Raw genomic sequence first — 48,352 nt, forward strand, 5'->3', positions numbered from 1 at the left:
GGCATTACGTTTGCGCCGCTGATCGCGCGCACGGTGCGCGCGGCGGTGCTCGCCGAACGCCATCTCGACTACGTGGCGGCGGCTCGCTTGCGCGGCGCGAATGCGCTCGCCGTGATGTTCACCGAAATCTTGCCGAACGTCTGGCCGCCCATCGTCGTCGAGGCGACAGTGCGTCTCGGCTATGCGATCTTCGCGGTGGCGACGCTCTCGTTCCTCGGCTTCGGCATCCAGCCGCCGTCCGCCGACTGGGGGCTCGCGCTCGCCGATTCGTACACGCTGCTCGCGGGCGGCGCATGGTGGACCGTGGCATTCGACGCGCTCGCCATCGCCTCGCTCGTGGTGGCCGTGAACCTGATCGCCGACAGCCTGCGCGAGGTGCTCCAATCGTGAACCGCCCCGCTTCTTCACGCCCCGCTCTCGCCACCTTCAGCGCGCCGCGCGACGACGACGCGCTCGCGCTCGTCGGCCTCACTGTCGCTTACCGCGTGCGCGGGCGCGACCGCGACGTGCTCACCGACGTCTCGCTACGCATCCGGCGTGGCGAAGCGTATGGTCTCGTAGGCGAATCGGGCTGCGGCAAGTCGACGGTCGCGCTCGCCGCACTGCGCTATCTCCCGCGCAACGGCCGCGCGAAGGCCGGGCGCATCGCGATTGCGGGCGACGACGTGCTCGCGCTCGACGCCGATGCCCTGCGCACGCTGCGCGCCAACGCCGTTTCGATGGTCTATCAGGACCCCGCCAGCGCGCTCAACCCCACGCTCACGATTGCCCGCCAGCTGAACGAAGCGTTCGAAGCTGCGGGCGCCGACGCGAGCGTGGCCCGCTCGCGCTCGCACGCGATGCTCGAACGCGTGCGCATTGCCGATCCGGGCCGCGTGCTGGCGAGCTATCCGCATCAGCTCTCGGGCGGCATGCAGCAGCGCGTCGTGATCGCGATGGCGCTCGCGTCGAACCCCGCGCTCCTGATCCTCGACGAACCGACCACGGGCCTCGACGCCACCGTCGAGGCCGAGGTGCTCGACCTCATCGCGAAGCTGCGTGCGGAGCTGGGCATGGCGGTGCTGCTCATCAGCCACGACCTCGCGGTGATCGGGCGCATGTGCGAGCGCGTGGGCGTGCTCTACGCGGGACGGCTCGTGGAGGAAGGCGCCACGCGCGACGTGTTCGAGCGGGCACGGCATCCGTACACGGTCGGCCTGCTGCGCTGCCTGCCGGCGCAGGGGCGCAACAAGCATGCGGGCGCGCTCGACACGATACCGGGCGAGTTGCCGGCGCCTGGCGTCAGTGCGCCCGGCTGCATCTACGCACCGCGCTGTCGCCTGGCCGACGCACGTTGCCGCGTGGAAGCGCCACCGCCGCATCGCATGACGTCGCCGCACGGCGAGCAGATGTCGCGCTGCCACTATCACGAACGCGCGATGGAATTGCCGTTCGGGAATCTGATCGGAGGCGGCGACGGTTCGCAGACCTCGAGCGATGGCCCTTCGAATGGCGAAGCCGAACCGCGCGTCGTATTGCGCGCGCTCGACGTCTCGCGCACCTTCGGACACGGCGCGCAAGCCGTGCGCGCACTCGACGGCGTATCGATCGAGCTGCATGCGGGCGAGACGCTCGGCCTTGTGGGCGAATCGGGCAGCGGCAAGACGACACTCGCGCGCATGCTGCTCGGCCTGCACGCGCCCGACGCGGGCGGCGCCGTCGAGCTCGACGGCAAGCGCCTGCACGCCCACGTCGCGCGGCGCCGAGCCGGCGAGCGCGCGGCGCTGCGCGTCGTGTTCCAGCATCCGGACGCCTCGCTCAATCGCGCGCTGCCCGTGAAACGCCTGATCGAGCGCGCGCTTTCCCGGGCGCGCGACGACGCGTCGACGACTCACCAAGCCTCAGACGAATCGCGTATCGCGGGTCTGCTCGAAGCCGTGCGCGTGCCGGCGCGTTATCTCGTGGCGCGCGCGCGGCAACTTTCGGGCGGCCTCAAGCAGCGCGTGGCGATCGCCCAGGCGTTCGCGGGCGAGCCGCGCATCGTGATCTGCGACGAACCCACCTCGGCGCTCGACGTCTCCGTGCAGGCAGCGATTCTCAACCTGCTCGCACGCCTGCAGCGCGAACGCGGCGTGAGCTACCTGTTCATTTCGCACGACCTCGACGTCGTGCGCTATCTCGCCGATCGCATCGTCGTGCTCTACGCGGGCCGCGTCGTGGAAAGCGGACCGGCCGGCGCGGTGTTCGACGGCCCCTGGCATCCGTATACGGAAACGCTGCTGGCCGCGCGTGCGCTCGGCGCGGCAACGGCCAACGGTGCGACGGCCGCGGGGCGCGGCTGCATTTTCAGCGCGCACTGCCCGCGCAAGCTCGGCGCCATTTGCGAGGAAGCGCCCCCACCGCTTACCGACGCGGGCGGCGGCCATCGCATTCTCTGCCACATTCCCGTAGACGAATTGCGCGCACAACAGAACGCCACCACGGCCACACAAGCGGCGACCTGACGGTGCGATAGCGCTCATATCGCATCCGGCTTCGTTGCGCTGTCCGCTTTCGCAACGCGAATCGCGCCATTGAGCGCGCGCGTTTCATCGCCGTAACGTTTTCTGCGTTTTTCCGCCGCGCGGGCGAAACATCAATTGTTAAGTCCACCCCGCACGCCTTTCCCCGGCCGATGGCACAAAACTGGCTACATCGGCACCAGGCATCCGGCCGCTGCAAATCCAGTGCAATCCGCCCCGACACGCGCGGGGCGTCGCACCGGGCACACGGATGACCGGCCGCTCGACGCGCTTGTAATCTGCCGTCCCACGCCATGGGTTGCGGCAATCCACAAGTAGTCCTGCGCAAACCGGTCATCCAGCGCGCGGCCTGACCGGGTGCCTTGTGTTTGGCGAGTACCGCTCCAGCCGGATCGAACCCAATACGCCGGCGCGAAGCGGGGTTGCGAGCCTGATGGAGTCGGCGCACGCGCACAAGGCGTGCAGCCTGCACGGGGGCTTGGGAGACGACAGCGCATCACGCTGCCGCCTTGCGGGGAGAACAAGATGAAAAAGACTAACATTCATCAGTACTGCGATTGGATAAGACGGGGAGCAGGCATGTGCGCAGTGGGCGCGGGCATTTGGTTTCCCGCGATCTCTGCGCACGCCGCAGGCGACATCATCAATCCGGTGATCCTGCTCGCCGATGCACCTTTGCCGGCGAGCGGAGCCGAAGGCTTCGGGGCTTTCGGCGCGCCGGTTGCTGCGGATTCGCCTGCCGCCGGCACCGCGTCGAAAACTGATTCGGAGTCCGATTCGGCTACGCTGGCGAGCGACGTTTCTACGGTGTTCGCACCGAACGATTGCATTAGCCGTACGGGTAGCGCGTGTTTCCGGGGCAACGGCGGCGGCCATGGCGGCTCGGGTTCATCGAGCGGCAGCAGCGGCGGCGGTGCCGGCGCCGCGACGGCCAGCACGGGAGGGCTTGGCCGCAGCGGCAGTTCTGGCGTAGGAGGGACGGGATCGAGCGGTTCGGGAGGCGGTTCCAGCAACTCCGGCGGCGGAAAAGGCGGCAGTGGGAAAGGCAGCGGTGGTAGCAACAGCGGTGGTAGCAACAGCGGTGGTGGTAACAACGGCGGTGGTAACAGCGGTGGTGGTAACAACGGCGGTGGTAACAGCGGCGGTGGCAACAACGGCGGTGGCAACAGCGGCGGTGGCAACAACGGCGGCGGCAGTTCAGGCGGCAGTTCAGGCGGCTGTGGCTGCGGCAGTCACGGCGGATCGGCAAGCGGCCCTTCGGGCGGCCCCGCAGGCGGATTCGGCGGCGGTTTTGGCGGGGGTTTTGGCGGATTCGGCGGTGGATTCGGCAAAGGTGGACCGTCGGGCGGCCCGGGCGGCGGGTACGGCGGCGGACACGGTGGCGGCCATGGCAGCGGTCATTGAACCTGTACGGCGGTGCAGGCAGACCGCTGCAGCCACTCCGATCTGGCGCGACGGCCAGGCGCGCCAGTCCTGGCGTCGGCGGCGGCGTCCCGGTCCCCCGGCCGGGCACCGCCGCCGTGGGCCGGTCGCAGGATACGCGATGCGCGTGGCGCTCCCAGGCGGCCACATCGGCTGTCTGCTCGCCATACGCCGACGCAGACCATGACCGCATGCGTCAGGCGCGTACCCCACTCGCGCCCTACAGCATCTCCAGCGGACGCTTGGCGCGCGGCGGCCTGAAATACGCGTCGAGCGCCGCGTGCTCTTCAGCGCCGAGCACGAGATCGAGCGCCGCGCGGTTGTCGCGCACGTGCTCCACGCGAGCGGCCTTCGGAATCGCGCAGACCCCGCTTTGACCCAGCACCCACGCCATCGCCACGCGATAGACCGAGACCCCGTGTGCGTGAGCGATGTCGTCGAGCGGCGAGCGCCTCGGCAAGCGCGCGTGATCGACGGGGCTATACGCCATCACCGGCATGCGATGCGCGGCGCTCCACGGCAGCAGGTCGAATTCCGCGCCGCGCCGCGCGATGTTGTAGAGAATCTGGTTGATCGCGCACGTGTCGCCGCCGGGCGTGGCGAACAGCTCCTCCATGTCGTCGGCATCGAAGTTGCTCACGCCCCAGTGACGGATCTTGCCCGCGCGCACGAGCGCTTCGAACCCCTCGACCGTCTCTTCGAGCGGCACCCCGCCGCGCCAATGCAGCAGATAGAGATCGAGCCGGTCGGTGCCGAGGCGTTTCAGGCTCGCCTCGCACGCGCGCGCGACGCCGCTGCGGCTCGCGTTGTGCGGATACACCTTGCTCACGAGAAACACCTCGTCGCGCAAGCCCTGCAAGGCCTCGCCGACGAGGCGCTCGGTCGCGCCGTCGCCGTACATCTCGGCGGTGTCGATGAGCGTCATGCCGAGCGCCACGCCTTCGCGCAGCGCGGCGATTTCCGCCGCGCGATGCGCGCTGCGCTCGCCCATTTCCCATGTGCCCTGCCCGAGCTTCGGAATGCGTTCGCCGTCCGCCAATGCGACGCTTGCGATATCGGTCGTCATGATCTCCCTTTGCGCGCTGCAACGGCGCTGACTGGCAACGAACGGCCAGTGTATCGCCTCGCGCGCAATGCGGTCATACGCACTCTCGCAAGCCGTTCATTTCCGCGATTGGACACCGATGACATAAAATTGCCGTTCGCCTTTCATGCCTGCCTCCCATGAACGCACCCACGGAAGACCGCTGGCGCGACCTGCGCCCGGACCCGGACAACGACACGCCGCTCTATTTGCAGCTCGCGCGCAAGCTGAGCCTTGCCATTCACGACAATCGCTGGAACGCGGGCGAAGCCCTGCCTTCGGAGCGCGTCCTCGCGGAGTCGCTCGGCGTTTCGCGCATCACGGCGCGCAAGGCGATCGCGCTGCTCGTCGAGCAGGGCCTGATTCGCCGCACGCAAGGCGCGGGTAGCTTCATCACGCCGCGCATCGAAGACCCGCTCTCGCGCCTCACGAGCTTCAGCGAGATGCTGCGCCAGCGCGGCTTCACGCCAAGCTCGCGCTGGCTCTCGCGCGAAATCCAGCCCGCGAGCCGCGACGAAGTGATCCAGCTCGGGCTCTCGCCGGCGGCGGCCGTCACGCGCCTGAAGCGCCTGCGTCTGGCCGACGGCATCGTCATGGCCGTCGAGAACTCCACGTTCCCCGCCGCGCTGATTCCCGACCCCAGCGCGATCGGCGACTCGCTCTATAGCTTTCTCGAACAGCGCGGGCTTTCGATCGTGCGCGCACTGCAACACTTTCGTGCGGTGAACGCGAGCGACGAGATCGCGCGGCAAATGAGCATCGCGCCCAACGAGGCGCTGCTGCTCATCACGCGTGTGGGCTATACCGCCGATCAGCGCGCCATCGAACTCACCGACACCTACTGTCGCAATGATTATTACGATTTCGTCGCGGAACTGCGCAAGTAGCGCGCGAAAACGCGGCGGGGCCTAGTCGTTCCATGCCGGCGCATCGCTGCCGATCGGCATCGGCGGCCGCGCATGAAACGCAGGCGTGAGTTCGAGCCGCTCGGCGGGCGCGACGGCGCGCAGGCGTCCGAACGGCGAAGCCATTTCCTCCAGGCAATCGGCGAGATCGGCGGCGCCCACCTCGGGCGCCTGCTGGCCGTCTTCGAGCGTGCCCATCGTCTGCAGCCAGCGGCCAGTTTGCGCGAGCGAAAGGCGCACGTGCCAGCTGCCGCCTTCGCGCATGCGCCGCGCGAGCGCCACCATCGCGCCGAACGCGGCGAGATAGCCCGTCGCGTGATCGAGCGCCTGGCACGGCAGCGGGCGGACCGTGGTGAACGGCTGCGCGCCTGCTGCGCCGTTGCCATGTCTTGCTGCGGCGACGCTCTCGGCCCACACGATGCCGCTCGCCGACTGCACGAGGCTGTCGAAGCCGCGCCGCTCGCGCCACGGCCCACGGTGCCCATACGCGCTGATCGACACGCACACGATACCGGGCCGCACCTGCGCGAGCGCTTCGGGCGCGAACCCGTGTGCGGCAAGCGCGCCTGGCCGGTAGCCTTGCACGAACACATCGGCATCGCGCGCGAGTGCACGCAACTGGTCGCACGCGGCTGCGTCACGCAGGTCGAGCGTGGCCGAGCGCTTGCTGCGGCCGTTGTCGATCACGAGCGGCGCGATGTTCGGCAGATGCGGGCCGTTGATGAGCAGCACGTCCGCGCCATGCTGTCCGAGCGTGCGCCCCGCCACCGGCCCCGCGATGATGCGCGTGAGGTCGAGCACGCGCACGCCTTCCAATGGACGCGCCCCGGCGCCCGCTCGCGGCGCCTCGGCGGGCGCGTCGCCAATGCGCTCGATCTCGAAGAGCGGCAGGCTCGCCACCGCCTTCGCCTGCTCATGCGCGGCCCATTCGCGCGGCGCGCGCACGAGCGCGGCGCACAAGCCCGCGTGCGCGAACGCGTCGTCGAGCGCCGCGCCTTCCCAGCCAAGGATCGCGCGCGCCACGGCGTCGCGGTCGTCCGCGCATTGGAGCACGCGCAGGATGCCCGCGAGGTGATGCGGGAAGTTCGCGTGGAGCTGGACCCAGCGGCCGTCGCCGGTCGGGAAGTGACCCGTTACCGGATGACGCAGCTCCGTGGGCGGCTTGCCGTCCACGCTCAAATAGCGCTCGCTGCGAAACGCGGCGAGCGCGCGGCGCACGTCGATCGCCACGCGCTGCATCCGGCCCGTGCGCAGCGCGTGCAGTTGCGCGGCGGCGAGCCCCGCCGCGCCAATGCTCGCCGCCGCGAGCGTGCCCACGCGAAAGATCGAGGGCAGGCCCGGATCGACGCCTGCCATGTCGAGCCAGTCGAGCGCGGACGGCTCGCAGCCCGCCAGCATCCAGAGGTGGTCGAGCGCGTCGCGTGGCGTCATGGCGTGCAGTCCTTTTGCGAGGGAAGCGAAAAAAAACGAGCCGAAGTGATGTCACGCATCGTCGCGCCGCTCGAATCCTGGATCAATCTTGATTATCATGATCAACATAGATTGATTTCTCCGGTTCCAGGAGGCGAGCCACCATGTCCAGCTATATGACCGCGGATCAAGCCGCCGCCGAACTCGGCATCAGCCGCGCCACGCTCTACGCCTATGTAAGCCGCGGACTCATCGCCTCGGCGCCCTCGCCCCATGGCCGCCACAACCGCTACGACGCCGCCGAAGTGCGCCGCCTCGCGCGCCGCAAGGCCGACGGCAAGCGCGCGGGCAAGGTCGCGCAGAAAGTGCTCGACTGGGGCGTGCCCGTGCTCGAATCGTCGATCACGCTGATCGCCGACGGCAAGCTCTTTTATCGCGGCGAGGACGCCATCGCGCTTGCGCGTCAGGCTACGCTCGAAGAGGTCGCCGCGCTGCTCTGGCAATGCGCGCCGCGCCGCGTGCTGCAGGCGCCCGAGGCGCCCATCGCGGCCGCGCAGTGGTCGGCATGGCTGAAGATCTGGAGCGGGCACACGCCGCTCGAACGTGCGCTCGTGCTGTTGCCCGCCGCCGCCGCGCAAATGCCGCGCATCTGGGCGCAGGGCCGCGACGCGCAAATCGACACCGGTGCGATGCTCATGCGCCTGCTCGCGGCGGCGCTCGTTTCCACCGCGCCGTCGAACGAGCCGCTGCACCGTCAGCCAGGCGAGGCGTGGGGCGTGCGCTCGCGCGCGCAAACCGACCTGCTGCGCGCCGCGCTCGTGCTGTGCGCGGACCACGAACTGAACGCCTCGACGTTCACGGTGCGCTGCATCACCTCCACCGGCACACATCTGTTCGGCGCGGCGACAGGCGGCCTCGCCGCGCTGGCCGGGCCGCGCCACGGCGGCGAGACCACGCGCGTGGCTGCGCTCTTCGAGGAAGCCGCGCGCGCCGACGACCTGCATCGCTATCTGGCCGACCGTCTCGCGCCCGACGAACTCGGCGCGGCCGTGCCGCTCTCCGGCTTCGGCCACCCGCTCTATCCCGATGGCGACCCGCGCGCGCGCCTGTTGCTGGACCTGCTCGCACAACGCGCGCCGGCGCGCTCGCCGATGGACGAAGTCGACGCGCTCGCCCACGCCGTGGCCGAGACGAGCGGCGCGCGGCCGACGCTCGACTACGCGCTCGCGGCCATCGAGCGCGTGCTGGGGCTGCCGCGCGGCGCGGCGTTCACGCTGTTCGCCGCGGGCCGCGTGACGGGCTGGATCGCGCATGCGCTCGAACAAACCGCCGACGGCCGGCTGATCCGTCCGCGCGCACGCTACGTGGGGGAAATGGCAGGCGATACGCCGCATACCGCCCGGCACATCGCGTAGCACGAGCAACGAGGTCAACCCAGCTCAACCCGCCGCCCGGACACCCCACTGCCCGCGCTGCACCCAGCCGCGCAACGCCTCGCCGATGCGCGCCGCGACACCACTCGCACCCGCCGCGCGTACGCGTTCCACGTCGACTGGCGCCACCGTCCACGCTGGCGCAGCGGCGCTTGCGCCGCCCAGCGCCAGCACGAAACGCGCACCTTCGCGGCCCGCGCTCACGTGCACGCGCACGCCCGCTGTGAGCCCGATCGACTCGCCGGCGCGCAGCCAGTAGTCGCCGGCGTCGCCCGCGATCGTGAGCCACAGTTCGCCTTCGCTCACATGCAATTGCATTGCCTGCGCGAGCCGCCAGGTTTCAACGGGCTCGCCGTGTTCCAGTTCGAAGATTCGGATTTCGCGCATTGCCGTGCTCCTTGCAGACTGGCCGCCGATCACCCTCGGACGGCCACCGGAAGGTTGGCTGATAAGGACTTGAAGCGCCTTCCCGGTAGGAGCATTATTGCGATCAGTGACGCACGATCCCATGTACAGTTCCGAACAGTTCATCTGGAACTGTGCAGGCAAAAAACCGAACAGTCACTGCCGCTTCAAACCGCAGCCTCAAGCGGCATACCCAGCGAGACCCAGATGAAACTCGAACTCGACCGCGCGAGCGATGTGCCGCTCACCGACCAGATCGTCACCGGCGTGCAGACGTGGATCCGCTCGCGCGCTGCGCACCCGGGCTCCCGACTGCCGTCCATCCGCCAGTTCGCCGCCGACTACGCCATCAGCCGCTTTCCCGTGATCGAAGCCTATGACCGGCTCGTCTCGCTCGGCTATCTCGACTCGCGCCACGGCTCGGGCTTCTACGTGAGCGAGCACGCGCGCGCGGGACTCTCCGGCATGGGCACCTGCGACCTTTCGAACGCCGCCGACGAATCGGGCCACCTGCTCAGCCAGCTCGAACGCGCGGGCGAGCTGCTGCAGCTCGACAGCGGTTCGATCCCGCAGGCGTGGCGCGACATCGACGCGCTCGGCCAGGCGATCCGCCATGTGTCGCGCAGCGACCCCGCGAGCCTCGTCGACTACGGCACGCCAACGGGCGACGCCACGCTGCGCGAGCATCTGCGCAACCGGCTCGCGCCGCTCGGCATCGTCGCCGAGACCCAGCAGATCCTCGTTACCGAAGGCGCGAGCGAAGGCCTCGACCTGCTCATGCGCTACATGCTCAAGCCCGGCGACACGGTATTCGTCGAGGACCCCGGCTACTACAACCTGTACGGTTTGCTCAAACTGCACGGCGTGCGCCTCGTGGGCATCCGCCGCACGGCGAGCGGGCCCGATCTCGACCATTTGCACGCGATGCTCGCCGAGCACCATCCGCGCGCGTTCTTCGTCAACACCGTGTTCCACAACCCGACCGGCTCGACGATCTCGCCGCCGGTCGCGTTCCGCTTGCTGCAGCTCGCGCGCGAGCACCGCTTCACGATCGTCGAGGACGACATCTACGCCGACTTCCAGGCCGATCCCACCGACCGCCTCGCGGCGCTCGACCAGTTCGAGCACGTCGTGTACGTGGGCGGCCTCTCGAAGACGCTCTCCTCGGCGCTGCGCGTGGGCTACGTGGTGGCCAACCCGGCGATCGTGCGCGATCTCGCGGCCATCAAGGCGCTCACCACCATCAGCGGCTCGCGCTTCACGCAGGCCGTGGCCGCCACGCTGCTCGAGCGCGGCGCGTACCGCAAATACCTCGAACGGCTGCGCCGACGCATCGCCGAGGCGCAAGGGTCGGCCACGCGCACACTCGAAGCGCATGGGTGGGAGCTGTTCGGCGGCGCTGCGTCGGCGTCGTCGACCACGGCGGCGCGCGGCTATGCACAAACGGGCGGCAAGTTCGTCTGGGCGCGCGTACCGCACGTGGAGGATTCCACCCGCCTCGCAGTCTGCGGCGAGCCGCTCGGCGTGGCGGTCTCGCCGGGCAGCCACTTCCGCCCGCAAGGCGAGCCGAGCCCGTGGATCCGCATCAACGTGGCGCTCACGCTCGACCCGCGCGCCCAGGCCTTCTTCGCGGCGGCGGCGCGCCTCGGCGGATAACCGCGCAGGCGCCGCACGCCCCGGCGCTCACGCCGCCTACGCCACATTTGCGGCAGCGGGCCCGGCTGTCTGCGTTGGCACGCCGTTTTCCCTACAATGGCGCTTGCCTGCGCGCCCCTCTCCTCGCCCATGTCCGAATCCACTGCTGCGTCCAGCACCACTCCGTCGCCCCGCTCGCTGTCCGTGATGCTGTGGCTCGTCGCCACTGGCTTCTTCATGCAGACCCTCGATTCGACCATCGTCAACACGGCGTTGCCGGCGATGGCGAAGAGTCTTGGCGAACTCCCGTTGCGCATGCAATCAGTCGTGATCGCGTATTCGCTCACGATGGCGGTGATGATCCCCGTATCCGGCTGGCTCGCGGACAAGCTCGGCACGCGGCGCGTGTTCCTCGGCGCGATCTTCGTGTTCACGGTCGGCTCGCTCCTGTGCGCGAGCTCGCATACGCTGAACCAGTTGGTGGTCTCGCGCATCGCGCAGGGTGTGGGCGGCGCGATGCTGCTGCCGGTCGGCCGGCTTGCCGTGCTGCGCACGTTTCCCGCCGAACGCTATCTGCCCGCGCTCTCGTTCGTGGCGATTCCGGGGCTGATCGGCCCGCTCATCGGCCCGACGCTCGGCGGCTGGCTCGTGCAGATCGCCTCGTGGCACTGGATCTTTCTCATCAACGTGCCGGTGGGCGTGGTGGGCTGCGTCGCCACCTTCATCTTCATGCCCGACAGCCGCAACCCCGACACGCCGCGCTTCGACCTGCCGGGCTACCTGCTGCTCGTCATCGGCATGCTCGCGATTTCGTTCGCGCTCGACGGGCGCAGCGAGTTCGGCATCCAGCACGCCACGGTGCTCGTGCTCTTCATCCTTTCGCTCGCCGCGTTCGTGGCCTACGGTCTGCACGCGGTGCGCACACCGCAGCCGATCTTTTCGCTCGACCTCTTCAAGATCCACACCTTCAGCGTGGGCCTGCTCGGCAATCTGTTTGCGCGCATCGGCAGCGGCGCGATGCCGTATCTGATTCCGCTGCTGCTTCAGGTGGCACTCGGCTACACGGCCTTCGAGGCCGGCCTCATGATGCTGCCCACGGCCGCCGCGGGCATGTTCTCCAAGCGCCTCGTGACGTATCTCATCATGCGCTACGGCTACCGCAGCGTGCTGGTCTCGAACACGGTGCTCGTCGGCCTCATGATGGCGAGCTTCGCGCTTTCCACGCCCAATGAGCCGCTGTGGATGCGCATCGCACAACTGGCGATCTTCGGCGCCGTGAACTCGATGCAGTTCACGGCGATGAACACCCTCACGCTCAAGGATCTCGGCACGGGCGGCGCGAGCAGCGGCAACAGCCTCTTCTCGCTCGTGCAAATGCTCTCGATGAGCCTTGGCGTGACCGTCGCGGGCGCGCTGCTCACCACCTTCACGGGCATCATGGGCCACAAGACGGGCGAGAACGTGATTCCGGCGTTCCACGCGACCTTCATCTGCGTGGGCATCATCACGGCGGGTTCGTCGTGGATCTTCGCGCAGCTCGCGTCGGACCTGCGCCGCACCGCGAAGAAGACCGATCCGTCCGAGCGGACCTGACAGCGGACCTGTCAAGCCGGAGCCGCAGGCGCTGCGGCGGTCGTTGCGGTTGCATCCTCGCCGCCGGCGCGCGCACCGCAAAGGTGCGGCGCGCCTCGTGGCCGTGCGCCGCTCAGGTTCGCGCCGGGTTTGGGCACCAACCCGCACATCATCCCGAGATAGCGCGCGCGCCATCGCACGGGCCAATGGCCACGGGACCTGGGACTCGCACACTTTTTGCTGTCCTATCCTGTAAACTTGACGTTCACGCGTCCCGCCCGTCACGTCCGTCCCGCGCGCCCTCGACACGAAAATGACCAGCATGATCGACCTCGATCCCCCCGGCTTCCAGTCTCGCCCCATCGCCGGCGAAGAAGGCGCCCGCCGCACCGTGCTGTACGGCGGCTACACCGTCTTCAGCGTGTTCCAGCCCGTGTTTTCGGTTGCGCACCGGCGCGCGATCGGCTATCACGCGTCGCTGCGCGCGCACGACGAGCAGGGCCAGCAGGCGCCGTCGCAGGAGGTGTTCACGCAGGCGGCGCGCCGCGGCGACCTGCTCGAACTGGGGCGTCTCGCGGAATCGCTGCATCTGGGCAATTTCAACGCGTTCGATTCGCATGACGAATGGCTCTTTCTGAGCCTGCACCCGGCCGCGCTCATGGACACGAGCTACGGCGACGCCCTGCTCGCCGGCCTCAAGGCGCTCGGGCTGCAGCCGCAGCGCGTGGTGCTGGAGGTGTCGGAACAGGCGGGCGGCGAGAATCCACGCTTCGCGGAAATCATCGACGGATTGCGCAAGGCGGGCTTCGTGATCGCGCTGGATGGCTTTGGCGCCAAGCATTCGAACATCGACCGCGTGTGGCAGTTGCGGCCCGACATTGTCACGCTCGACCGCAGCCTGCTCGCCCAGGCGAGCCGCCACGCGCATATCGAGCGCGTGCTGCCGGGGCTCGTCTCGATGCTGCACGAGTCGGGTCAGCTCGTGCTCGTGGGCGGCCTCGCGACCGAGCGCGACGCGCTGATCGCGCTGGAGAGCAACGCCGACTTCGTACAGGGCGCGTATTTCGCGCGGCCCGACGTCGAGCCGGTGCCGCCGGCCAAGGCCGCGCAGCTCATGGACGATCTTTCGGCGCGCCTGCGCGAGCGCGTGGCCGCGCGCGAGCGTTCGCAGTCGGCGCGTCTCGCGCCGTACGTGAGCGCCATCGAAGCGGCGGCGAAGCAGCTCGCCGAGGGCGTGAACATGAGCGACGCCACGCTGCCGCTGCTCGGCCTCGACGACACGGCGCGCTGCTTCCTGCTCGACGCGTCGGGCCGCCAGATCGGCGACAACGTGCTGCCCGACGGCCGCACGTCGCAGCGCGCCAAGCGCTTCCGGCCACTGCTGCATTCCGAGGGCGCAAGCTGGGAACGGCGGCCTTACTTCATCGGCGCCATGAAGGCGCCGGGCCGCGTGCAGTTCACACCGCCCTATCTTTCGATCAACGAGGCGCACCTGTGCGTCACGGCCTCGGTCGCCGTGCAAACGGAGCACGGCGTGCAGGTGCTTTGTGTCGATATCAACTGGGACGCCGCCCTGCGCGGCTAGCGTCCGTCCAGGCCGAGGCCAGGCTCACGCGAGGACGAGCGGCTGCGTGAGCAGCGTGGCGCAGCCGTGTGTGGTGGTCGCGCGAGCGCTGACGCTGAGCGTGGACACGCACGCCGCGCCGTCGCTCGAGGCAAGCCGGGCCAGCATCTTGCGCACCGCCTCGCCGCCGAAAGCCCGGTTCGCCGCCTGGAGCCGGTTGGCCGGCCCCGCGCTCCCCTCTTCCATCGCCGCCACGCAAACAACCGGCTCGGGCAGCCCGTCGCGGTCGTCGCGCACATGCAGCCAGGCGGCGAGCGCGCCGTCCTGCGCGACGAGCGCCACGCCCGGCTCGCCGTCCAGCGCCAGCGCTTCGGCGCGCAGGACGTGCGCGGCGTGCGCTTCCTGCGAGGCCTGGCCGTGAGCCACTTCGGCCACGCTCGCCGCGACCAGCGCGTTTGCCGTCACCCCGAGCAAATCCATCAATCCCACGCGATCCTGTGCATGCAGCACGTCGCGCAAACGCTCGACCGTGCGCGCGTGCTGCACTTTGTCGGCTGGCGCCGCCCGCGGCGCGGCCTCGCGGGCGAGCCGAACGCGGGCACGCCGCACGATCTGCCGGCAATGCTCGTTCGTACAGCCGGTGAGCGCGCCGATCTGCGCGTAGTCGCAGTCGAAGGCCTCGCGCAGCACGAACACCGCCTGCTCGAGGGGTCCCAGCCTCTCGAGCAGGAGCCGCAGCGCGTCCGAGAAGCGCCGCGCGCGCAAGCCCGCCTCTTCCGCAGAGGGCGCCGCGTCGTCGAGCCACGCGGCCTCGTGTTCGCCGGCATGCTCACGACGCAAGCGCCGCAGCCGGTCGATCGCGAGGCGCACGGTGACCGTGGCGAGCCACGCCTGCGGTGCGCGCAGGGCCGGTGCGTCGGCGTCGCGCCAGCGGAACCACGCGTCCTGCACGACGTCCTCGGCCTCCGCGCGGCTGCCCAGCACGCGTGCGGCCAGCGCAATGAGCCGAGCGCGCGCCTCGCCGAAGGCGGCGGCGCGGCGCGCGTCGGTCCACGCTGCTGCCTCTGGCCCGGCTTCGTCGCTCACTGGGGTCGCAGCCTCATTGCGCCCAGCGCCCTCCAGACTCGTTGCTTCGATTGTGTCGATCGCCTGCGTCATTCGCTTCGCTCCTTCGCCATGCGTGCTCGCTCCCGCCCGTTTCCCTCATGACGTCCGGCGCACGGCCGGCGTGACAGCCGCACGCAAAAATATTCTCGTCACGCGCGGGCCGCGGCGGGCGTCATGGCAGCAGCGGCGCAATCGCGCCGCCAACGCCAACCGCCGTCAACGGAAAAAACACGAGGCCAGTCATGCCATCCTTTGCACTGAATCATGCAGCATTGCCGCCGAGCGCGCTCAATCTCGTCCCGACCGTGATCGAAACCTCGGGGCGCGGCGAGCGCGCCTACGACATCTACTCGCGCCTCTTGCGCGAGCGCATCGTGTTCCTCGTCGGGCCGGTGACCGAGCAAAGCGCGAGCCTCGTGGTCGCGCAACTGCTCTTTCTCGAAGCGGAAAACGCGGACAAGGACATCAGCTTCTATATCAACTCGCCGGGCGGATCGGTCTACGACGGACTCGCCATTTACGACACGATGCAATTCATCAAGCCCGATGTCTCGACACTGTGCACGGGTTTCGCCGCCAGCATGGGGTCGTTTTTGCTCGCCGCGGGCGCGCATGGAAAACGCTTCGCACTACCAAACGCGCGCATCATGATCCATCAGCCTTCGGGTGGCGGCCAGGGCACCGCCGCCGATGTCGAGCTGCAGGCGCGCGAGATCCTGTACCTGCGCGAGCGCCTGAACGCGATGCTCGCCGCGCGTACCGGACGCAGCATCGAGCAGATCGCGCACGACAGCGACCGCGACAACTTCATGTCGGCCCAGGCGGCCGCCGAATACGGCTTGATCGACCGCGTGCTCGAGTCACGCGACGACCCGTTACTGCGCTAAGGCGCGGTGTTTGCGGCGCGCGGGCTCACGCGAGCCGCACGGCGAGCCACGCCGCCAGCACGCCCTTGTACTCGGCGACCAGCAGCTTGCGCTCTTTCGGCTTCGCCGCGGCGTATAGTGGGTTGAGGCTCTTGATGACCTGCAGCATGACTTCGGCCACGCGATAGGCCTCATCGGACGCAAGCGCCGGCTGATAACGCAGGAAGAGCGCCGTGAAACGCTGGCGCAGCAGATTGCGCACGGCCGCATCGCGCTTGAAGCCGAGCGGCACGGAAAGCAGGGGCAAATACGCGGGATAGTCGTGCATCAGATCGACCATCAGGTCGAACAGACGCTCGACCAGCTGCGCGAGCGGCAGCTTGCCTGCATCGTCGTGCGCGGCGATGAGCGCGCTCCAGCGCGCGTCCATTTCGTCGCCGTAGCGCTTACGCAGCGCGAGGGCCAGTGCCTCCTTGTTCGGAAAGTACTGGTACGCAGCGCCCACCGAAACGCCCGCCTGCTGGGCGATCTGCGTCATCGTTGCCACTTCGAAGCCGCGCTCGGCGAAGGCTTCGCCGGCGGCTTCGAGCAGCGCGTCGACCGTGCGCGCCGCGCGTTCCTGGCGCGGCACGCGCCGGGCGTTTTCGCGTGCCGCTTCCTTTTGCGCCTCCTTGCGGGCGAGCGGATCTGCCGCCATATCTGAAGCCTCCTTCACATTCGTGTATGATTATGTGAAGCCATCCTCACATATAGGTGAACCATGACGCAAGCACTTTCACTGAACGCGCGCACCACGGCGCTCGTGATGATCGACCTTCAGCACGGCATCGTAGGCCGCCAGGTCGCGCCCTATAGCGGCGCGCAGGTGGTGGCCAACGCCAAACCGCTCGCCGACGCACTGCGCGCCAAGGGCGGCACCGTCGTCTGGGTGCACGTGCTCCTGAACGAACTGCTCGCGCTGCCCGCCGACGCGCCCGGCCGCACGCCCGACACGCCGCCCGCACCGGCCGAGGCCTCCGAACTCGTGCCCGAGATCGGCGCGCAACCCGAGGACGTGATCGTCGCGAAGCGCCAATGGGGCGCGTTCTACGGCACCAACCTCGAGCAGCAGTTGCGCCGCCGCGGCATCGACACCATCGTCATCGGCGGCATCGCCACGAACTTCGGCGTCGAATCCACCGCGCGCGCGGCGTTCGATCTCGGCTTCAAGCTGGTGTTCGTCGAAGACGCCACGTCCGGTCTGAACGAAGAGATGCATCACTTCTCGTTCGAGAAGCTGTTCCGCCACATGGGCCACGTGCGCTCGACGCAGGAAACCATCGCCACGTTTGTGTAAAACACTTCGCGCAAAACAAAAAAGCCCTCGATTCGCATCGAGGGCTTTTTGCATGTGCCGCAGCCAGTGCGGCGCACAGAACAGGGCTTCGTATTACGCGAAGTTCTGTGCTGCGAAGTTCCAGTTCACGATGTTCCAGAATGCTTCGACGAACTTCGGACGCGCGTTGCGGTAGTCGATGTAGTAAGCGTGTTCCCACACGTCGATCGTGAGGAGCGCACGGGCGTCGGTCGTGAGCGGCGTGGCGGCGTTGCTGGTCGACACGATGTCGAGCGAGCCGTCAGCCTTCTTCACGAGCCACGTCCAGCCCGAACCGAAGTTGCCCACGGCAGCCTTCGTGAAGGCTTCCTTGAACGCGTCGTAGGAGCCCCACTTCGCGTTGATCGCGTCGCCGAGCGCGCCCGACGGTGCGCCGCCGCCTTGCGGCGAGAGGCTGTTCCAGAAGAACGTGTGATTCCAGATCTGCGCCGAGTTGTTGAACACGCCACCCGACGACTTCTTGACGATCTCTTCGAGCGAGAGCTTTTCGAACTCGGTGCCCGGAATCAGGTTGTTCAGATTCGTGACGTAAGCCTGGTGGTGCTTGCCGTAGTGGAACTCGAGCGTCTCTTCCGACATGTGCGGAGCGAGGGCGTTCTTCGCGAACGGCAGCGGCGGGAGCGTAAATGACATGATGCGGTTCCTTCGTCGTGTTATGGGGAGTTCTGCGTGATAACCGGCATGGAGCACTCGATTGTAGGCGAGTTGGAATAACCCCGCAAACGAGCGGCCTTTATGCCGGATATCGTTTGCGCGGGGCTTTCGCGGATGAACTGCGGCGCGGTTTTTCGTCGATACAACGACGCTCGAACAACGCTTTCCATGCCGCGCTTTCCATGCCCGCTTCGCACGCGGGCAAGACGGCTGCAATCGCTTTGCAATCTCCACGCAACCGGCGTGCAAACTTCCTGCAACGAGACTGCAACAATCGTTCGCCGCCACGATGTTTCGTCGTGGCGGCTAGCGATCGTGCGAATGCGCCGGTTCTTCCTTGTGCAGCAAACATCGGACCTGACAGGCTGACTGCGGGCCTGATTCAGAAACCGTCGGCGAGGCGCGGCTGGACATCGGCGAGCGCGACGTCGGCGCTGCCCTGCGCGAGGTGCACCGTAAGCCGCTTGCCCGGCTTGAGCGCGGCGGGCGAGCGTATCGCCGCGCCGCTTTGCGCGTCGAGCAGCGCTGCATAGCCGCGCTCGAACGTGCGCTGCGGGCTCAGCACTTCGAGCCGTGCCGTGAGTTCCGAAACGCGTGCTGCCTCGCGCTCGCGCTGACGCGCGAAGGCGCCGTCCAGACGCCGACCAAGCGACTCCAGCTGGGCGCGCTGCGCGGCGGCGTCGGGCCGCGCGCGCTGCCAGCGCATCTGCATGACGTTCAGGCGCGCACGCGCCTCGGCGCTGGCGCGCGAGCCCGCCGAGGCGAGCCGTATCGTCAACTGGCGCAAGTGCGTGCGCTGCTGCGCAAGCCGCTCGACGGGCGAAACGAGCCGGCGCGCCAGCCAGTCGAGCTGCTGCGCGCGCCGCTCGAGCAGACGGCCGAAATCGCGTGCGAGCGCGGCATGGCGCTGGTCGAGATCGCGCAGCAGCAGCGTGCGCTGCGGACTGACGAGTTCAGCCGCGCCAGTGGGCGTTGGCGCGCGCACGTCGGCGGCGAAATCGGCGATCGTGAAATCGGTTTCGTGCCCCACGCCGCTCACCACCGGAATGCCGCTGGCCGCGATCGCGCGCGCAAGCACCTCGTCGTTGAACGACCACAGGTCCTCGATCGAGCCCCCGCCGCGGCACACGACAAGCACGTCCACTTCGTTGCGCGCGTTCGCGGTTTCCAGCATCGTCGTGAGCTTTTCTGCCGAGCCCGCGCCCTGCACCGGCGCGGGGTAGACGATCACCGGCACGTGCGGCGCCCGGCGGCACAACGTGGTGAGCACGTCGCGCAGCGCGGCGGCCTGCATCGACGTAATCACGCCGATCGCGCGCGGATGCGAGGGCAGCGTGCGTTTGCGCTCGGGGTCGAAGAGCCCTTCGGCCTCGAGTTGCGCCTTCAGGCGCAGGAAGGCTTCGTAGAGCCGGCCCTGGCCGGTGCGCCGCACGGCCTCGACGTTCAGCTGGAGTTCGCCGCGCGGCTCGTACATCGTGACGAGCGCGCGCACTTCGATGCGGTCGCCCTCGCGCGGCGTGAATTCAGCGTACTGGGCGCGCCCGCGGAACATCACGCAGCGAATCTGCGCCTGGGCGTCCTTGATCGAAAAGTACCAGTGGCCACTTGCGGCGCGCGTAAAGTTGGACACTTCGCCGGAAATCCATGCAAGCGGGAACGTGCGCTCGAGCATCGAGGCGATCGCCCGGTTGAGCGCCGAGACCGGCACGACGACGTCGCCCGAAGGCGCGGAGGAAGCGGAAAAACGGTCGGATAGCATGCGAAAGGGTGTGGAGAAACCTTGGCCGGACAGACGATAGACCGTTCGGGGGGCGATAGTCCAGCACGAATGAGACCCGGCTCGCAAGCCCCTGCGAAGTGTCCACATCGGCGCTGTCATGCGGCAAGATGACCGCAGCCGGCCCGCAAACGCTGAAAATTAGCTCATCCCGTTGATTTTTATACGTTTTTTATCGATATAACATCCTTACAGACCGATGGAGAGGCCGAAGAATGGGCCTTTGCGCCTTCCCGCGGCCTACTTCTCCACAAAGTTATCCACAGGCGTCGATATTTTGGTCGTTTCGCGCGGCTTGCAGGCAACCGACAGTTGCTTACGGCCCGGCAACTTGCCGCGTCACGCCTACCCGCGCTAGAGTGCCGGGTTCACGAGCGCCTGCGGCGCATCACGCGAAGCGCCGGTTGCTCGCCTACGCAGGTCATTCGTCTGCCGTCCTGTTTGTCGCTCAGCTCACCTAGAACCGGAGAACCGACCCGATGCCCGCCCTGCCTGTCTGCTTCCCGCATGCAACGTGCGGCGCTTCGCGCGCAAATTGCCGATGAGCGGCCCCGTCTCCAGTTTCAAGGAACGCCTCGAAGGGCAGTTTGCGCACGCCTGGCAACGCCGCGGCGCGCTCGCCTGGGCGCTCACGCCGTTCGCCGCCGTGTTTGCCGCCGTGAGCGGTGCGCGCCGCGCCGCCTTTGCGGCGGGCTGGCTCAAGAGCGTGCGCGTGGGCGTGCCCGTGGTGGTGGTCGGCAACGTGACCGTGGGCGGCACGGGCAAGACGCCCACGGTGATCGCGCTCGTCGAGGCGCTGCGCGCCGCGGGCTTCTCGCCGGGCGTGGTCTCGCGCGGATACGGCGCGAAAATCGCCCGCCCCACACCCGTCACGGCGGATACGCCCGCGCGCCTTTGCGGCGACGAACCCTTGCTGATCGCCCGCCGCACGGGCGTGCCCGTCTGGGTCTCGCCCGATCGCGTGGCGGCGGCCACGGCGCTGTGCGGCGCCCACAGCGACGTCGACGTGATCGTGAGCGACGACGGCCTGCAGCACTACCGCCTCGTGCGCGACGTCGAGATCGTGGTGTTCGACCATCGCCTGGGCGGCAATGGCTTTCTGCTGCCGGCGGGCCCGCTGCGCGAGCCGCTCTCGCGCCGGCGCGACGCCACGCTTGTGAACAATCCGTTCGAGCGCACGCTGCCGGCCTGGCCCAATACCTTCGCGCTCAAGCTCGAACCCGGCGACGCCTGGCATCTCGCCAATCCGGCGCTGCGCCGTCCGCTCGCGCAGTTTGCCGCGGGCGCGGCCGCACCTGGACAAGGCGCGCTCACGCAGGGATCGCAGGGCGCGCTGCGCATCGTGGCGGCGGCCGGCATCGGTTCGCCGGAGCGCTTTTTCGCGACGCTGCGCGCGGCCGGCCTCGCGCCGCAAACCCTGCCGCTGCCCGACCACTACGCCTACGCAACCAACCCGTTCGCCGACGTCACCGCCGACGCGATCCTGGTCACCGAAAAGGATGCAGTAAAATTGGGGGCCTGGAACGACGCGCGCATCTGGGTCGTCCCCGTCGAAGCCGCGCTCGATCATCGCCTCATTACCCTGGTTGTGGAGAAACTCCGTGGACGCTCGTCTGCTTGAAATCCTGGTCTGCCCGATCTGCAAGGGCCCGCTTAGCTATGACCGCGCCGCGCAGGAGCTGATCTGCAACGCCGACAAGCTCGCCTACCCGATCCGCGACGGCATTCCGGTCATGCTCGTCGACGAAGCGCGTCAAACCGTGGAAGGCACGCCGGTCGATCCGCACGGGCCGGGCGCCGCGTAAGGCGCACGGGCGACGCAGCGCGCGCCGATCGCCCCCGCTTGCGCCGCTCGCCCTGCTTGCCTCGCCTTGCCGGCTCGAAGCCGGGTTACGCGCGCCGCCCCCGGCGCGCTGCCGTCTCCCAAAGCGGTTTCCCGAACCGGTTTCCCCAATCCCGTTTCCTGTGCTCCAACTGGCCATGACCGCTCCCGTGCAACCCTTCATCGCCGTCGTCCCGGCGCGTCTCGCGTCCACGCGGCTGCCCAACAAACCGCTCGCCGACATCGGCGGCAAGCCCATGGTGGTGCGCGTGGCCGAGCGCGCGCGCGATTCGGGCGCGCAGAAGGTGCTGATCGCCTCGGACGCCCAGAGCGTGCTCGACGCCGCCCGCGCCAACGGTTTCGAGGCCGTGCTCACGCGCGCCGATCACCCGTCGGGCACCGACCGCCTCGCCGAGGTCGCCGAGCACTATGGCTGGAGCGACGAGACGATCGTGGTCAACGTGCAGGGCGACGAGCCGCTGATCGACCCCGCGCTCGTGTGCGACGTTGCGTCGCACCTCGCCGCGCACCCCGAATGCGCGATCGCCACGGCCGCGCATCCGATCACGGCGCCCGAGGAAATCTTCAGCCCGAACGTCGTGAAGGTCGTGCTGGACGCACGCGGCGTTGCGCTCTACTTCTCGCGCGCGCCGATTCCCTGGGCCCGCGACGCCTGGCAGCCGCACTGGTCGCCGGCGCGCCTCGATCTCGGCGCAATGCCCGCCCCGCCGGCTCCCGCGATCGTTTATCGCCACATCGGCCTGTACGCGTACCGCGCGAAATTCCTGCGCAGCTACCCCTCGCTCGCGCATTCGCCGATCGAGCAGGTCGAGGCGCTGGAGCAGCTTCGCGCGATGTGGCACGGCGAGCGCATCGCGGTGCTGGTCACGGCGCAGGCACCCGCGCCGGGCGTCGATACCCCCGCCGACCTCGCCCGTGTGCAGGCGTTATACCGGCCTTAATTCCGTCCGTGGGGCAAAAATCCCATGGCATAATCAATTGTTTGCGCGAGCCGTCTAAAGCCTTTGTGCGTCGGGGTTTCCCCGCTTTTCGGCACCGTCTTGCAGCGCCGCCCCGTGTCCAGTGCAAGTCATGAACACCGGGCGAAAGCCGCGCCGGACGTGCCGTTGCCCCCGCCAGCACTGCCTCGATAGCCGTGAGCGAACGGGCGAGGAGACGCACGACGCTGACGATGCCGCCCCACCGCGCGTGCGGGGCAGCCGCCGCGCCGCAAGAATTCACACAGATCGGAGATTGTTCACATGCGTTTGATCCTGTTGGGCGCCCCGGGCGCGGGCAAGGGAACCCAGGCAAGCTTCATCAAGGAAAAGTTCGGCATTCCGCAAATCTCGACGGGCGACATGCTGCGCGCGGCCGTCAAGGCCGGTACGCCGCTTGGCCTCGAAGCGAAGCGATTCATGGACGCCGGCGAGCTCGTGACCGACGAGCTCATCATCAATCTCGTGAAGGAGCGCCTTCAGGAGCCCGACTGCCAGAACGGCTACCTGTTCGACGGCTTCCCGCGCACGCTGCCGCAAGCCGAAGCGATGAAGCAGGCGGGCGTCGCGATCGATTACGTGCTCGAGATCGACGTGCCGTTCGACGAGATCATCACGCGCATGAGCGGCCGCCGCATGCACCCGGCTTCGGGCCGCACGTATCACGTCAAGTTCAATCCGCCGAAAGTGGATATGACGGACGACGTGACGGGCGAACCGCTCGTCCAGCGCGACGACGACAAGGAAGAAACGGTGCGCAAGCGTCTCGACGTGTACGTCGCCCAGACCAAGCCGCTCATCGCCTACTACAGCGACTGGGCGAAGCGCGGTGAGGAAAACGGCCTGAAGCCGCCGCAGTATCGCGCCATCTCGGGCCTCGGCAGCGTCGACGAAATTCGCGAACGCGCATTCGAAGCGCTCAAGTAAGCGGGTCAAAGTCCGCGAGTCAAAGTCAGACTCGAAGCCGGTTTCGGCACACTGGCTGGTTTGCCTGCGGGCCGGCTGGCGCCGCACTCCCGAGGGGTTTCGGGACGCGACGCCAGCCGGCCCGTTTTGTTTTTGGTGAGTCTCGCGCGCATTTGCCCTCCGCGCGAGACAGCATGGCCACAACGACAGGAGACGAAAGATGCAGATCCGCGGCAACGTATTTCTCATCACCGGCGGCGCGTCGGGGCTCGGCGCGGCCAGCGCGCGTCTGATCGCGGCCGAAGGCGGCAAGGTCGTCATCGCCGACCTCAACGAGGACGCCGGTAATGCGCTCGCGAAGGAACTGGGCGGCGCGTTCGTGACCTGCAACGTGGCGAGCGAGGACGACGGCGCGCGCGCCGTGGCCGCGGCAACCGCGCTCGGCACGCTGCGCGGCCTCGTGAATTGCGCTGGCGTCGCGCCTGCCGTGAAGACCGTAGGTAAGGACGGCCCGCATCCGCTCGACACGTTCTCGAAGACCATTTCGGTCAATCTGATCGGCACCTTCAACATGATCCGCCTCGCGGCGGCCGCCATCGCCCAGACCCCAGCTGGCGAGGGCGGCGAGCGTGGCGTGATCGTCAACACGGCGTCGGTGGCCGCTTACGACGGCCAGATCGGTCAGGCGGCCTACGCCGCCTCGAAGGGCGGCGTCGTCGCGATGACGCTGCCGATCGCGCGCGACCTTTCGCGCAGCGGCATTCGCGTGATGACGATCGCGCCCGGCATCTTCGAAACGCCGATGCTGCTCGGCATGCCCAAAGAGGTGCAGGACGCGCTCGGTGCGATGGTCCCGTTCCCGCCGCGCCTCGGCAAGCCGGATGAGTATGCGATGCTCGTCAAGCAGATCGTCGAGAATCCGATGCTCAACGGCGAGGTGATCCGTCTGGACGGCGCGATCCGCATGCAGCCGAAGTAACGGCGCGCCCTCCCCCGCGCGAAAAAAAGCCCGCGACGAAAATCGCGGGCTTTTTTCTGCGGCTTGGCCGCGGGCTTCAGTCGTTATCGAGCGTGCGCTGGCGCAGCTCATGCAGCTGCGACTCGACGACGGTCGCGTCTTCCGCGTCGGGGCGCTCGTCGAGATAGTGTTCGAGGTCTTCGAGCGCCGGACGCAGATAGTCGAGCCGCGCATAAGCGAAGCCGCGGTCGCGCACTTCCTCGATGTTCTCCGGCAGCAGGATCACGAGCCGCTGCTGGATGGCCAGCAGGCGCTGCCAGCGCTCGGTCTGCAGATAGACCGACTTCAGGTTGCGCAGCATGCGCGCGACGATCTCGCGCCGTGTGGCCGGCTCGAGCAGCATGCGCAGCGCGCGCGCCACGGAATCGCCGGCGTTGGCCACGAACGGTTCGAGCATCTCCACCATGTCGGACTCGGTGAGCGTGCGGCCCGTGGTGGGATCGAGCATCTCGTCGCCTTCGGGCAGCGCCACGCGCAGCAGAAAATGCCCCGGAAACGACACGCCTTTCACCGGCAGGCCGAGCTGGGTCGCCATTTCCAGATAGAGCACCGCGAGCGAAATGGGGATACCGCGCCGGCGTTTGAGCACGGCGTTCAGGTGGCTGTTTTCGGGGTCGAGAAAGTCGTTGAGGTTGGCCGCGAAGCCCATCTCACGAAAAAAGCAGCGGTTGAGCACAGCAACCTGCTGGCGCACGTCCGCCCCTTCGGGCATGCGGCGGCGCACACGCAGCGCGAGTTCGTCGATCTCGGCCAGCGTGCCTTGCAGATCGAGATCGGGATAGGCGTCCTGCGCGATCGCCAGCGCCGCCTCGGTGAGCGGCAGGCTCTCGTCGTCGGCAACGAGCGCGCTGAAATAGTCCAGAACCCGCGTAGTCATCGTGGTCACTTCGCCCGCCTCTTGAAGTACGCGTATTTGAAGCCCATCAACCAAAGCATACCGAAATATAGCGCCGCGAACAGGACGAGGCACGCACCGAGCAAGGCGATGCGCGCGAGCGGTTCATGACGCAGCGCGATCCAGTCGTAGCTGGTGGCGCACCAGTGCATCGCCCCGGCCAGCACGAGACATGCCCCGAGCAACTGCACGAAGAACGTCGTCCAGCCGGAGGACGGCATATAGATGCCGCGGCGGCGCAGCCCGATGAACAGCAGTAGCGCGTTCATGCAGGCGCCGAGGCCGACCGAGAGCGTCAAGCCCGCGTGCGAGAAGATCGGCACGAAGATGTAGTTGCTGATCTGCGTGGCGATGAGCACGCCCACACCGATCTTGACCGGCGTTTTGATGTCCTGGCGCGCGTAGAAGCCGGGCGCGAGGATCTTGATGAGGATGAGGCCGACGAGCCCCACGCCGTAGGCCGCCAGCGCGCGGGCCGTCATGATGACGGACGTGGCGTCGAACTTGCCGTAGTGAAAGAGCGTGGCCGTGAGCGGCTCGGCGAAGAAAAAGAGCGCGACGGCCGAAGGCGCGGCAAGCAGGAACGTCACGCGCAGGCCCCAGTCGAGCAACGCCGAGTACTCGTGCGGATCGGCATCGACGTGCGCCTTCGAGAGACTGGGCAGCAGAATCGTGCCGAGCGCTACGCCGAGCAGCGCCGTCGGGAACTCCATCAGGCGGTCGGCGTAGTTGATCCACGACACCGCTCCGGGCCCGAGACGCGAGGCGATATTGGTGTTGATGATGAGGCTGATCTGCGCGACCGAGACGGCGAACATGGCGGGCACCATCTTCGCGAGCACACGCTTCACGCCCCGGTGCGCGAGCGCCTTGAGCGGGTTCAGGCCGATGCGCGGCATCATGTCGATGCGCTTCAAGCCCGGCAACTGCACGATGAACTGCAGCACGCCGCCCACGATCACGGCCCACGCGAGCGCGTAGACGGGCTGCTTCATGTGCGGCGCGAAGGCCACGGCCGCCGTGATGAACGAGACATTGAGCAGCACCGGCGCGAACGCGGGCAGCGAGAACTGCTTGTACGTGTTGAGCACGCCGGACGCGAGCGACGTCAGCGAGATGAACACGATATAGGGGAACATGATGCGCGTCATCGTGACGGCGAGCGGAAACGCTTGCCCGTCGCTCTTCAAGCCCGAAGCGACCACGATCACGACGAACGACGCGCCGAAAATGCCAAGCAGCGAGAGGATCGCGAGCACCCAGGCGAGCACGGTCGACGTAGCGTCGACGAGCGCGCGCGTGGCGTCGTGGCCCTTCTGGTTCTTGAACTCCGCGAGAATCGGCACGAACGCCTGCGAAAAGGCGCCTTCCGCCGAGATGCGGCGCAGCAGGTTGGGAATACGAAACGCGACGTAGAAAGCGTCGGTGTACTGGCTCGCACCAAAGGCGCGCGCAATCAGCGTTTCTCGGGCCAGACCGGTCACGCGCGACAGCAGCGTGAAGCCGCTGACTGTCAGCAGGGCTCGGAATAGATTCATGGGGCGGTAATTATACGGGCGTCGTCCGCTCCATCGCGGATACGGAGCGCAAAGATCGGCGCAAAACCCTGCGCGACGGCGCCGGCGAACGGGAGGCAAAGACAAAGCGCGCTGATTGTGACCGTGTGGCGTGAAAGGCGTTCACCTCCGGCAGCGCTTGTCTTCGCTAATGCGTCGTGATTGCCACCCGCATGGTTCTGTTGCTATAATCTTCGATTCGAGTTCTCTCAGGGGGCTCGAAACGCGTCTTGGAAAGGGGGCAGGAAAGAGGTAGAAACCCGCTCTGGCACAAAAGGCGCGGCTGGTTGAGCAAAAACGCAGCCGGCAAATACCGTTTTGAACGTCTCAGGCAACGCTGCCGGTCGTTCAAATCCAGGCAAAGAGCGCTGGTCGCACCACGCTCCGCAATCACAAGGAATCGCAATGGCAAACTCCGCACAAGCACGCAAGCGCGCCCGTCAGGCCACGAAGGCAAACTCGCACAACTCGGCACTGCGCTCGAAGTTCCGCACCGCCATCAAGGCTGTTCGCAAGGCAATTGACGCCGGCGACCAGGCAAAGGCTGCTGAAGTTCTGAAGGCATCGGGCAAGACGCTCGACATCATCGCCGACAAGAAAATCGTTCACAAGAACAAGGCCGCTCGTCATAAGAGCCGCCTGGCTGCTGCCGTCAAGGCAATGCAAGCCGCGCAGTAAAGAGATTCGGCTTGCCGGCTACAACTGGCAGCCCGCCCTCTTTTCGCTGCACCACAAAAAACCCGCTTCGGCGGGTTTTTTTGTTTCTGCCGGGCGCAAAAAAACCCGCCGAAGCGGGTCCGTTCGTTGCCGTCGCCGCGCCGTCAGCGCACGTTGGCTTGCTGCGTGGCGTGATCGTGAGGCAGTTCGCACGCTTCGGTCACGAGGAGGTCGTTGTCCTTCGCGAAGTTCATCACAAAATTGAAGGCCATCGGTTCGACGTCCTTCAGGCGCGAATCCAGCACGACGACCTTGAGGTCGCCGATCATCGTCGGGCGCACGTAGAGCGAGTAGCGCAAATAGGCGTTCGGGCCGCGCGCGTTGGCCGACGCTTTCGGACCAAAGCTCGACATCACCCCGGCGAGGCGCTCCGACCAGTCGCTCGGACGAAACTTCTTCCCCGCGCTGGTGATGCCTTGAATGAAGTATTCGGTTGGAGCTTCGTCGGCCATGCAGGAGTACCTGTGTGTGTAGCTGCTGGGTGCGTTTGCAGCGTGTAACGGCGGCACGAGCGCTGCGCCCGCGCGGGTACCGCGGAACGCCGGCCGCGGGGATCGCCCGCCGCCACACGCATGGACAGTCCGATGGATAGGGAACGGCTGCCGCGCACCCCGCCTGGCGTGAAGTCTCGAAATTCGCCGCCGACGCGTGTCACAAGCAGGTCTCGCAACGGGATCGACAGGACGATTTCGCGGCGCACTGCCAGTCAGCGCACAGGCCGCTCCCGCGGGCTTGCCTGGCGCGGCCGCGAGGTGTTGCCACCTTGCCGTCACACACGTTCAGGGCCCGTTTGTCGTGCCTAAGAAATCTCTGGGATTATAGCGCACTGACCGTTTTGACGCAGTGCACACAAGGCACTTGAAAGGCTGGATCCGGGCCCGCGCAATGCCCGCGAAACAGTCCCGAAAGCCGTCGCGAAAGCGCCGCCCACCGTGCGCCTGGGCACCCTGCCTAAATTTTGGGCAACTCGTCAAAATGCGCAAAATCCTTTATGCTGCTTTGACTTACCACCAACCGCAGCGGCGTCGCCGGCCCAATCCTGCAGTTCGAGGCCGGATCTGGCGCCGTTTTCGTTTCATGACCTCCCGTACCATACGCCATTACCTGCAGTTCAAGGATTTCTCCCTTGACGAATATGAATATGTGCTGGAGCGCGCGCGCATCCTGAAGCGCAAGTTCAAGAACTACGAGACCTATCACCCGCTGCACGACCGCACGCTGGCGATGATCTTCGAGAAGAGCTCCACCCGCACGCGCCTCTCGTTCGAAGCGGGTATCTTCCAGCTAGGCGGCCACGCCGTGTTCATGAACACGCGCGACACGCAGCTCGGGCGCGGCGAGCCGATCGAAGATTCGGCGCAGGTCATCTCGCGCATGGTCGACATCATCATGATCCGCACGTTCGGCCAGGACATCCTGCAGCGCTTCGCCGAAAGCTCGCGCGTGCCGGTCATCAACGGTCTCACGAACGAGTACCACCCCTGCCAGGTGCTGGCCGACATCTTCACGTACTACGAGCACCGCGGTCCGATCCGCGGCAAGACCGTGGCGTGGGTCGGCGACGCCAACAACATGCTCTACACGTGGATCGAAGCCGCGCAGATCCTCGGCTTCAAGCTGCGCATCTCCACGCCGCCGGGTTATCCGCTCGATCCCGCGCTGGTCGCGGCGGAAAGCAAGCCGTTCTACGAAGTCTTCGAGGACCCGCACGACGCCTGCGACGGCGCCGACCTCGTCACGACCGACGTCTGGACCAGCATGGGCTTCGAGGCCGAAAACGAAGCGCGCAAGCAGGCCTTCGCCGACTGGTGCGTGGACGCGCCGATGATGGCCCGCGCCAACGCCGATGTGCTTTTCATGCACTGCCTGCCCGCGCACCGCGGCGAGGAAGTCAGCGCCGAGGTGATCGACGGCCCGCAGAGCGTGGTCTGGGACGAGGCGGAAAACCGCTTGCACGTGCAGAAGGCGCTCATGGAGTTCCTGCTGCTCGGCCGCCTGAACCACTGAGCCTGGCGTACGCCATCATGAAGAAAGCCGACCCGAAGGTCGGCTTTTTTGTGCCCGCTGCGGCGCGTGGCTCGCGCGTCAGACCGTTTCGCCAAGCCGACGCGCCAGCGACTTCAGGAGCGGCGCCACGCGCTCGCGAAACACCTCGGGCCCCATCGACGAAGCCGGCCCGCTGCAGCTGAGCACGAGCCAGCGACGCTCGCGCGGCTCGCGAAACGGCACCGCGGCGGCGTTGACGTCTTCGTGCCAGTCGCGAAACGAATAGCAGCACCCCTCCTTGCCGAACACCTCGATCTCGCGTTTCGCGGCCGCAACCAACGCCGGCCCTTCGGCGCCCGCTATCTTCTCCAGTTCCGCGAACAACGCCATCTGCACATCGATGGGCTGCACGGCCAGATACGCGCGGCCCATCGAGCTTGTCAGCATCGAGAGCCGCGAGCCCGACGCGAGGCCGAGCGTGAGCGCCGTCTCGCTGCGGATCGTCTCCAGATAGATCACGTCGAGGCCGTCACGGCACCCCAGCGACACCGCGGCGCCCACCTCGCGCGCGAACGCGCGCATATGCGGGCGTGCGAGTTCGAGCGTGTCGGTGCCCGAGAGCAGCGCAAAGCCGAGTGACAGCACCCCGGCGTCGAGCGCATATTTGCCGAGCGATTCGTCAAAGCGCAGATAGCCGAGCACGGTGAGCGTGTACGCGAGCCGGTTCACGGTCGCCTTGGGCAAGCCCGTGCGCTCCACGAAATCGCGGTTGCCGAGCAGCGTCTCGCCGGGACGGAACGCCCGCAGCAGGTCGAGCCCGCGGGCGAGCGCCACGACGAACTTGCGCTCGTCGATCGGCCCCTCGGCCAGCGAAGAAGAAAAAGATGAAGTCGTAGTCATTCCGGATGCAGACATGGGCGCCCTGGTGCTACACTAAAGTCAATTTGCAAAACATTGTTCCGCATAGCGGAACTCACGTCAAGCGCAAATTTGCCCATTTCAAGGATTTGAGGAAAGGAGAGACACCATGGCCGCACACGCCCAGTTCCATTGGGAAGACCCGCTTCTGCTCGACCAGCAGCTCACCGAAGAGGAGCGCATGGTGCGCGACGCGGCCGCCGCGTATGCCCAGGACAAGCTCGCGCCGCGCGTGCTGGAAGCGTTCCGCCACGAGAAGACGGACGCCTCGATCTTCCGCGAGATGGGCGAAGTCGGCCTGCTCGGCCCGACGATTCCCGAGCAATACGGCGGCCCCGGCCTCAATTACGTGGCGTACGGCCTGATCGCGCGCGAAGTGGAGCGCGTCGACTCCGGTTATCGCTCGATGATGTCGGTGCAGTCGTCGCTCGTGATGGTGCCGATCTTCGAATTCGGCTCGGAAGCGCAAAAGCAGAAGTACCTGCCCAAGCTCGCGAGCGGCGAATGGATCGGCTGCTTCGGCCTCACGGAGCCGAACCACGGCTCGGACCCGGGCAGCATGGTCACGCGTGCGAAGAAGGTGAACGGCGGCTACTCGCTCTCGGGCGCGAAGATGTGGATCACGAACTCGCCGATCGCCGACGTGTTCGTCGTCTGGGCGAAGCTCGAGGAAGACGGCACGGACGACATCCGCGGCTTCATCCTGGAGAAGGGCTGGAAGGGTCTCTCGGCACCGGCCATCCACGGCAAGGTGGGGCTGCGCGCCTCGATCACCGGCGAAATCGTGCTCGACGAAGTGTTCGTGCCGGAAGAGAACCTCATGCCGGGCGTGAAGGGCCTGCGCGGTCCGTTCACCTGCCTGAATTCGGCGCGCTATGGCATTGCCTGGGGCGCGCTCGGCGCCGCGGAATCGTGCTGGCACACCGCGCGCCAGTATGTGCTCGACCGCAAGCAGTTCGGCCGCCCGCTTGCCGCGAACCAGCTGATCCAGAAGAAGCTCGCCGACATGCAAACGGAAATCACGCTCGGCCTGCAGGGTTGCCTGCGTCTGGGCCGCATGAAGGACGAAGGCACGGCGGCCGTCGAGATCACGTCGATCATGAAGCGCAACTCGTGCGGCAAGTCGCTCGACATCGCGCGTCTCGCCCGCGACATGCTCGGTGGCAACGGCATTTCCGACGAATTCGGCGTGGCGCGTCACCTTGTGAACCTCGAAGTGGTGAACACTTACGAGGGCACGCACGACATCCACGCGCTGATCCTCGGCCGCGCACAAACGGGCATTCAGGCGTTCTTCTGAACGCCGCCTTGGCCGGCCTCGCCGACGCATGAAAAAACGCCGCACGACTTGTCTCGTGCGGCGTTTCTGTTTTGGCGCCTGTGGGGCGGACGCTGGCCGAACGGCTTACTTGTTCGGCTGCGGCGTCATGCGCAGATACGGACGCAGGGCCTTGTAGCCCTTCGGGAACTTCTGCTTGAGGACTTCTTCGTCCTTCAGCGACGGCACGATCACGACGTCGTCGCCCTGCTTCCAGTTGCCGGGCGTCGCAACCTGGTAGTTGTCGGTGAGCTGCAGCGAGTCGATCACGCGCAGCACTTCGTCGAAGTTGCGGCCCGTACTCGCCGGATAGGTGATGATGAGGCGCACCTTCTTGTTCGGGTCGATCACGAAGAGCGAGCGCACGGTGAGCGTCTCGTTAGCGTTCGGATGGATCATGTCGTACAGCGTGGACACCTTGCGGTCGCCGTCCGCGAGAATCGGGAAGCCGACGTTCGCGGCCTGCGTCTCGTTGATGTCCTTGATCCACTCGTTGTGCGACTGGGCGCTATCCACCGAAAGCGCAATCGTCTTCACGTTACGCTTCTCGAATTCGTCCTTGAGTTTGGCGGTCAGGCCAAGCTCGGTCGTGCAGACCGGCGTGAAGTCGGCCGGGTGCGAAAACAGCACGCCCCAGCTATTGCCGAGCCACTCGTGAAACTTGATGCGGCCAATGCTCGAATCCTGCTCGAAGTCGGGTGCGATATCGCCAAGACGTAGACTCATGGTGCGGTTCCTTTGAACGAGGTGAACGGGTTTGATCGAAACGGCGCGCGCGGCCCGTTGATCCAGTGGACGTTTACAACGCTCAAGCATACAGGCCCTGGTTGCGCCCCGCGAACGAACATCGCCTCACACCGGTATGAGTTTTTGTAATTTTGAACCGGTTGGAGGAAACTTTAGGTGCCGGATCAAATCAATGACTCTCACCTCGCGATTTTTTGTGAGCGGGATCCAGAGCCCCGTCCACGCACGCTCGCGGGAACGGATCGTGCGAATTCGCAGGTCGTGGCGGCGCGTCACGCTTGCCAGTGCCCGTATCTTTGTTACGATTCACGCGTGATGTGACACGATGGGAGCCAGTCAATGTCAGAGGTCAACAAGGAGAGGCTGATGTCCGATATCAAAACCGTCCTCGCGGATGCAGAGGACCTGCTCAAGCAGGCTGCGAGCGCTACGGGCGAGCGCGCTTCAGAGTTGCGTGAAACGGCACTCTCGCGTCTGAAGCAGGCAAAAGAGAAGGCCGCCGACGTCCAGGTGGTCGTGGTCGAGAAAGGCAAGAAAGCGGCGCGCGCCACCGACGACTATGTCCACGAGCATCCGTGGGCGTCGATCGGGATCGCCGCCGGCGTGGGCGTGCTGGTCGGTTTGCTGATCAACCGCAAATAAAGCGGCTCGCCGCACCACGCGGGCGGTCTCAGGGCCGCTCGCGCGGCGCGCTCGACCAGCTGACGGCGCTTGCCTGACGGCTTTCCGCTGGCGCGCCCCGCGGCACCGCCTGGTCTCGCGGGGCGATCGAGCCCGCTGTCTTTTCTTGCGTTTTTTTCTTGCGCATTGCTCGGGCATCCGCCTGCGCCACCTGCCATCGCCATGACGACAGACACTCACTCGCAGCGACACGAACACGGGCCGTTGCGCCGACTGCTCGGCTCCGCGTCCGCGATGCTACAGACGCGGCTAGAACTGATCGGCATCGAACTCGCCGAGGAAAAGGACCGCCTCATCGGCGTGCTCTTCCTTGGCCTCGCGGGGATGATGTTCGCGATGCTTGCCCTGATCGCGCTCACGGCGCTCGTTGCCATCGCCTTCTGGGACACGTACCGCTGGGAAGCGCTCGCCGGTCTCACGATCGTCTATGCGATCGCGGCGATTTTCTGCGGCCTGAAGGCGCGGCGCGGGCTGCACACCGCGCCACTCGTATTCCAGGCGACGCTCGAGGAATTCGAGAAAGACCGAGATGCCCTGCGCAACCCCTAGCCGCGAGCCGACGCCATGAACCAACCCCGACCGGACACCGCCTTTCGCCCCCGCCGCGGTCGTGCACACGACCTCTCGACGCCGCAGTTGCGCGCGCTGCGCAAGGAACTGCTGCTCGTGCGAGCGAGCGTCGAGCGCGCCGAAATGGCCGAAGCGATCGTGGACATCCGCGCGACGGTCACGAACTTCAGCTGGCTGCGCTTCGTGGTGCCCGGATTCGGCCGCTCTGGCGCCGGCGGCGTGGCTTCCGGCCTCGGCAGCCTGCTCAAGGAATATCCGCTGGTCAGTTCGCTCATCTCGCTCATCGTGGCGAAGCCGCTGCGTACGAGCCTCGTTTCGGCCGCGCGCCCCGTCATCAAGTGGGGCGGCCTCGCCTTTACGGCCTGGGAAGCGTATCGCGTGTGGCAGCAGGTGCGGCGCCAGCGCGGCGCCTCTGCAAACACGCCTGCCCGCGACAGGTCCGACGAAGACGACCTCACCGGCTGATCGCGCCCGCGGCACTTCTCCAGGGCGTTCACCGGTCCCTCCAGCACATCTGCATAGCCGCCGCGACAGCGCCACCGCCTGCCGCGTGATTGCTGCGCGCGCCGGTTGCGTCGAGTACGAAGGCGCCGCACGCATCGCCACGCATCGGTCCCGCTTCCACCGGATCGGCTACGAGGGCGTAGCCGCCGTTGGAATCGTCGGCGGGCATGAGGCGCAAGCGGTAGATCGCCGTTCCCGTCGGCGGAGCCTGGTCGAACCCAGTGGGCAAAAACGCCATCGACGCGCTCTGCGTATCGACAAGTTGCGCTGCGCGATAGAGCGCGGCCACGGCGTCGATGCGATGTCCCCGCGCGATCTGCGCGCTCCACCCCGGCAATACGAAGGCCGCGACGATAGCGGCCACCGCCAGCGCAATGACCAGTTCGAGCAGTGTGAACGCGCGGTACCGGTTGCTCTTCACCTTTCCTCCCGTTTGCCTCGTCAAAAGGGCCTCGCGACGACGCGACGCCAGTGATGCTCGACGCGCGTCGCGTCACCCTCGGCCTCGATGACCACCTGGTCCTGCAGCCAGCTTTGCGTGTTTTCCGAGGCGCCGAACCCTCGCGCCGTAACGAGATACGCGCGAGCCAGCGGACGGCTCTCGATGCGCCAGGCCTCGACGATGCATTGCGGCAAGCGCACGGACCCCGGCCACGCGGCAACGGGCGCGACCGCCTGCCGCTCGAAGCTGTCCTGCCGCCGCCAGGCTTGCGGCTCGCCGGGCTGCGTGGCCGCCACAGGCGCGGCCAGCGAGCCATTCGTCAGCGCACGCGAGCACAACACGAGCGCGGCGTCGGCGGCATGGAAGGACTGCAGATGGTCGGCGACGGCATCGGCGTTGCGCCGCGCGAGCAGCGCTGCCTCGAACCACGCCGCCGAGGTCACGAGCATCATCGCGACGACAAGCAGCACGACCGGGAGCGCCACGCCGTGACGCGCGGCGCGTGTGCGACGCTTCCCGCACGGGCTCGTTCTCATGACGCTGCCGGCAGAACGTTACGTAGCACGATGTGCCGCCAGAACGCCTGCCGCGCTCGCCCATCCGCGCCGAAGGCCTGCACACCATCGCAATCGACGTAGCGCATGCGCCGCGCAAAGGCCGCCCCGCGCACCAGCACGCACAGATCGACCGCCACGACCGACGCCCACTGATCGCGCGCGAGCGCCGAAGCCTCGACCGCCAGTGCCGCGCCCGCCGTCCAGTAGCGCAGGCGCAAACGCTCGACGCCCTCGACGAGCGGCTGCGGCTTGCCGAAGCCCGCGCAGTAAAGCTCGCTCTCGCGAGTCGTCTGGCTCGCCACCTCGGCGTAATAGCGGTTCACGATTTCCACGCCTGCCACGCCACCCCCCTGCCCGAGGCAGTCGGTTACCTGGCCGTTTGCGGTGGGCCACGTCGATACACTGTCGCCTTGATAGCGCACGGCCAACCCATCGGAGCGGCTCGGCAGCGGCCTGCACGTAAGGACCGCATCAGTATCGATCGGGCGCCCCGCCGCGCAGCCGAAGATCGCCGGGCCGGCAAGCGTCGAGCGTGCGTCCGCGGCAACAAAGCCGGCCATCTGGATCTGCTCGCCGATCAGCATCAACGCATTCATGCCGGCCTCGTGGATGCGCGCGGCGTCGTTCGCGTGCGCATAGGCCTAGCGCTGCGTGCGATACGCCGAGAGCGCGCCAAGCGTCACCACGAGGCCCAACGCCACGGCAATCGTTAGTTCGAGCAGCGTGTGGCCGGCCTGCTGGCGCACGTGGGCGAAACGAATGTTCATCGCAGAAACGCGAGGGCGACGCAGGCGCGCCCGGCGCGCGCCGTCGCATCGAGACACGGCGCAACCCACGAAACAGCCGTCGATCCCGACGCTGCGCCGAGTGGTGTCGCCGTCCAACTCACGGACGCGACCGATGCGTCGCCGCCCACGCTCGACATGGTCAGCCGCCCTTCGGGCACGATGCTCGCCGTCAGCGCCTGCCATCGATTGGTCGCAGCGGGCGTTGCACCTGCCGCGCGCGCCGCTTCGGCCATGGCGTCAGCGGCAAACGCCGCGCGCTCGCGCGCCGCTGCCAGTTGCGCGTGCCGGACCAGCCCGAGCTGGGTGCTCATCAGGCCGAGCCCGCACATCGCCATGACGCCCAGCGCAATGGCGACTTCCAGCAGCGTCGACCCGCGCACGCCGCGCACGCTCACCCGGCTCATGACGCCCCCGTGCATGCGCCGTCGCTGATGCGTGCCCGGCCCCCCTGCGCGATCCGTATGCAGCGACGCCAGCCCGCGCCGCGTTGTGCCGCCGACGTGGCCCGCGGGGCAATCTCGAAGTTGCGCAAGCTGCCGATGGTCTGCCCCGCCGGCGGCGAAAACGTGATGGCAGTGAGCCCCGACGCCACGGAAATCGCGTCGAGCGCCGGCTGGATGCGCAACGGGATAGAGGCTCCGGCGCGCTCGATCATGACGGCCCAGCCGCAGGACCAGTCGGCAATACCGGACGGACACGCTTTGGCGGCCTCGAGGCAATGGCGAGCGGCGTCGACGCGGCAAACGGTAACGCGCGACTTGCGCCGTATGGCCTCGTTGCGTGCGTAGGCGAGCGTGCCGAGCATGGCGTTGGCGCGCGCGTCGACTTGATCACGCACGCGCCATGCGGTGAAAACGGGCGTGGAAACCGTTGCGCAGATCGCCAGCAGGACGATGACGACCATCGTCTCAATGAGCGTGAATCCGGACTTCATGAGCAATCCTTAGTTCGAGCGGATTGCCAACAATCTACGGACGAAAGCGAAACGAAACAATTAGCCGAACGGCTAGCTGGTGCGCGCAACGTCGGCTCGCGAGAATGCAAGCGTTACGACAGCGGCCTGGCAGGGGGGAAGAAAAATGCGAATGCGCTCAGCGCTTTTTCGCGGGGTTGTTGGCAGCACCCGCGCGGCGGAATTCCTCGATCACGTCTTCGAATTCGGAGACATCCTCGAAGCGTCGGTACACCGAAGCAAACCGTACGAACGCGACCTTGTCGAGTTCGCGCAATTCGCCCATGACGAGCTCGCCAAGGCGCTCGCTGCGCACTTCGCGCTCGCCGCTGCCGAGCAGTTGATCCTCGATACGGGCAACCGCCGCGTCGATCGCATCGGCCGCAACCGGGCGCTTGCGCAGCGCCAGTTGCATACTCGCCATGATCTTGCGGCGGTCGAATTCCGTGCGGCTGCCATCCTTCTTGACGATCGAAGGCATCGCCAGCTCGACCCGCTCGTACGTCGTGAAACGCTTGTCGCAGGCTGGGCAGCGGCGGCGGCGCCGGATCGCGGCGCCGTCTTCGGACACACGCGAGTCGACGACCTGCGTGTCTTCGTGCCGGCAAAAAGGGCAGCGCATGGGTTATCGCGTGGCTTAGCGGTAAACCGGGAAACGCTTCGTCAGCTCGGCGACCTGCGCCTTCACGCGCTCGATCGTCGCGGCGTCTTCCGGATTGTCGAGCACGTCGGCAATCAGGTTGCCCACCTGCTCGGCTTCCTTCACGCCAAAGCCGCGCGTCGTCATGGCCGGCGAACCGAGACGGATACCGCTCGTCACGAACGGCTTTTCCGGATCGTTCGGGATCGCGTTCTTGTTGACCGTGATGTGCGCGGTGCCGAGCACGGCTTCCGCCGCCTTGCCAGTGATGTTCTTGGCGCGCAGGTCCACCAGCATCACGTGGCTTTCCGTGCGGCCCGAAACGATGCGCAGACCGCGCTTGACCAGCGTCTCCGCCAGCACGCGCGCGTTGTCGACCACCTGCTGCTGGTAGGTCTTGAATTCCGGCGAGAGCGCTTCCTTGAACGCCACGGCCTTGCCGGCAATGACGTGCATGAGCGGTCCGCCCTGGATGCCCGGGAAGATGGCCGAGTTGATCTGCTTCTCGAACTCCGCCTTCATCAGGATCACGCCGCCGCGCGGGCCGCGCAGGCTCTTGTGCGTGGTCGTGGTGACGAAGTCGGCGTGCGGCACCGGGTTCGGGTAGACGCCCGCGGCGATGAGGCCCGCGTAGTGCGCCATGTCGACCATGAAGTACGCGCCGACCGCCTTGGCAACCTTGGCGATGCGCTCGAAGTCGATACGCAGCGCGAATGCCGACGCACCGGCGATGATCAGCTTCGGCTTGGTCTCGTGCGCGCGCTTTTCGAGCGCTTCGTAGTCGATGTCTTCCTTGGCGTCGAGGCCGTAGCTCACGACGTTGAACCACTTGCCGCTCATGTTCAGCGCCATGCCGTGCGTGAGGTGACCGCCTTCGGCGAGGCTCATGCCCATGATGGTGTCGCCCGGCTTGAGCACGGCGAAGAACACGCCCTGGTTGGCCTGCGAGCCCGAGTTCGGCTGAACGTTCGCGGCTTCGGCGCCGAACAGCTGCTTCACGCGGTCGATCGCGAGCTGCTCGACGATATCCACGTTTTCGCAGCCGCCGTAATAGCGCTTACCGGGGTAGCCTTCGGCGTACTTGTTGGTGAGCTGCGAACCCTGCGCGGCCATGACCGCGGGAGACGTGTAGTTTTCCGACGCGATGAGCTCGATGTGCTCTTCCTGGCGGCGGTTCTCGAGTTCGATCGCCTTGAAGAGTTCGGGATCGACGTTGGCGATGGTGCTTTCGGCTCTGTCAAACATACGGATTCCGTTAAGTGTGTTCAGGTTGACCGGGTCTCGCGCGGAACGCGTAGCGGGTACGCAGCGCTGCTGGCGAAGAGGCCAGCCTTGACGTGGCGGAAGGAGGTGCCGCACACGCGAGGCAGGACAGCCCCCGCAGCGCTAACGAAAGCGCGCGAAATCAGGCTGCCCAGGCGAACGGCAAAACGGCACCCTGCGCTTCACGGTGGGTCGTTCCACCTTGAGTCCCCAATAACGGACGCATTGCTACCGCCAATGCCGCCAATCCGGAACCCTATCGCCAGTCACGCAGGGATTGAGCGCGTTAGTGTATTGGAACGGCAGGGAATAGGCAACCGCCCGCCCCCAGTGCGCTCGGGCGCCCCGCGGCCTGTGGCGCGCCGGGCGGCGCCCCCGGCCATGCGGCCCGCGCGCGTACTGTCCCTTTCTTGCCGCAATGCGGCATTGCAAGTAGGCTCTCCCCTTTTCTCGCCTTCTACCGACCAGAGAGCCACCATGATCGTTTTCGTCACCGGCGCGTCCGCAGGATTCGGCGCCGCCATCGCCCGCGCCTTCGTGAAGGGCGGCCATCGCGTCGTCGCCACGGCTCGCCGCAAGGACCGCCTCGACGCCCTCGCCGCCGAACTCGGCGATGCCCTCCTGCCCTTCGAGCTCGACGTGCGCGACCGCGCGGCGGTCGAAGCCGCGCCCGGCGCGCTGCCGCCCGGGTTCGCCGGCATCGATGTGCTGGTCAACAACGCCGGCCTCGCGCTCGGCGTGGAGCCAGCACAGCGGGCGGACCTCGACGAATGGGAAACCATGATCGACACCAACTGCACGGGCCTCGTGCAGGTGACTCACGCGTTTTTGCCCGGCATGGTCGAGCGCAACCGCGGCCACATTTTCAATCTCGGTTCGGTGGCAGGCCGCTGGCCGTACGCGGGCGGCAACGTCTACGGCGCGACCAAGGCGTTCGTGCGCCAGTTCAGCCTGAACCTTCGTGCCGACCTCGCAGGCACGGCACTGCGCGTGACCGACATCGAGCCCGGTCTGTGCGGCGGCACCGAGTTCTCGAACGTGCGCTTTCGCGGCGACGACAGCAAGGCGGCCAATGTCTACAAGGACGTGCAGCCGCTCACGGCCGAGGACATCGCCGACTCGATCTACTGGATTGCCACGCGCCCCGCGCACGTCAACATCAACACGATCGAACTGATGCCCGTCGCCCAGACTTTCGCCGGCACCAGCGTCCACCGCGGCTAAAAATACCTTACAAATTTAATACTTACGTCAGTCGTACGAAAGACGTAGGGGCCTCGCGTTCCGGTAGAATGCGCGGCATGGAAAATTCCACCAGCAAGCCGGACGCGGTGTCGTCACCGGCCGGGCGCGGCTTTACGTGGCCGGTGCGCGTCTACTACGAGGACACCGACGCCGGTGGCATCGTGTTTTACGCGAATTACCTGAAGTTCTTCGAACGCGCGCGCACCGAATGGTTGCGCGCGTGCGGCGTCGATCAGCGTCGGCTCGCCGAGGAAACGGGCGTGCTCTTCGTCGTGCGCAGCACTGCGCTCGACTACCGTTCGCCCGCGCGCCTCGACGACGTCGTCACTACCGTGAGCCGCGTCGAGAAGCTGGGCCGCGCCTCGGTCGACTTCATGCAGGAAGCGTGGCGCGAGAACACGCTGCTCGCCACGGGCACCATTCGTGTCGCCTGTGTCGACAGCACGGCCATGCGCCCCGCACCGATTCCGGCCCCCGTTCATGAAGCCTTGCAACGTGGACCACAGAAAGACCTGTACGCCGTGTCAACGGCAGTGCAGTAATTACCGTTGATACGACGCCAGTGAACTCGCGCCGGTCAATGCAGGACCAAGCAGGGTTCGGCCGCGACGGCGCGAAAGCTTCCCAACCGCCTACAGGAAGCCTCGCGTTGTCTTGCAGCCGCTCGCCCCTTTCGGGACGTCACAACGAACCTATATGAACACTACACAAGATCTGTCGATCATTTCTCTCGTTCTTAATGCGAGCATACTGGCACAGGCGGTGATGGGGCTTCTTCTGCTCATGTCGCTGATTTCCTGGACTTTTATCTTCCGCAAGTGGTTTGCGATCCGCCGGGCGCGGTCCCAGACAGAGCGCTTCGAACGCGACTTCTGGTCAGGCGGCGACCTGCAGGCGCTCTACCAGAGCGCAGCCAACAACCGTCACACGATCGGCGCGCTCGAGCGTATCTTTGAGTCGGGCATGCGCGAATTCCTGAAGGCGAAAGAGAAGCGCCTGAACGATCCGAGCCTCGTGCTCGACGGCGCCCGCCGCGCAATGCGCGCCGCCTTCCAGCGCGAAATGGATGCGCTCGAGGCGAACCTCTCGTTCCTCGCTTCGGTCGGCTCGGTGAGCCCGTACATCGGTCTTTTCGGCACGGTCTGGGGGATCATGAACGCGTTCCGCGGTCTCGCGAACGTGCAGCAGGCCACGCTCGCGAACGTCGCGCCCGGCATCGCCGAAGCGCTGACGGCGACCGCGATCGGTCTGTTCGCCGCCATTCCGGCGGTGGTCGCGTACAACAGCTACGCGCACGACATCGACCGTCTGGCGATCCGCTTCGAAACCTTCATCGAAGAGTTTTCGAACATCCTGCAGCGCCAGGCCCACTAATCTTCACGAAGCAAGGAGTCGAAGATGGGAGGCTCAGTCCGTTCGAGCATGCGAGGCAGCCGCTCGCGCCGTGCGATGGCCGACATCAACGTCGTGCCGTACATCGACGTGATGCTGGTGTTGCTCGTGATCTTCATGGTGACCGCGCCGCTCGTGGCGCCGTCCATTGTCAATCTACCGACCGTCGGCGGCGCGTCGCAGCAGCAGCAGGTGCCGCCCGTCGTGGTCAATATTCGCCCCGACGGCAATCTGAGCGTACGCTACAAGGATGACTCCGGCGCCACGCAGCAGCAGACCATGACGCGCGCCGATCTCAACGGCTTCGTCGCCGATCGCGAGCAGAGCCATCCCGACCAGCCCGTCGTGATCGCCGCCGACAAGTCCGTCAAATACGAGACGGTGATGAACGTGATGTCCGACCTGAAGTCGCATGGCGTCAAACGTGTCGGACTGCTCGTCAAATCGCAATGATCCGGAAGAACGATTCGTATCCGCTGCAGCCTCCGCGAGAGCGTGGCACGGGACGTGCTATCGCCCTCGCGGTGCTGATGCATGTGCTGCTCGGTCTGTTCCTTTATCACGGCATCCACTGGCAGAACAGCACGCCGGCGGGTGAAGAAGCGGAACTGTGGACCGAGGTGCCGGACCTGTCGACACCGAAGCCGCTGCCGCCGCCCGCGCCGGTCGCCCCTGCCCCGCCGCCGCCGCAAACCGAGGAAGCCGACATTGCGCTGCAACAGCAAAAGCGTAAGCAGCAGGAAGCGCAGCGCGAGGCGCAACTGGCCGAGCAGCAGCGTCTGAAAGCCCAGCAGGAAGCCGAAGCGAAGCGTCAGCAGCTCGCGGCCCAGCAGGCTGCACAGCTCGCGGCTCAGCAGAAGGCGGAAAAGCTCAAGCAGCAGCAGGAACAGCAGCAAGCCGCGGCAGAGAAGCAAAAGCAGCAGCAACAGCAGCAGGACGCGCTCAAGAAGCAGCAGCAGGACGAAGAGCAGCAGAAGCAGGCGAAGCTCGACGCGCAGAAGAAGGCCGACGCTGAGAAGGCCGCCAAGGCGAAGGCGCAGGCTGACGCCCAGACGAAGAAGCTCGACGCGGAACGCCGCGCCCGCATCGCGCAGATGCAAGGCTCGATGGGCGGCGGCGAAGGCACGAGCGGCAACGGTCTTGCAAAGAGCGGCACGGGTAGCGGCTCGGGCGGCAACGCGACGTCGCCGGGCTACGCCGACAAGGTGCGCCGCCGCGTGCGTCCGAACATCGTGTGGTCGGGCGAAACGTCGGGTCTCGAAACGGAGATCGCGGTGCGTTGCTCGCCGACCGGCACGCTGCTTTCGGCGGCGATCACGCGCAGCAGCGGCAACTCGTCGTGGGACGACGCCGCGTTGCGGGCGGTCCAGCGCTCGGATCCGATGCCGCAAGACACAGATGGCAAGACGCCTTCGAGCTTCAAGATCACCTTGCGCCCGGCAGGTTAATGGCGAGCGCAAGGCGCAGAAAGGTTGAGGAAAGCCGCCGCGCAACAGTGGCTAAAAAAGGAACGATTCGAACGTTTTCGGGTCAGTCTGCTGTTGCGCGTTATGACAAAATTGCTTTTTTCAGGAAATATCACAGCATGACATTGATGACGAAGCTTGGCCTGCGAACCCTCGTCGCGTCCTGCCTGATCACGGCGGGCGGAGCGGCGAACGCACAACTCAACGTCCTCGTCACCGGCGTGGGCTCCACCCAGTTCCCCATCGCCACGGCTAACTTTGCCGGTGAAGCGAATTCGCCCGAGCAGGTCGCGGCCATCGTGCGCGCCGACCTGCAACGCAGCGGGAAATTCACCAATATCGACGCCGGCAGCGCACCGATCTCGGAAAACGACTCCGTCGACCTCGGCAGCTGGAAGGCCAAGGGCGCCAATGCGTTCGTTGCGGGCAGCGTGAACAAGCTCGCCAACGGCCAGTACGAAGTGCGCTTCAAGCTCTACGACACCGTGAAGGGCGAAAGCCTCGGCGGCCTCGTGCTCACGAGCCCGGCAAGCGGCCTGCGCATGAGCGCGCACAAGGTTGCGGATTACATCTATCAGAAGCTGCTCGGCGATCGCGGCGTGTTCGCCACGCGTCTTTCGTACGTGATCAAGACGGGCGGCCGCTTCCAGCTGCAGGTTTCGGACTCCGATGGACAAGACGCGCACATCGCGCTGTCGAGCCCCGAGCCGATCATCTCGCCGGCCTGGTCGCCCGACGGCACCAAGGTCGCTTACGTATCTTTCGAAAAGAAGAAGCCGATCGTCTACGTGCATGACCTGCCTACGGGTCGCCGCGTGGTCATTTCGGACCAGAAGGGCAACAATTCGGCGCCGGCCTGGTCTCCCGATGGCCGCACGCTCGCGGTAGCACTGTCGCGCACGGGCAACACGCAGATCTTCGCCGTCAATGCCGACGGCTCCGGCCTGCATCGCCTCACGCAAGGCACGACGATCGACACCGAACCCAACTACTCTCCTGACGGACGCACGATTTATTTCACGAGCGACCGCGGCGGCCAGCCTCAGATTTACAAGATGTCGGCCCAGGGCGAAAGCGCCGGAGCGGCACAGCGTGTGACGTTCACCGGCAACTACAATACGAGCCCGAAGGTCAGTCCGGACGGCAAGCAGCTGGCGTACATCTCACGCACGGGCGGCGGATTTAAGCTGTACATTCAAGATCTGCAGTCCGGTGTCGCCACGGCGCTCACTGACACGACACATGACGAATCGCCCAGCTTCGCGGCGAACGGTCAGTACATTCTTTACGCCACACAGGTGAACGGCCGTGGCGTGCTGGCTGCTGTATCGACCGACGGTCGTACGCGGCAAATCCTGTCCGTTCAGGGCGGCAGTGTACGCGAGCCGTCCTGGGGTCCTTTCATGCAATAACACTTCAGGAGAGTAAAAATGATTTCGAAGAAAGTACGCCTGGCCTTGGCCGTTTTGATGATCGGTGCGCTGGCAGCGTGCAAGTCGGGTGTCAAGGAAACGAACCCGAACGCCGGCGCGATGAACACCCAACCGAACCCGAACGCGGTCGCCCAGGTGAACGTCGATGAGCTGAACAACCCGAACAGCCCGCTTGCCAAGCGCAGCGTGTACTTCGATTTCGACAGCTACGCCGTCAAGGACGACTACCAGTCGCTGCTGCAAGCTCACGCACAGTACCTCAAGACGCACCCGGAACGTCACGTCCTGATCCAGGGCAACACCGACGAGCGCGGCACGAGCGAATACAACCTGGCGCTGGGTCAAAAGCGTGCTGAAGCGGTCCGTCGCGCCCTCTCGCTGATGGGCGTGCCCGATTCGCAAATGGAAGCCGTCAGCCTCGGTAAGGAAAAGCCGGTCGCAACGGGCCACGACGAAGCATCGTGGGCACAGAACCGCCGTGCTGACCTCGTGTATCAACAGTAATTGAGCATTGGATGAAGGGGCGTATGTCGCACCGTTTCTCCCCGCTGCGCGCAGCCGCAGCCGCCTGCGTGGCTGGCGTCGCCTTTGCGGCGCTGCCGGCCCACGCGGGCATCTTCGATGACGATCAGGCGCGCCAGGCGATTCTCGACCTGCGCACGAAAACGGACAGCCTGTCCAGCCAGCTGTCCGCCGCTCAACGCACGATCCTCGACCAGTCCAACCACCTCGACCAGCTCAACCAGCAGGTCGCGACGTTGCGCGGACAGAACGAGGATATGGCGAACCAGTTGGCGACCCTGCAGAAGCAACAGAAGGACTACTACACGGATCTCGACACGCGACTCAAGAAGTTCGAGCCGCAGCAGGAGACCGTAGACGGCATGCAAGGCACGGTTCAGCCGGGTGAGATGGATGCGTTCAACGCCGCTTCGCAGCAGTTCCGCAACGGCGACTTCAAGAACGCGGCGGCATCGTTCCGTAGCTTCATCGCGAAGTTCCCGCAGAGTCCTTACCAGCCGACCGCGCAGTACTGGCTCGGCAACGCGCTCTATGCGCTGAAGGACTACAAGGGGTCGACCGCGACGTGGCAGAACGTCGTCAACAAATACCCGCAGCATCCGCGCGCCCCCGAGGCGCTGCTGGCCATTGCGAACAATCAGATCGAGCAGGGGCAAAAGGCTGCGGCCAAGCGCACGCTCGAACAGGTCGTTTCGCAATACGGCAACTCGGATGTCGCACAGACGGCGCAGAGCAAGCTTTCACAGCTCAAATAAGCGCTGCTGGCTGGTTTTGGCGTGACGTGGTGCTGGTGTAATGCCAATGCCGCGAAATGCGCCTCTCGCATACAGGGAAGGCCCGGGGCACGGCGTGCCCCGGGCGTTTCCATCGGTTTTATGACGGCAAAGGTTGACGCGTTGGCCATGCGCCGCTATAATCCCGCTTCTCTTTTGGGTCGTTAGCTCAGCTGGTAGAGCAGCGGACTTTTAATCCGTTGGTCACAGGTTCGAATCCCGTACGGCCTACCACCTACCCTTACGGGCAGGCTAAAGAGGAAAATTAAGCACTTTCGAGTAATCGGAGTGCTTTTTTTTCGCCCGTAGGAACGGCGCCCGGGCGGCAAAAACTGGCCTTTGCCGGAAATCTGCCGGAACGGGAAACTCCAGACCAAGCGAATTCAATCTTTCGCATGGAGTCTGGAATGGCCTACATCAGTCAACGCGGAGCCTTCTGGCGAGCAGAAGTCCGCCGACGCGGGTACAAGCCCGTCTATCGTACATTCGATACCAAGCAGGACGCGCAGCAATGGGCGCGGCGTACAGAGTCCGAAATGGACGCTGGTTGATTCATCGACCGAACCGAGTCTGAGCGCACAACCCTCCGCGAGGCGCTGGAACGCTACCAGCGCGAAATCGTCCCCGAGAAACGTTACCCACAACAGGAACGCCAACGCATCAAGCGCTGGCTCGATAACGATCTCTCCTATCGCGCCCTCGCCAGCTTGCGCGGCGTGGACTTCGCCAAATACCGTGATCAGAGGCGCGCGGCTGGCCGAGCCGAAAACACCATCCGACTCGAACTCCAGGTCGTCAGCCACCTCTTCGAAATCGCCCGCAAGGAATGAGGCATGGAAGCGCTGATGAATCCACTACAAGCCGTCCGGCAGCAAGGCGCGCGACCGCCGCCTCCGCCCCGGTGAGTTTGAGATATTGCACGGGCTGCTGTCGGCCACCGGGAATCCTTGGGCTTCGCTGGCCTTCGAACTGGCCGTCGAAACCAGCTTGCGCCAAGGGGCGCTGTTCGGCGTGCAATGGGAATGGATGGACCTCGATAGTCGGATGCTTCGATTCCCGCCCGATGCACGTGGTGCCGAAAATAAAGGCGTGCCGGCTCTCTTGCCGCTCTCTCGCCGTGCCGTTGCCGTTTTCCGACATCTGACGGCCATTGCAGAAGGCTTAGAGTCGCGACTGCTTCGGTCGGAGCGCGGTCCCTGTGACGTAAGACCAAAACAGCTGACGGGCCGAGTTTTCGGCACGACGACGAACGCGGTCTTATGCGTCTGGAAGCGCGTGCTTCAACAGGCTAGCCGCGAAGACCCGGAAATCAAGACGCTTCGCTGGCATGACCTTAGGCACGAAGCCGCATCTCGCCTGTTTGAGAAAGGGCTGCATCCAATGGAAGTGGCATCGATCACAGGCCATCGCAGCATGCAGATGCTGAAGCGGTATACGCATCTGAAGCCGGAAAGCCTACTAGCTCGCCTCGGTTAGCAAGCACTCGGATGCTGGCTGGCCATCGTGGCGCCGGACTCGGCCAAATTCGTCAGGCCGAGTTCGGCTAGGAGGCGGCGGCCGTCATCCCAGAGGCAGCTCACTCGGGCAGTGGTTTGGCTCGGTAACCGGTCACTCGAGCGGAATTACCACGCGTGGGCTTGCGACGTTTGCGGACATACAGGTGTCGGTATTGGTTGAGCCACTACCCGCCGATTTTTCGCGTTGGGAGTCACGCAGTCGCCAAAGGTTGGGCGAGAAAAAGGATACGATACGGGGCTAACAAGATTGGCAACGACGTTTGTTGCGTGCTGGGGATCGCGAACACACAAAAATCATCGGAGTCGATGCGATTTGAATAAGGCCAACCGGGGGAAACAATGAGTGAAGCCGAATACAAATACAACATGCAATTTGAAGCGAATGTACGGCAAGTGGCTGAGGCCGTCTGGGGCCTCTCTCCAGGCGATTGCCAGCCGTCGCACTACGAAGGGGACATGGTGATCCAAGAGCTCGATGGGATTGCCCGTCTGCGAGATGTTACCCACCTGATCATGGCGACCACGAGCACTCGGCTGGAGAAGGTGCGGGCAGACGTTAAAAAGCTGAATGCCGCTGAGGCGCACGAAATCAAGACAGCAATATCCATTTCAAAATGGCTTATAACTGAGAAGCAGCTGGACGCTCAGCATATAGAGGTTGCAAGAAAAAATAAGGTTACAGCAATAACACTGGATCAATTTCGACGCCGCGCTTTTGACGGATTGAGATATCTAGACGGCGTCAAGCAGCACGGCCGGTCAGCGACAACCATCTTGGCCGGTCGACGGGTGTAGTTGTCGCTGGTTAAGAGGCCATGGTTGTCGCTCCTTCTTCGTAGTTGTCGTTGGGTAATTGTCGTCGGCGCGCGCTCTGTTTGTCGCTGGCCTTACGGCGGCGATAGCTCTCAACATTCAGCTCGAAGATCGTCGAGTGATGCACGAGCCGGTCGATGGCGGCAACCGTCATGCCGGGGTCGGGGAACACGTCATTCCAGCCAGAGAACGGCTGATTGGCC

51 protein-coding genes, 1 tRNA gene, 1 pseudogene and 1 riboswitch (1 of these 54 only partly in view) are annotated in these 48,352 nt (G+C 66.1%); of the genes and pseudogenes, 32 read left to right on the forward strand and 21 right to left on the reverse strand.

From position 1 onward, the window contains the following. The 3 genes from A3CW_RS0120805 to A3CW_RS52445 form a co-directional block, all read left to right on the forward strand. Positions 1-390 carry the 3' end of an ABC transporter permease gene (locus A3CW_RS0120805; RefSeq protein WP_028205288.1) on the forward strand. The gene continues 531 nt to the left of window position 1, outside the view, so only the last 390 of its 921 coding nucleotides appear in the window; its start codon lies beyond the left edge, outside the window; it ends in the stop codon at positions 388-390. Next, a complete protein-coding gene (locus A3CW_RS47025) occupies positions 387-2,483 on the forward strand; it encodes a dipeptide ABC transporter ATP-binding protein (RefSeq protein ID WP_035513398.1) in 2,097 nt (698 codons plus the stop codon). The genes A3CW_RS0120805 and A3CW_RS47025 overlap by 4 nt, the downstream gene beginning before the upstream one ends. A gap of 543 nt (positions 2,484-3,026) precedes the next feature. Further along, a complete protein-coding gene (locus tag A3CW_RS52445; RefSeq protein WP_035513400.1) occupies positions 3,027-3,905 on the forward strand; it encodes a hypothetical protein in 879 nt (292 codons plus the stop codon). A gap of 238 nt (positions 3,906-4,143) precedes the next feature. Here A3CW_RS52445 and A3CW_RS0120820 read toward each other — a convergent pair whose 3' ends face one another. Beyond that, a complete protein-coding gene (locus A3CW_RS0120820; RefSeq protein ID WP_028205290.1) occupies positions 4,144-4,989 on the reverse strand; it encodes an aldo/keto reductase in 846 nt (281 codons plus the stop codon). A gap of 158 nt (positions 4,990-5,147) precedes the next feature. On the opposite strand from A3CW_RS0120820, the gene A3CW_RS0120825 reads away from it, so the two are divergent. After that, entirely contained in the window at positions 5,148-5,894 is a 747-nt protein-coding gene (locus tag A3CW_RS0120825; protein ID WP_028205291.1) for a GntR family transcriptional regulator, read from the forward strand. A 21-nt stretch (positions 5,895-5,915) separates the two neighbouring features. On the opposite strand, the gene A3CW_RS0120830 is transcribed toward A3CW_RS0120825, so the two are convergent. Beyond that, entirely contained in the window at positions 5,916-7,343 is a 1,428-nt protein-coding gene (locus A3CW_RS0120830) for a CoA transferase (RefSeq protein ID WP_028205292.1), read from the reverse strand. Positions 7,344-7,486: 143 nt separating this feature from the next. On the opposite strand from A3CW_RS0120830, the gene A3CW_RS0120835 reads away from it, so the two are divergent. Further along, positions 7,487-8,737 (forward strand): citrate synthase family protein, encoded by a 1,251-nt coding sequence (locus tag A3CW_RS0120835; protein ID WP_028205293.1) that lies wholly within the window; start codon positions 7,487-7,489, stop codon positions 8,735-8,737. A 24-nt stretch (positions 8,738-8,761) separates the two neighbouring features. On the opposite strand, the gene A3CW_RS0120840 is transcribed toward A3CW_RS0120835, so the two are convergent. Next, positions 8,762-9,142 carry a DUF2917 domain-containing protein gene (locus tag A3CW_RS0120840; RefSeq protein WP_028205294.1) on the reverse strand — a complete coding sequence of 127 codons (381 nt, stop codon included), beginning with the start codon at positions 9,140-9,142 and terminating at the stop codon, positions 8,762-8,764. A gap of 225 nt (positions 9,143-9,367) precedes the next feature. Here A3CW_RS0120840 and A3CW_RS0120845 point away from each other — a divergent pair, with 225 nt between their 5' ends. The 3 genes from A3CW_RS0120845 to A3CW_RS0120855 all read left to right on the forward strand — a co-directional run bounded on the left by A3CW_RS0120845 (position 9,368) and on the right by A3CW_RS0120855 (position 13,952). Then, positions 9,368-10,816: an aminotransferase-like domain-containing protein gene (locus tag A3CW_RS0120845; protein ID WP_028205295.1), complete on the forward strand. Its 1,449-nt coding sequence runs from the start codon at positions 9,368-9,370 to the stop codon at positions 10,814-10,816. A gap of 96 nt (positions 10,817-10,912) precedes the next feature. After that, positions 10,913-12,388 (forward strand): multidrug transporter subunit MdtD, encoded by a 1,476-nt coding sequence (mdtD, locus tag A3CW_RS0120850; RefSeq protein ID WP_154677996.1) that lies wholly within the window; start codon positions 10,913-10,915, stop codon positions 12,386-12,388. A 292-nt stretch (positions 12,389-12,680) separates the two neighbouring features. Further along, entirely contained in the window at positions 12,681-13,952 is a 1,272-nt protein-coding gene (locus A3CW_RS0120855) for an EAL domain-containing protein (protein WP_028205297.1), read from the forward strand. 24 nt (positions 13,953-13,976) lie between these two features. Here the strand turns inward: A3CW_RS0120855 and A3CW_RS47035 are convergent, their stop codons facing one another. Beyond that, positions 13,977-15,089, reverse strand: a complete 1,113-nt coding sequence (locus tag A3CW_RS47035) for a sigma-70 family RNA polymerase sigma factor (RefSeq protein WP_051481608.1) — start codon at positions 15,087-15,089, stop codon at positions 13,977-13,979. A gap of 191 nt (positions 15,090-15,280) precedes the next feature. On the opposite strand from A3CW_RS47035, the gene clpP reads away from it, so the two are divergent. Next, positions 15,281-15,925 carry an ATP-dependent Clp endopeptidase proteolytic subunit ClpP gene (gene clpP / locus A3CW_RS0120865; protein WP_028205298.1) on the forward strand — a complete coding sequence of 215 codons (645 nt, stop codon included), beginning with the start codon at positions 15,281-15,283 and terminating at the stop codon, positions 15,923-15,925. A 25-nt stretch (positions 15,926-15,950) separates the two neighbouring features. On the opposite strand, the gene A3CW_RS50275 is transcribed toward clpP, so the two are convergent. Continuing rightward, the gene (locus tag A3CW_RS50275; RefSeq protein WP_051481609.1) at positions 15,951-16,601 is read right to left on the reverse strand and encodes a TetR/AcrR family transcriptional regulator; all 651 of its coding nucleotides are present in this window, start codon (positions 16,599-16,601) and stop codon (positions 15,951-15,953) included. Positions 16,602-16,664: 63 nt separating this feature from the next. Between A3CW_RS50275 and A3CW_RS0120875 the strand changes: the two genes are divergently transcribed. Continuing rightward, positions 16,665-17,240 carry an isochorismatase family protein gene (locus tag A3CW_RS0120875; RefSeq protein WP_028205299.1) on the forward strand — a complete coding sequence of 192 codons (576 nt, stop codon included), beginning with the start codon at positions 16,665-16,667 and terminating at the stop codon, positions 17,238-17,240. 93 nt (positions 17,241-17,333) lie between these two features. On the opposite strand, the gene sodB is transcribed toward A3CW_RS0120875, so the two are convergent. Both sodB and xseA read right to left on the reverse strand, forming a co-directional pair. Further along, positions 17,334-17,912 (reverse strand): superoxide dismutase [Fe], encoded by a 579-nt coding sequence (sodB, locus tag A3CW_RS0120880; protein ID WP_028205300.1) that lies wholly within the window; start codon positions 17,910-17,912, stop codon positions 17,334-17,336. 403 nt (positions 17,913-18,315) lie between these two features. Beyond that, positions 18,316-19,692: an exodeoxyribonuclease VII large subunit gene (gene xseA, locus A3CW_RS0120885; RefSeq protein WP_028205301.1), complete on the reverse strand. Its 1,377-nt coding sequence runs from the start codon at positions 19,690-19,692 to the stop codon at positions 18,316-18,318. Positions 19,693-20,251: 559 nt separating this feature from the next. Here xseA and lpxK point away from each other — a divergent pair. From lpxK to A3CW_RS0120910, 5 genes are all read left to right on the forward strand, one after another. Then, positions 20,252-21,331, forward strand: a complete 1,080-nt coding sequence (gene lpxK, locus A3CW_RS0120890; RefSeq protein WP_028205302.1) for a tetraacyldisaccharide 4'-kinase — start codon at positions 20,252-20,254, stop codon at positions 21,329-21,331. Further along, a complete protein-coding gene (locus A3CW_RS0120895; RefSeq protein WP_028205303.1) occupies positions 21,312-21,515 on the forward strand; it encodes a Trm112 family protein in 204 nt (67 codons plus the stop codon). Before lpxK ends, A3CW_RS0120895 begins: the two co-directional genes overlap by 20 nt. 175 nt (positions 21,516-21,690) lie before the next feature. Next, positions 21,691-22,494 (forward strand): 3-deoxy-manno-octulosonate cytidylyltransferase, encoded by an 804-nt coding sequence (kdsB, locus tag A3CW_RS0120900; protein WP_028205304.1) that lies wholly within the window; start codon positions 21,691-21,693, stop codon positions 22,492-22,494. 300 nt (positions 22,495-22,794) lie between these two features. Beyond that, positions 22,795-23,457, forward strand: coding sequence for an adenylate kinase (gene adk, locus A3CW_RS0120905; RefSeq protein WP_028205305.1), 663 nt, complete (start codon positions 22,795-22,797; stop codon positions 23,455-23,457). A 199-nt stretch (positions 23,458-23,656) separates the two neighbouring features. Beyond that, the gene (locus tag A3CW_RS0120910; protein WP_028205306.1) at positions 23,657-24,415 is read left to right on the forward strand and encodes a 3-hydroxyacyl-CoA dehydrogenase; all 759 of its coding nucleotides are present in this window, start codon (positions 23,657-23,659) and stop codon (positions 24,413-24,415) included. Positions 24,416-24,491: 76 nt separating this feature from the next. Here the strand turns inward: A3CW_RS0120910 and A3CW_RS0120915 are convergent, their stop codons facing one another. Both A3CW_RS0120915 and murJ read right to left on the reverse strand, forming a co-directional pair. Continuing rightward, positions 24,492-25,331 (reverse strand): SirB1 family protein, encoded by an 840-nt coding sequence (locus A3CW_RS0120915; RefSeq protein WP_035513442.1) that lies wholly within the window; start codon positions 25,329-25,331, stop codon positions 24,492-24,494. 5 nt (positions 25,332-25,336) lie between these two features. Then, on the reverse strand, positions 25,337-26,887 hold the full coding sequence (gene murJ, locus A3CW_RS0120920) for a murein biosynthesis integral membrane protein MurJ (protein ID WP_028205308.1): 1,551 nt from the start codon (positions 26,885-26,887) through the stop codon (positions 25,337-25,339). Between the two features lie 423 nt (positions 26,888-27,310). On the opposite strand from murJ, the gene rpsT reads away from it, so the two are divergent. Further along, positions 27,311-27,583 carry a 30S ribosomal protein S20 gene (gene rpsT / locus A3CW_RS0120925; protein ID WP_028205309.1) on the forward strand — a complete coding sequence of 91 codons (273 nt, stop codon included), beginning with the start codon at positions 27,311-27,313 and terminating at the stop codon, positions 27,581-27,583. Positions 27,584-27,726: 143 nt separating this feature from the next. On the opposite strand, the gene A3CW_RS0120930 is transcribed toward rpsT, so the two are convergent. Then, a complete protein-coding gene (locus tag A3CW_RS0120930) occupies positions 27,727-28,074 on the reverse strand; it encodes a DUF3579 domain-containing protein (protein WP_028205310.1) in 348 nt (115 codons plus the stop codon). A gap of 625 nt (positions 28,075-28,699) precedes the next feature. Between A3CW_RS0120930 and argF the strand changes: the two genes are divergently transcribed. Continuing rightward, complete coding sequence (gene argF / locus A3CW_RS0120935) at positions 28,700-29,629, forward strand: ornithine carbamoyltransferase (protein ID WP_028205311.1); 930 nt, start codon at positions 28,700-28,702, stop codon at positions 29,627-29,629. 78 nt (positions 29,630-29,707) lie between these two features. Here the strand turns inward: argF and A3CW_RS0120940 are convergent, their stop codons facing one another. Then, a complete protein-coding gene (locus A3CW_RS0120940) occupies positions 29,708-30,508 on the reverse strand; it encodes an IclR family transcriptional regulator (protein WP_028205312.1) in 801 nt (266 codons plus the stop codon). 127 nt (positions 30,509-30,635) lie between these two features. Between A3CW_RS0120940 and A3CW_RS0120945 the strand changes: the two genes are divergently transcribed. Further along, positions 30,636-31,826: an acyl-CoA dehydrogenase gene (locus tag A3CW_RS0120945; RefSeq protein ID WP_028205313.1), complete on the forward strand. Its 1,191-nt coding sequence runs from the start codon at positions 30,636-30,638 to the stop codon at positions 31,824-31,826. Positions 31,827-31,931: 105 nt separating this feature from the next. On the opposite strand, the gene A3CW_RS0120950 is transcribed toward A3CW_RS0120945, so the two are convergent. Next, complete coding sequence (locus tag A3CW_RS0120950; protein ID WP_028205314.1) at positions 31,932-32,570, reverse strand: peroxiredoxin; 639 nt, start codon at positions 32,568-32,570, stop codon at positions 31,932-31,934. A 360-nt stretch (positions 32,571-32,930) separates the two neighbouring features. On the opposite strand from A3CW_RS0120950, the gene A3CW_RS0120955 reads away from it, so the two are divergent. The 3 genes from A3CW_RS0120955 to A3CW_RS0120970 all read left to right on the forward strand — a co-directional run bounded on the left by A3CW_RS0120955 (position 32,931) and on the right by A3CW_RS0120970 (position 34,307). Continuing rightward, positions 32,931-33,233: a DUF883 family protein gene (locus A3CW_RS0120955; RefSeq protein WP_007584918.1), complete on the forward strand. Its 303-nt coding sequence runs from the start codon at positions 32,931-32,933 to the stop codon at positions 33,231-33,233. 201 nt (positions 33,234-33,434) lie between these two features. Then, entirely contained in the window at positions 33,435-33,821 is a 387-nt protein-coding gene (locus tag A3CW_RS0120965; RefSeq protein ID WP_028205315.1) for a phage holin family protein, read from the forward strand. A gap of 15 nt (positions 33,822-33,836) precedes the next feature. Then, on the forward strand, positions 33,837-34,307 hold the full coding sequence (locus A3CW_RS0120970) for a DUF3318 domain-containing protein (protein WP_028205316.1): 471 nt from the start codon (positions 33,837-33,839) through the stop codon (positions 34,305-34,307). 28 nt (positions 34,308-34,335) lie between these two features. On the opposite strand, the gene A3CW_RS0120975 is transcribed toward A3CW_RS0120970, so the two are convergent. The 7 genes and pseudogenes from A3CW_RS0120975 to glyA all read right to left on the reverse strand — a co-directional run bounded on the left by A3CW_RS0120975 (position 34,336) and on the right by glyA (position 38,970). Then, the gene (locus A3CW_RS0120975; protein WP_028205317.1) at positions 34,336-34,767 is read right to left on the reverse strand and encodes a type IV pilin protein; all 432 of its coding nucleotides are present in this window, start codon (positions 34,765-34,767) and stop codon (positions 34,336-34,338) included. 20 nt (positions 34,768-34,787) lie between these two features. Then, on the reverse strand, positions 34,788-35,324 hold the full coding sequence (locus A3CW_RS0120980) for a pilus assembly PilX family protein (RefSeq protein ID WP_028205318.1): 537 nt from the start codon (positions 35,322-35,324) through the stop codon (positions 34,788-34,790). Continuing rightward, a pseudogene (locus tag A3CW_RS47045) lies at positions 35,321-36,112 on the reverse strand (PilW family protein). Before A3CW_RS47045 ends, A3CW_RS0120980 begins: the two are co-directional and overlap by 4 nt. Next, positions 36,109-36,537, reverse strand: a complete 429-nt coding sequence (locus A3CW_RS50280) for a hypothetical protein (protein ID WP_051481610.1) — start codon at positions 36,535-36,537, stop codon at positions 36,109-36,111. The pseudogene A3CW_RS47045 and the gene A3CW_RS50280 overlap by 4 nt, the downstream one beginning before the upstream one ends. Next, entirely contained in the window at positions 36,534-37,067 is a 534-nt protein-coding gene (locus A3CW_RS0120995; protein ID WP_035513410.1) for a GspH/FimT family pseudopilin, read from the reverse strand. Before A3CW_RS0120995 ends, A3CW_RS50280 begins: the two co-directional genes overlap by 4 nt. A gap of 157 nt (positions 37,068-37,224) precedes the next feature. Then, complete coding sequence (gene nrdR, locus A3CW_RS0121000) at positions 37,225-37,707, reverse strand: transcriptional regulator NrdR (protein ID WP_028205320.1); 483 nt, start codon at positions 37,705-37,707, stop codon at positions 37,225-37,227. Positions 37,708-37,722: 15 nt separating this feature from the next. Beyond that, entirely contained in the window at positions 37,723-38,970 is a 1,248-nt protein-coding gene (gene glyA / locus A3CW_RS0121005; RefSeq protein ID WP_028205321.1) for a serine hydroxymethyltransferase, read from the reverse strand. 160 nt (positions 38,971-39,130) lie between these two features. Beyond that, a riboswitch (ZMP/ZTP riboswitch) is annotated at positions 39,131-39,268 on the reverse strand. 197 nt (positions 39,269-39,465) lie between these two features. On the opposite strand from glyA, the gene ydfG reads away from it, so the two are divergent. From ydfG to A3CW_RS0121050, 9 genes are all read left to right on the forward strand, one after another. Beyond that, on the forward strand, positions 39,466-40,212 hold the full coding sequence (gene ydfG, locus A3CW_RS0121010; RefSeq protein WP_028205322.1) for a bifunctional NADP-dependent 3-hydroxy acid dehydrogenase/3-hydroxypropionate dehydrogenase YdfG: 747 nt from the start codon (positions 39,466-39,468) through the stop codon (positions 40,210-40,212). Positions 40,213-40,280: 68 nt separating this feature from the next. After that, on the forward strand, positions 40,281-40,775 hold the full coding sequence (gene ybgC / locus A3CW_RS0121015) for a tol-pal system-associated acyl-CoA thioesterase (RefSeq protein WP_028205323.1): 495 nt from the start codon (positions 40,281-40,283) through the stop codon (positions 40,773-40,775). A gap of 154 nt (positions 40,776-40,929) precedes the next feature. Further along, positions 40,930-41,607: a protein TolQ gene (gene tolQ, locus A3CW_RS0121020; protein WP_028205324.1), complete on the forward strand. Its 678-nt coding sequence runs from the start codon at positions 40,930-40,932 to the stop codon at positions 41,605-41,607. Between the two features lie 24 nt (positions 41,608-41,631). Continuing rightward, a complete protein-coding gene (gene tolR / locus A3CW_RS0121025; RefSeq protein ID WP_035513412.1) occupies positions 41,632-42,078 on the forward strand; it encodes a protein TolR in 447 nt (148 codons plus the stop codon). Beyond that, positions 42,075-43,073: a cell envelope integrity protein TolA gene (gene tolA, locus A3CW_RS0121030; RefSeq protein WP_028205326.1), complete on the forward strand. Its 999-nt coding sequence runs from the start codon at positions 42,075-42,077 to the stop codon at positions 43,071-43,073. The genes tolR and tolA overlap by 4 nt, the downstream gene beginning before the upstream one ends. Before the next feature lie 137 nt (positions 43,074-43,210). Further along, positions 43,211-44,503: a Tol-Pal system beta propeller repeat protein TolB gene (gene tolB / locus A3CW_RS0121035; RefSeq protein WP_028205327.1), complete on the forward strand. Its 1,293-nt coding sequence runs from the start codon at positions 43,211-43,213 to the stop codon at positions 44,501-44,503. 18 nt (positions 44,504-44,521) lie between these two features. Beyond that, positions 44,522-45,028, forward strand: a complete 507-nt coding sequence (gene pal, locus A3CW_RS0121040) for a peptidoglycan-associated lipoprotein Pal (RefSeq protein WP_028205328.1) — start codon at positions 44,522-44,524, stop codon at positions 45,026-45,028. Between the two features lie 23 nt (positions 45,029-45,051). Then, positions 45,052-45,801: a tol-pal system protein YbgF gene (gene ybgF, locus A3CW_RS0121045; RefSeq protein ID WP_028205329.1), complete on the forward strand. Its 750-nt coding sequence runs from the start codon at positions 45,052-45,054 to the stop codon at positions 45,799-45,801. Positions 45,802-45,977: 176 nt separating this feature from the next. Beyond that, a tRNA-Lys gene (locus A3CW_RS0121050) sits at positions 45,978-46,053 on the forward strand. A gap of 149 nt (positions 46,054-46,202) precedes the next feature. Here the strand turns inward: A3CW_RS0121050 and A3CW_RS53900 are convergent. Then, entirely contained in the window at positions 46,203-46,622 is a 420-nt protein-coding gene (locus tag A3CW_RS53900; RefSeq protein ID WP_028205330.1) for a hypothetical protein, read from the reverse strand. Positions 46,623-46,734: 112 nt separating this feature from the next. On the opposite strand from A3CW_RS53900, the gene A3CW_RS53905 reads away from it, so the two are divergent. Both A3CW_RS53905 and A3CW_RS0121060 read left to right on the forward strand, forming a co-directional pair. Next, the gene (locus tag A3CW_RS53905; RefSeq protein WP_245623704.1) at positions 46,735-47,295 is read left to right on the forward strand and encodes a site-specific integrase; all 561 of its coding nucleotides are present in this window, start codon (positions 46,735-46,737) and stop codon (positions 47,293-47,295) included. A 380-nt stretch (positions 47,296-47,675) separates the two neighbouring features. After that, positions 47,676-48,131, forward strand: a complete 456-nt coding sequence (locus tag A3CW_RS0121060; RefSeq protein ID WP_154677997.1) for a hypothetical protein — start codon at positions 47,676-47,678, stop codon at positions 48,129-48,131. A 10-nt stretch (positions 48,132-48,141) separates the two neighbouring features. Here the strand turns inward: A3CW_RS0121060 and A3CW_RS47055 are convergent. Beyond that, on the reverse strand, positions 48,142-48,352 hold a 211-nt coding region (locus tag A3CW_RS47055; protein WP_028205332.1), incomplete at its 5' end, for an ATP-binding protein.

Origin of the sequence: Paraburkholderia nodosa DSM 21604 (assembly GCF_000519185.1) — a bacterium.
Taxonomy (GTDB): domain Bacteria; phylum Pseudomonadota; class Gammaproteobacteria; order Burkholderiales; family Burkholderiaceae; genus Paraburkholderia; species Paraburkholderia nodosa.

What these genes read in the sequence shown, in the direction of transcription:
- A3CW_RS52445 (WP_035513400.1), top strand. Translation starts at nt 3,027, where the DNA reads ATGAAAAAGACTAACATTCATCAGTACTGCGATTGGATAAGACGGGGA.
- A3CW_RS0120820 (WP_028205290.1), bottom strand. Translation starts at nt 4,989, where the DNA reads ATGACGACCGATATCGCAAGCGTCGCATTGGCGGACGGCGAACGCATT.
- A3CW_RS0120825 (WP_028205291.1), top strand. Translation starts at nt 5,148, where the DNA reads ATGAACGCACCCACGGAAGACCGCTGGCGCGACCTGCGCCCGGACCCG.
- A3CW_RS0120830 (WP_028205292.1), bottom strand. Translation starts at nt 7,343, where the DNA reads ATGACGCCACGCGACGCGCTCGACCACCTCTGGATGCTGGCGGGCTGC.
- A3CW_RS0120835 (WP_028205293.1), top strand. Translation starts at nt 7,487, where the DNA reads ATGTCCAGCTATATGACCGCGGATCAAGCCGCCGCCGAACTCGGCATC.
- A3CW_RS0120840 (WP_028205294.1), bottom strand. Translation starts at nt 9,142, where the DNA reads ATGCGCGAAATCCGAATCTTCGAACTGGAACACGGCGAGCCCGTTGAA.
- A3CW_RS0120845 (WP_028205295.1), top strand. Translation starts at nt 9,368, where the DNA reads ATGAAACTCGAACTCGACCGCGCGAGCGATGTGCCGCTCACCGACCAG.
- mdtD (WP_154677996.1), top strand. Translation starts at nt 10,913, where the DNA reads ATGGCGCTTGCCTGCGCGCCCCTCTCCTCGCCCATGTCCGAATCCACT.
- A3CW_RS0120855 (WP_028205297.1), top strand. Translation starts at nt 12,681, where the DNA reads ATGACCAGCATGATCGACCTCGATCCCCCCGGCTTCCAGTCTCGCCCC.
- A3CW_RS47035 (WP_051481608.1), bottom strand. Translation starts at nt 15,089, where the DNA reads ATGACGCAGGCGATCGACACAATCGAAGCAACGAGTCTGGAGGGCGCT.
- clpP (WP_028205298.1), top strand. Translation starts at nt 15,281, where the DNA reads ATGCCATCCTTTGCACTGAATCATGCAGCATTGCCGCCGAGCGCGCTC.
- A3CW_RS50275 (WP_051481609.1), bottom strand. Translation starts at nt 16,601, where the DNA reads ATGGCGGCAGATCCGCTCGCCCGCAAGGAGGCGCAAAAGGAAGCGGCA.
- A3CW_RS0120875 (WP_028205299.1), top strand. Translation starts at nt 16,665, where the DNA reads ATGACGCAAGCACTTTCACTGAACGCGCGCACCACGGCGCTCGTGATG.
- sodB (WP_028205300.1), bottom strand. Translation starts at nt 17,912, where the DNA reads ATGTCATTTACGCTCCCGCCGCTGCCGTTCGCGAAGAACGCCCTCGCT.
- xseA (WP_028205301.1), bottom strand. Translation starts at nt 19,692, where the DNA reads ATGCTATCCGACCGTTTTTCCGCTTCCTCCGCGCCTTCGGGCGACGTC.
- lpxK (WP_028205302.1), top strand. Translation starts at nt 20,252, where the DNA reads ATGAGCGGCCCCGTCTCCAGTTTCAAGGAACGCCTCGAAGGGCAGTTT.
- kdsB (WP_028205304.1), top strand. Translation starts at nt 21,691, where the DNA reads ATGACCGCTCCCGTGCAACCCTTCATCGCCGTCGTCCCGGCGCGTCTC.
- adk (WP_028205305.1), top strand. Translation starts at nt 22,795, where the DNA reads ATGCGTTTGATCCTGTTGGGCGCCCCGGGCGCGGGCAAGGGAACCCAG.
- A3CW_RS0120910 (WP_028205306.1), top strand. Translation starts at nt 23,657, where the DNA reads ATGCAGATCCGCGGCAACGTATTTCTCATCACCGGCGGCGCGTCGGGG.
- A3CW_RS0120915 (WP_035513442.1), bottom strand. Translation starts at nt 25,331, where the DNA reads ATGACTACGCGGGTTCTGGACTATTTCAGCGCGCTCGTTGCCGACGAC.
- murJ (WP_028205308.1), bottom strand. Translation starts at nt 26,887, where the DNA reads ATGAATCTATTCCGAGCCCTGCTGACAGTCAGCGGCTTCACGCTGCTG.
- rpsT (WP_028205309.1), top strand. Translation starts at nt 27,311, where the DNA reads ATGGCAAACTCCGCACAAGCACGCAAGCGCGCCCGTCAGGCCACGAAG.
- A3CW_RS0120930 (WP_028205310.1), bottom strand. Translation starts at nt 28,074, where the DNA reads ATGGCCGACGAAGCTCCAACCGAATACTTCATTCAAGGCATCACCAGC.
- argF (WP_028205311.1), top strand. Translation starts at nt 28,700, where the DNA reads ATGACCTCCCGTACCATACGCCATTACCTGCAGTTCAAGGATTTCTCC.
- A3CW_RS0120940 (WP_028205312.1), bottom strand. Translation starts at nt 30,508, where the DNA reads ATGACTACGACTTCATCTTTTTCTTCTTCGCTGGCCGAGGGGCCGATC.
- A3CW_RS0120945 (WP_028205313.1), top strand. Translation starts at nt 30,636, where the DNA reads ATGGCCGCACACGCCCAGTTCCATTGGGAAGACCCGCTTCTGCTCGAC.
- A3CW_RS0120950 (WP_028205314.1), bottom strand. Translation starts at nt 32,570, where the DNA reads ATGAGTCTACGTCTTGGCGATATCGCACCCGACTTCGAGCAGGATTCG.
- A3CW_RS0120955 (WP_007584918.1), top strand. Translation starts at nt 32,931, where the DNA reads ATGTCAGAGGTCAACAAGGAGAGGCTGATGTCCGATATCAAAACCGTC.
- A3CW_RS0120965 (WP_028205315.1), top strand. Translation starts at nt 33,435, where the DNA reads ATGACGACAGACACTCACTCGCAGCGACACGAACACGGGCCGTTGCGC.
- A3CW_RS0120970 (WP_028205316.1), top strand. Translation starts at nt 33,837, where the DNA reads ATGAACCAACCCCGACCGGACACCGCCTTTCGCCCCCGCCGCGGTCGT.
- A3CW_RS0120980 (WP_028205318.1), bottom strand. Translation starts at nt 35,324, where the DNA reads ATGAGAACGAGCCCGTGCGGGAAGCGTCGCACACGCGCCGCGCGTCAC.
- A3CW_RS50280 (WP_051481610.1), bottom strand. Translation starts at nt 36,537, where the DNA reads ATGAGCCGGGTGAGCGTGCGCGGCGTGCGCGGGTCGACGCTGCTGGAA.
- A3CW_RS0120995 (WP_035513410.1), bottom strand. Translation starts at nt 37,067, where the DNA reads ATGAAGTCCGGATTCACGCTCATTGAGACGATGGTCGTCATCGTCCTG.
- nrdR (WP_028205320.1), bottom strand. Translation starts at nt 37,707, where the DNA reads ATGCGCTGCCCTTTTTGCCGGCACGAAGACACGCAGGTCGTCGACTCG.
- glyA (WP_028205321.1), bottom strand. Translation starts at nt 38,970, where the DNA reads ATGTTTGACAGAGCCGAAAGCACCATCGCCAACGTCGATCCCGAACTC.
- ydfG (WP_028205322.1), top strand. Translation starts at nt 39,466, where the DNA reads ATGATCGTTTTCGTCACCGGCGCGTCCGCAGGATTCGGCGCCGCCATC.
- ybgC (WP_028205323.1), top strand. Translation starts at nt 40,281, where the DNA reads ATGCGCGGCATGGAAAATTCCACCAGCAAGCCGGACGCGGTGTCGTCA.
- tolQ (WP_028205324.1), top strand. Translation starts at nt 40,930, where the DNA reads ATGAACACTACACAAGATCTGTCGATCATTTCTCTCGTTCTTAATGCG.
- tolR (WP_035513412.1), top strand. Translation starts at nt 41,632, where the DNA reads ATGGGAGGCTCAGTCCGTTCGAGCATGCGAGGCAGCCGCTCGCGCCGT.
- tolA (WP_028205326.1), top strand. Translation starts at nt 42,075, where the DNA reads ATGATCCGGAAGAACGATTCGTATCCGCTGCAGCCTCCGCGAGAGCGT.
- tolB (WP_028205327.1), top strand. Translation starts at nt 43,211, where the DNA reads ATGACATTGATGACGAAGCTTGGCCTGCGAACCCTCGTCGCGTCCTGC.
- pal (WP_028205328.1), top strand. Translation starts at nt 44,522, where the DNA reads ATGATTTCGAAGAAAGTACGCCTGGCCTTGGCCGTTTTGATGATCGGT.
- ybgF (WP_028205329.1), top strand. Translation starts at nt 45,052, where the DNA reads ATGTCGCACCGTTTCTCCCCGCTGCGCGCAGCCGCAGCCGCCTGCGTG.
- A3CW_RS0121060 (WP_154677997.1), top strand. Translation starts at nt 47,676, where the DNA reads ATGAGTGAAGCCGAATACAAATACAACATGCAATTTGAAGCGAATGTA.